Source organism: Micromonospora sp. DT233, assembly GCF_049841815.1.
Classification (GTDB): domain Bacteria; phylum Actinomycetota; class Actinomycetes; order Mycobacteriales; family Micromonosporaceae; genus Micromonospora.
Map to the genome: position 1 here is coordinate 616,895 of NZ_JBNCLB010000001.1, position 56,452 is coordinate 673,346.

49 protein-coding genes, 1 tRNA gene and 2 pseudogenes (2 of these 52 cut by a window edge) are annotated in these 56,452 nt (G+C 73.5%); 22 read left to right on the forward strand and 30 right to left on the reverse strand.

From position 1 onward, the window contains the following. Positions 1 to 825, reverse strand: the 5' portion of a protein-coding gene (locus ACLQ2V_RS02980) for an RNA-guided endonuclease InsQ/TnpB family protein (protein WP_425716752.1). It extends 405 nt beyond the left edge of the window; the window shows 825 of its 1,230 coding nt (coding positions 1-825); the start codon lies at positions 823 to 825; its stop codon lies off the left edge, out of view. 22 nt (positions 826 to 847) lie between these two features. Here ACLQ2V_RS02980 and tnpA point away from each other — a divergent pair, with 22 nt between their 5' ends. Next, positions 848 to 1,264 (forward strand): IS200/IS605 family transposase, encoded by a 417-nt coding sequence (tnpA, locus tag ACLQ2V_RS02985; protein WP_425716753.1) that lies wholly within the window; start codon positions 848 to 850, stop codon positions 1,262 to 1,264. 328 nt (positions 1,265 to 1,592) lie between these two features. Here tnpA and ACLQ2V_RS02990 read toward each other — a convergent pair whose 3' ends face one another. From ACLQ2V_RS02990 to ACLQ2V_RS03005, 4 genes are all read right to left on the reverse strand, one after another. Then, complete coding sequence (locus ACLQ2V_RS02990) at positions 1,593 to 1,811, reverse strand: hypothetical protein (protein ID WP_425716754.1); 219 nt, start codon at positions 1,809 to 1,811, stop codon at positions 1,593 to 1,595. A 65-nt stretch (positions 1,812 to 1,876) separates the two neighbouring features. After that, on the reverse strand, positions 1,877 to 3,460 hold the full coding sequence (locus ACLQ2V_RS02995; RefSeq protein WP_425716755.1) for an RICIN domain-containing protein: 1,584 nt from the start codon (positions 3,458 to 3,460) through the stop codon (positions 1,877 to 1,879). Between the two features lie 367 nt (positions 3,461 to 3,827). Continuing rightward, complete coding sequence (locus tag ACLQ2V_RS03000; protein WP_425716756.1) at positions 3,828 to 4,277, reverse strand: DoxX family protein; 450 nt, start codon at positions 4,275 to 4,277, stop codon at positions 3,828 to 3,830. 299 nt (positions 4,278 to 4,576) lie between these two features. Further along, positions 4,577 to 4,780, reverse strand: a complete 204-nt coding sequence (locus ACLQ2V_RS03005; RefSeq protein ID WP_425716757.1) for a hypothetical protein — start codon at positions 4,778 to 4,780, stop codon at positions 4,577 to 4,579. Between the two features lie 159 nt (positions 4,781 to 4,939). Here ACLQ2V_RS03005 and ACLQ2V_RS03010 point away from each other — a divergent pair. Next, positions 4,940 to 5,287 (forward strand): annotated as a pseudogene (locus ACLQ2V_RS03010) (GNAT family N-acetyltransferase); the annotation flags it as partial. 228 nt (positions 5,288 to 5,515) lie between these two features. Here the strand turns inward: ACLQ2V_RS03010 and ACLQ2V_RS03015 are convergent. Continuing rightward, positions 5,516 to 6,391, reverse strand: a complete 876-nt coding sequence (locus tag ACLQ2V_RS03015; protein WP_425716758.1) for an ABC transporter permease subunit — start codon at positions 6,389 to 6,391, stop codon at positions 5,516 to 5,518. Then, a complete protein-coding gene (locus ACLQ2V_RS03020; RefSeq protein ID WP_425716759.1) occupies positions 6,391 to 9,312 on the reverse strand; it encodes an alpha/beta fold hydrolase in 2,922 nt (973 codons plus the stop codon). The genes ACLQ2V_RS03015 and ACLQ2V_RS03020 overlap by 1 nt, the downstream gene beginning before the upstream one ends. A 371-nt stretch (positions 9,313 to 9,683) precedes the next feature. Between ACLQ2V_RS03020 and ACLQ2V_RS03025 the strand changes: the two genes are divergently transcribed. The 6 genes from ACLQ2V_RS03025 to ACLQ2V_RS03050 are packed head-to-tail and all read left to right on the forward strand — an operon-like array spanning position 9,684 to position 17,980. Then, positions 9,684 to 11,057 (forward strand): hypothetical protein, encoded by a 1,374-nt coding sequence (locus tag ACLQ2V_RS03025; protein ID WP_425716760.1) that lies wholly within the window; start codon positions 9,684 to 9,686, stop codon positions 11,055 to 11,057. Continuing rightward, positions 11,047 to 13,926 (forward strand): sensor histidine kinase, encoded by a 2,880-nt coding sequence (locus ACLQ2V_RS03030; RefSeq protein ID WP_425716761.1) that lies wholly within the window; start codon positions 11,047 to 11,049, stop codon positions 13,924 to 13,926. The genes ACLQ2V_RS03025 and ACLQ2V_RS03030 overlap by 11 nt, the downstream gene beginning before the upstream one ends. Then, positions 13,923 to 14,396: a roadblock/LC7 domain-containing protein gene (locus tag ACLQ2V_RS03035; protein WP_425716762.1), complete on the forward strand. Its 474-nt coding sequence runs from the start codon at positions 13,923 to 13,925 to the stop codon at positions 14,394 to 14,396. Before ACLQ2V_RS03030 ends, ACLQ2V_RS03035 begins: the two co-directional genes overlap by 4 nt. Beyond that, positions 14,393 to 14,878: a DUF742 domain-containing protein gene (locus tag ACLQ2V_RS03040; RefSeq protein ID WP_425716763.1), complete on the forward strand. Its 486-nt coding sequence runs from the start codon at positions 14,393 to 14,395 to the stop codon at positions 14,876 to 14,878. Before ACLQ2V_RS03035 ends, ACLQ2V_RS03040 begins: the two co-directional genes overlap by 4 nt. Further along, on the forward strand, positions 14,856 to 15,638 hold the full coding sequence (locus tag ACLQ2V_RS03045; protein ID WP_425716764.1) for an ATP/GTP-binding protein: 783 nt from the start codon (positions 14,856 to 14,858) through the stop codon (positions 15,636 to 15,638). The genes ACLQ2V_RS03040 and ACLQ2V_RS03045 overlap by 23 nt, the downstream gene beginning before the upstream one ends. A 56-nt stretch (positions 15,639 to 15,694) precedes the next feature. Beyond that, complete coding sequence (locus tag ACLQ2V_RS03050; RefSeq protein WP_425716765.1) at positions 15,695 to 17,980, forward strand: AAA family ATPase; 2,286 nt, start codon at positions 15,695 to 15,697, stop codon at positions 17,978 to 17,980. A gap of 71 nt (positions 17,981 to 18,051) precedes the next feature. Here ACLQ2V_RS03050 and ACLQ2V_RS03055 read toward each other — a convergent pair whose 3' ends face one another. The 5 genes from ACLQ2V_RS03055 to ACLQ2V_RS03075 form a co-directional block, all read right to left on the reverse strand. Further along, positions 18,052 to 18,561 (reverse strand): GNAT family N-acetyltransferase, encoded by a 510-nt coding sequence (locus tag ACLQ2V_RS03055; RefSeq protein ID WP_425716766.1) that lies wholly within the window; start codon positions 18,559 to 18,561, stop codon positions 18,052 to 18,054. 85 nt (positions 18,562 to 18,646) lie between these two features. Next, on the reverse strand, positions 18,647 to 19,249 hold the full coding sequence (locus tag ACLQ2V_RS03060; protein ID WP_425716767.1) for a DUF3263 domain-containing protein: 603 nt from the start codon (positions 19,247 to 19,249) through the stop codon (positions 18,647 to 18,649). A 259-nt stretch (positions 19,250 to 19,508) separates the two neighbouring features. Next, positions 19,509 to 20,528, reverse strand: coding sequence for an ABC transporter permease subunit (locus tag ACLQ2V_RS03065; protein WP_425716768.1), 1,020 nt, complete (start codon positions 20,526 to 20,528; stop codon positions 19,509 to 19,511). Then, positions 20,525 to 21,535, reverse strand: coding sequence for an ATP-binding cassette domain-containing protein (locus ACLQ2V_RS03070; protein ID WP_425716769.1), 1,011 nt, complete (start codon positions 21,533 to 21,535; stop codon positions 20,525 to 20,527). Before ACLQ2V_RS03070 ends, ACLQ2V_RS03065 begins: the two co-directional genes overlap by 4 nt. 122 nt (positions 21,536 to 21,657) lie before the next feature. Continuing rightward, entirely contained in the window at positions 21,658 to 22,443 is a 786-nt protein-coding gene (locus tag ACLQ2V_RS03075) for a DeoR/GlpR family DNA-binding transcription regulator (RefSeq protein ID WP_425716998.1), read from the reverse strand. Between the two features lie 210 nt (positions 22,444 to 22,653). Here ACLQ2V_RS03075 and ACLQ2V_RS03080 point away from each other — a divergent pair, with 210 nt between their 5' ends. The 3 genes from ACLQ2V_RS03080 to nagA all read left to right on the forward strand — a co-directional run bounded on the left by ACLQ2V_RS03080 (position 22,654) and on the right by nagA (position 25,636). Beyond that, positions 22,654 to 23,583: an SIS domain-containing protein gene (locus ACLQ2V_RS03080; RefSeq protein WP_425716770.1), complete on the forward strand. Its 930-nt coding sequence runs from the start codon at positions 22,654 to 22,656 to the stop codon at positions 23,581 to 23,583. Positions 23,584 to 23,654: 71 nt separating this feature from the next. Beyond that, complete coding sequence (locus ACLQ2V_RS03085; protein ID WP_425716999.1) at positions 23,655 to 24,527, forward strand: ROK family protein; 873 nt, start codon at positions 23,655 to 23,657, stop codon at positions 24,525 to 24,527. Then, positions 24,527 to 25,636 carry an N-acetylglucosamine-6-phosphate deacetylase gene (nagA, locus tag ACLQ2V_RS03090; protein ID WP_425716771.1) on the forward strand — a complete coding sequence of 370 codons (1,110 nt, stop codon included), beginning with the start codon at positions 24,527 to 24,529 and terminating at the stop codon, positions 25,634 to 25,636. Before ACLQ2V_RS03085 ends, nagA begins: the two co-directional genes overlap by 1 nt. Positions 25,637 to 25,667: 31 nt before the next feature. Here the strand turns inward: nagA and ACLQ2V_RS03095 are convergent, their stop codons facing one another. Further along, positions 25,668 to 26,891 carry a DUF4032 domain-containing protein gene (locus tag ACLQ2V_RS03095; protein WP_425716772.1) on the reverse strand — a complete coding sequence of 408 codons (1,224 nt, stop codon included), beginning with the start codon at positions 26,889 to 26,891 and terminating at the stop codon, positions 25,668 to 25,670. Positions 26,892 to 26,969: 78 nt separating this feature from the next. On the opposite strand from ACLQ2V_RS03095, the gene ACLQ2V_RS03100 reads away from it, so the two are divergent. Next, positions 26,970 to 27,743 carry a phosphatase PAP2 family protein gene (locus ACLQ2V_RS03100; protein ID WP_425716773.1) on the forward strand — a complete coding sequence of 258 codons (774 nt, stop codon included), beginning with the start codon at positions 26,970 to 26,972 and terminating at the stop codon, positions 27,741 to 27,743. On the opposite strand, the gene ACLQ2V_RS03105 is transcribed toward ACLQ2V_RS03100, so the two are convergent. Then, complete coding sequence (locus tag ACLQ2V_RS03105) at positions 27,740 to 29,506, reverse strand: NAD-binding protein (protein ID WP_425716774.1); 1,767 nt, start codon at positions 29,504 to 29,506, stop codon at positions 27,740 to 27,742. The genes ACLQ2V_RS03100 and ACLQ2V_RS03105 overlap by 4 nt on opposite strands. 86 nt (positions 29,507 to 29,592) lie before the next feature. Here ACLQ2V_RS03105 and ACLQ2V_RS03110 point away from each other — a divergent pair, with 86 nt between their 5' ends. The 3 genes from ACLQ2V_RS03110 (at position 29,593) to ACLQ2V_RS03120 (ending at position 33,243) form a co-directional block, all read left to right on the forward strand. Beyond that, the gene (locus ACLQ2V_RS03110; protein WP_425716775.1) at positions 29,593 to 30,081 is read left to right on the forward strand and encodes an MSMEG_6728 family protein; all 489 of its coding nucleotides are present in this window, start codon (positions 29,593 to 29,595) and stop codon (positions 30,079 to 30,081) included. Positions 30,082 to 30,130: 49 nt separating this feature from the next. Further along, entirely contained in the window at positions 30,131 to 31,663 is a 1,533-nt protein-coding gene (locus ACLQ2V_RS03115) for a hydroxysqualene dehydroxylase (protein ID WP_425716776.1), read from the forward strand. A 245-nt stretch (positions 31,664 to 31,908) separates the two neighbouring features. Continuing rightward, on the forward strand, positions 31,909 to 33,243 hold the full coding sequence (locus tag ACLQ2V_RS03120) for a hypothetical protein (protein ID WP_425716777.1): 1,335 nt from the start codon (positions 31,909 to 31,911) through the stop codon (positions 33,241 to 33,243). Positions 33,244 to 33,501: 258 nt separating this feature from the next. Here ACLQ2V_RS03120 and ACLQ2V_RS03125 read toward each other — a convergent pair whose 3' ends face one another. Continuing rightward, entirely contained in the window at positions 33,502 to 34,272 is a 771-nt protein-coding gene (locus ACLQ2V_RS03125; protein WP_425717000.1) for an enoyl-CoA hydratase/isomerase family protein, read from the reverse strand. A gap of 165 nt (positions 34,273 to 34,437) precedes the next feature. Beyond that, a complete protein-coding gene (locus ACLQ2V_RS03130) occupies positions 34,438 to 36,816 on the reverse strand; it encodes a M4 family metallopeptidase (RefSeq protein ID WP_425716778.1) in 2,379 nt (792 codons plus the stop codon). A gap of 166 nt (positions 36,817 to 36,982) precedes the next feature. Between ACLQ2V_RS03130 and ACLQ2V_RS03135 the strand changes: the two genes are divergently transcribed. Together ACLQ2V_RS03135 and ACLQ2V_RS03140 are read left to right on the forward strand one after the other, a co-directional pair. Continuing rightward, complete coding sequence (locus ACLQ2V_RS03135; RefSeq protein ID WP_425716779.1) at positions 36,983 to 37,540, forward strand: hypothetical protein; 558 nt, start codon at positions 36,983 to 36,985, stop codon at positions 37,538 to 37,540. A gap of 142 nt (positions 37,541 to 37,682) precedes the next feature. Continuing rightward, entirely contained in the window at positions 37,683 to 38,342 is a 660-nt protein-coding gene (locus ACLQ2V_RS03140; RefSeq protein ID WP_425716780.1) for a type 1 glutamine amidotransferase domain-containing protein, read from the forward strand. Positions 38,343 to 38,409: 67 nt separating this feature from the next. On the opposite strand, the gene ACLQ2V_RS03145 is transcribed toward ACLQ2V_RS03140, so the two are convergent. Together ACLQ2V_RS03145 and ACLQ2V_RS03150 are read right to left on the reverse strand one after the other, a co-directional pair. Beyond that, complete coding sequence (locus tag ACLQ2V_RS03145; protein ID WP_425716781.1) at positions 38,410 to 39,033, reverse strand: histidine phosphatase family protein; 624 nt, start codon at positions 39,031 to 39,033, stop codon at positions 38,410 to 38,412. 103 nt (positions 39,034 to 39,136) lie between these two features. Then, positions 39,137 to 39,213 (reverse strand) — tRNA-Thr (locus tag ACLQ2V_RS03150). 378 nt (positions 39,214 to 39,591) lie between these two features. On the opposite strand from ACLQ2V_RS03150, the gene ACLQ2V_RS03155 reads away from it, so the two are divergent. Continuing rightward, positions 39,592 to 40,683 (forward strand): ABC transporter ATP-binding protein, encoded by a 1,092-nt coding sequence (locus ACLQ2V_RS03155; protein ID WP_425716782.1) that lies wholly within the window; start codon positions 39,592 to 39,594, stop codon positions 40,681 to 40,683. 64 nt (positions 40,684 to 40,747) lie between these two features. Here the strand turns inward: ACLQ2V_RS03155 and rlmB are convergent, their stop codons facing one another. Further along, entirely contained in the window at positions 40,748 to 41,896 is a 1,149-nt protein-coding gene (gene rlmB / locus ACLQ2V_RS03160; RefSeq protein ID WP_425716783.1) for a 23S rRNA (guanosine(2251)-2'-O)-methyltransferase RlmB, read from the reverse strand. After that, entirely contained in the window at positions 41,896 to 43,311 is a 1,416-nt protein-coding gene (gene cysS, locus ACLQ2V_RS03165; RefSeq protein WP_425716784.1) for a cysteine--tRNA ligase, read from the reverse strand. Before cysS ends, rlmB begins: the two co-directional genes overlap by 1 nt. Positions 43,312 to 43,375: 64 nt before the next feature. On the opposite strand from cysS, the gene ACLQ2V_RS03170 reads away from it, so the two are divergent. Both ACLQ2V_RS03170 and ACLQ2V_RS03175 read left to right on the forward strand, forming a co-directional pair. Continuing rightward, positions 43,376 to 44,068 carry an IclR family transcriptional regulator gene (locus tag ACLQ2V_RS03170; RefSeq protein WP_425716785.1) on the forward strand — a complete coding sequence of 231 codons (693 nt, stop codon included), beginning with the start codon at positions 43,376 to 43,378 and terminating at the stop codon, positions 44,066 to 44,068. A 330-nt stretch (positions 44,069 to 44,398) separates the two neighbouring features. Next, positions 44,399 to 45,553, forward strand: a complete 1,155-nt coding sequence (locus tag ACLQ2V_RS03175; RefSeq protein WP_425716786.1) for a hypothetical protein — start codon at positions 44,399 to 44,401, stop codon at positions 45,551 to 45,553. A 180-nt stretch (positions 45,554 to 45,733) separates the two neighbouring features. Here ACLQ2V_RS03175 and ACLQ2V_RS03180 read toward each other — a convergent pair whose 3' ends face one another. Continuing rightward, positions 45,734 to 46,447: a TetR/AcrR family transcriptional regulator gene (locus tag ACLQ2V_RS03180; protein ID WP_425716787.1), complete on the reverse strand. Its 714-nt coding sequence runs from the start codon at positions 46,445 to 46,447 to the stop codon at positions 45,734 to 45,736. 15 nt (positions 46,448 to 46,462) lie between these two features. Between ACLQ2V_RS03180 and ACLQ2V_RS03185 the strand changes: the two genes are divergently transcribed. Further along, positions 46,463 to 47,491 (forward strand): NAD(P)H-binding protein, encoded by a 1,029-nt coding sequence (locus tag ACLQ2V_RS03185; protein ID WP_425716788.1) that lies wholly within the window; start codon positions 46,463 to 46,465, stop codon positions 47,489 to 47,491. Here the strand turns inward: ACLQ2V_RS03185 and ACLQ2V_RS03190 are convergent. The 6 genes from ACLQ2V_RS03190 to ACLQ2V_RS03215 all read right to left on the reverse strand — a co-directional run bounded on the left by ACLQ2V_RS03190 (position 47,454) and on the right by ACLQ2V_RS03215 (position 52,461). Beyond that, complete coding sequence (locus ACLQ2V_RS03190; RefSeq protein WP_425716789.1) at positions 47,454 to 49,127, reverse strand: S8 family serine peptidase; 1,674 nt, start codon at positions 49,125 to 49,127, stop codon at positions 47,454 to 47,456. The genes ACLQ2V_RS03185 and ACLQ2V_RS03190 overlap by 38 nt on opposite strands. Positions 49,128 to 49,274: 147 nt before the next feature. Next, the gene (locus ACLQ2V_RS03195; protein ID WP_425716790.1) at positions 49,275 to 49,976 is read right to left on the reverse strand and encodes an HAD family hydrolase; all 702 of its coding nucleotides are present in this window, start codon (positions 49,974 to 49,976) and stop codon (positions 49,275 to 49,277) included. Between the two features lie 47 nt (positions 49,977 to 50,023). Continuing rightward, complete coding sequence (locus ACLQ2V_RS03200) at positions 50,024 to 50,986, reverse strand: EamA family transporter (protein WP_425716791.1); 963 nt, start codon at positions 50,984 to 50,986, stop codon at positions 50,024 to 50,026. 61 nt (positions 50,987 to 51,047) lie between these two features. Further along, on the reverse strand, positions 51,048 to 51,419 hold the full coding sequence (locus ACLQ2V_RS03205; RefSeq protein WP_425716792.1) for a pyridoxamine 5'-phosphate oxidase family protein: 372 nt from the start codon (positions 51,417 to 51,419) through the stop codon (positions 51,048 to 51,050). Between the two features lie 56 nt (positions 51,420 to 51,475). Beyond that, positions 51,476 to 51,658: a DUF397 domain-containing protein gene (locus ACLQ2V_RS03210; RefSeq protein WP_425716793.1), complete on the reverse strand. Its 183-nt coding sequence runs from the start codon at positions 51,656 to 51,658 to the stop codon at positions 51,476 to 51,478. Beyond that, positions 51,649 to 52,461 carry a helix-turn-helix domain-containing protein gene (locus ACLQ2V_RS03215; protein ID WP_425716794.1) on the reverse strand — a complete coding sequence of 271 codons (813 nt, stop codon included), beginning with the start codon at positions 52,459 to 52,461 and terminating at the stop codon, positions 51,649 to 51,651. The genes ACLQ2V_RS03210 and ACLQ2V_RS03215 overlap by 10 nt, the downstream gene beginning before the upstream one ends. 285 nt (positions 52,462 to 52,746) lie before the next feature. On the opposite strand from ACLQ2V_RS03215, the pseudogene ACLQ2V_RS03220 reads away from it, so the two are divergent. Next, positions 52,747 to 53,022, forward strand: a pseudogene (locus tag ACLQ2V_RS03220) (hypothetical protein); the annotation flags it as partial. Here ACLQ2V_RS03220 and ACLQ2V_RS03225 read toward each other — a convergent pair. From ACLQ2V_RS03225 to ACLQ2V_RS03235, 3 genes are all read right to left on the reverse strand, one after another. Continuing rightward, a complete protein-coding gene (locus tag ACLQ2V_RS03225) occupies positions 53,023 to 54,423 on the reverse strand; it encodes a class II fumarate hydratase (RefSeq protein ID WP_425716795.1) in 1,401 nt (466 codons plus the stop codon). Between the two features lie 83 nt (positions 54,424 to 54,506). Continuing rightward, complete coding sequence (locus tag ACLQ2V_RS03230) at positions 54,507 to 56,174, reverse strand: fumarate hydratase (RefSeq protein ID WP_425716796.1); 1,668 nt, start codon at positions 56,172 to 56,174, stop codon at positions 54,507 to 54,509. A 125-nt stretch (positions 56,175 to 56,299) separates the two neighbouring features. After that, a protein-coding gene (locus ACLQ2V_RS03235; RefSeq protein ID WP_425716797.1) for a PQQ-binding-like beta-propeller repeat protein crosses the window boundary here: on the reverse strand, positions 56,300 to 56,452 show its end. The gene runs 1,326 nt beyond the window's last position; 153 of the gene's 1,479 nt are visible here — the last part of the coding sequence; its start codon lies off the right edge, out of view; the stop codon is at positions 56,300 to 56,302.

The following is a 56,452-nucleotide window of genomic DNA, read 5'->3' on the forward strand; positions in this document are numbered from 1 at the left end:
GACGTACACCGCTTGGTTGTCGCGGATGATCGTCGTGGACAGTTTGTGCTGCCAGTCCCGCCGGGTGTCCGCCACCCGCGCATGAGCGCGAGCGACCTTCACCACGGCCTTCTTCCGGTTCCGACTCCCGCGCTGCTTACGCGACAGGTCCTGCTGCAACCGGCGCAGCTTGCGGGCCGCCCGGCGCAGAAACTTCGGGGCGGCCACCTTCGTGCCGTCCGAGCAGACCGCGAAGTGCGTCAGCCCCAGGTCGATGCCCACCTCGGAGTCGACCGGCGGTAAAGGTTTGTCGGTGGTCTGCACGACGAACGAGGCGAAGTACCGGCCCGCCGCATCCCGGATCACCGTCACGCTCGACGGGTCCGAGGGAAGCGCCCTGGACCAGCGCACCCGCACGTCGCCGATCTTCGGCAACCGCAACCGGCCGTTGTCGAGAACCCTGAACCGGGAGTTCTTCGTGAAACGCACCGCCTGCCGGTTGTCCTTGCGAGACCGGAAACGCGGCGGTGCCACCTTCCGTCCCTTGCGCTTGCCGGACAGGGAGTTGAAGAAGTTGCGGTAGGCGGTGCTCAGGTCGGCGAGGGCCTGTTGCAGCACCACCGCCGACACCTCGCCGAGCCACGCCCGTTGCGGGGTCTGCTTGGCCTCGGTGATCAGACGGCGAGACAACTCCCCGTCGGAGATGTACGCCAGCCTCTGCTCGCGGGCTTCCTGCCGAGCGCGCAACCCGTCGTTGAACACCACCCGAGCGCACCCGAATGCCCGGGCCAGCGCTTCACTCTGGCCGGAGTCCGGGTAGAGCCGGTACTGGTACCGGAGCTGCACCCCCACACAATACCATTGGTCTATGGCCGAACTTGAAGGAATCCGCACCGGCAGGCACTGCGTTTTCGCTCTGCACGCTCACTTGGTCTTCGTAACGAAATTTCGACGCCAGGTGTTCGGTGACCGGCACCTCGCCCGGATGGAGGAGATCATGCGGGCGGTGTGCGCCGACTTCGACACCGAGCTGGTCGAGTTCAACGGCGAGAACAACCACGTCCATCTACTCGTCACCTTCCCACCGAAAGTCGCCCCCGCCAAGCTCGTCAACAGCCTCAAAGGCGTCTCCTCACGCCGCCTGCGGCAGGAGTTCCCCGACCTCGCGCGCCACTACTACCGGGCCAACAAACTGTGGTCAGGCTCGTACTTCGCGGGCTCCGTCGGCGGGGAACCGCTAAGCGCCGTGCGTCAGTACATCAAGCAGCAGAACCACCCGACCTAAGGCATGTTTTACCGGTTGGTCGGGGCTGTCTCCAGACTGGGCAGCGCCGCCGGGGGTTGGCCAGAGGTGGCGGCCGTCCCGGACAACGACGGGTTGTCCGACCAGGTCAGAGCGCTCGTCGGACACCGTCCCGGACAGCCCGCGCGGTCCATCGGCACCCGACGCGGCGCAACGCGGCCTTCGCACAGCACGAGCCCGCCGCGCCTCTCGACGCGACGGGCTCGGCAGGGCTGTGTCGGCCGGCGGGCCGGCGGTCATGGTTGTCGCCGAAGTCCCGTGGATCGGCGGGGTACGGGGCGGAACCGCACCCCGCCCCGGCCCGACGACCCTAGGCCCCGGCGCCCGGGTCCTTCCTTCGCTTGGTTCGCAGCGTCAGGGCCGCCCAGACGACCAGGCCGGCGGTCAGGAGTCCCACGACGACGTCCAGGGCACCGTCGAATCCATCCAGGCACCTTCCGAGGAACACCAGCGAGCCTCCAACGACCATCGCCCAGAGTGCCGCCCGTGGGGACCGCTCCACGACCATCACCTCCCTCGTCAGCCGCACCTGGGAGGATCCTTACCCCGACCGGGGCGCGCGGTCACCCCTCCGCTGCCGGCGGGCCGGGGCGCTCAGGTCGTACGCCATTTCTGGTTGTTGCCGCCCTTGCAGTCCCAGATGGCCACCGGGGAGTCGTTGGCGGTGGCGTTGCCGAGGACGTCGAGGCACTTCCCGGCGCCGACCGCGACGATGCTGCCGTCGCTGTCGAACCGCCACCGTTGGTTGGCCTGCCCGTTGCAGTCCCAGACCTCGACGGCCGTGCCGTTGGCGGTGCGGTTGTCGTAGACGTCGAGGCACTTGCCGCCGGCGGTCCGCAGCTCGCCGGCGGCGGTGCGGGTCCACTGCTGGTTGCTGGCGGCGTGGCAGTCCCAGATGACCACCAGCGTGCCGTTGGTCTCGTTGCCGTCCGGCACGTCGAGGCAGCGGTTCGACTCGACGCCGCGCAGCACGCTCGCGCCGCCCCCGGGAGGCCGGGGGCCGCCGCCGGAGACGACGTACATGGCCGCGCCGTGCGACGGCACCGACGCGCTGATCGTCGGCCCGGAGCTGCCGGTGGTGTGCGCCCACAGGTCCCGCACCGAGTAGCTCGACGCACTGCCCAGCCCGAGCGCGGCCGCGCTGGTCGACACGGTGGCCGGGCCGCCACCCCGGTTGAGCAGCACCACCGCGGTCGCGCCGTTGGCCATCGGCTTGGCCCAGACCTCCTGGTCACCGGTGTCACTGATCTTGTTGCCCTGCTGGCCGCCCCAGTCCTGGTTGACCGCGATGACCTCGGTGTTGGTCAGGGTCGACCGGGTCGCCGCGCTCATCGAGCGCAGGTCGTTGCCGGCGATCAGCGGCGCGTTGAGCAGCGCCCAGAGGCTGAAGTGGGCCCGGGACTCGGTGTCGGTCAGCCCGTTGCCGACCTCCAGCATGTCCGGGTCGTTCCAGGCGCCGGGCCGGGCGGACGCGGCCCACCGGGGCTGGGCGTCGAGAATGCCCATCACCGAGCCCCAGTTGCCGGCGATGTCGCCGGTGGTGCGCCAGGAGTTGCCGGTGGCCGGCCCCCACGACCCGACGCCGTCGTTGCCCCAGTTGCAGATCGCGTACAGGATGGGTCGGCCGGTGCGCGCCAGGGCGTCCCGCATGGCGGTGTAGCGCTGCTGACCCGTCCTGCCCTGGGTGTCGCCGCAGTTGTCGTACTTGAGGTAGTCGATGCCCCAGGACGCCCAGAGGTTGGCGTCGCGCTGCTCGTTGTTGAGGCTCGCCGGGTACCCGGCGCAGGTGGTGAGCCCGGCGGAGGAGTAGATGCCGAGCTTCAGACCCTTTCCGTGTACGTAGTCCGCCAGCGACTTGATCCCGTTGGGGAACTTCTGCGGATCGGGGACCAGATCGCCGTTGCCGTTGCGGCTGCGCGTCGACCAGCAGTCGTCGATGTTGACGTACTGGTAGCCGGCGGCGGCCATGCCGCTGGACACCATGATGTCCGCGGTCTGCCGGATCAGGGTGTCGTTGACGTTGCAGCCGAAGCTGTTCCAGTCGTTCCAACCCAGTTGTGGGGTGCGGGCCAACCCATTGTCGAGGGCCGATACCGGCAGTCCGGTGGTCGTGACGACGGTCGCGGTCGTTGCCGCGAGCAGCAGCAGCGCGGCGCCGAGGCGGGCTAGTGTGCGCATCCTACGTTCCTCCGGGGCGCGGTCGGAATTCGTCGGCCGACGGCTCAGGCCGGACGGTCGACCGGGGCCGGATCCGAGTCTTCTCCTCGCATAGTCAGACGTCAATGTCATGGTCGCGCGCGAATTGCCGGGTCGGGTCGACGGCGCACCGCTCACCAACTGTCCGGGACCACGCTCCGCGAGGTCGGCCACGTCGACGTCGGGTGCCAACCGCAGCCGCCGGGGTCGGCGGCGGCAAGCCCCGCGACCCCGCCCAGAGCCGGACTCCCGTCGCGGATGGCCCGATGCCGATCCCCCCGCCGCCGCCGAACGCCGTGGCCGACACCCCGCCGACGAGGACCGACGTCGGGCGCGTCCCCGCCGGTTCTCAAGCCACCCCGGACCGCTCGCCCGCCGTCGCGGTCACGACAACGGGTTCGCGGTCCCGCCGCATCAGGCTGTCCAACGCCCAGGTGCCCGGCCCGAGCGCCGCGACCAGCACGAACGACCAGCAGAACAGCGCCGCCAGCTCGCCGCCGTTACTCAGCGGCAGCAGCCCCTCCGGCTGGTGCACGGCGAAGTACGCGTACGCCATCGAGCCGGAGGCCACCAGCGCCGCCGGACGGGAGAAGAGGCCGGCGAGCACCAGCGCCCCGCAGACGGCCTGGATCAGCGCCGCCCACCAGCCGGGCCACTGACCCAGCGGCACCGCCTCACCGGTGCCCCGCGCGCCGCCGAAGACACCGAACAGCGACGACAGTCCGTGGCACAGGAAGAGCAGGCCGATCACCATGCGGAACAGGGACAGGGCGGGCCCACCTAGTCGGTCGATCTTCACGCGACACCTCCAAGGGCGATGAATGGATACCACCAGACTGCCCACTGGATTCAGCAAAGTCGATTTATTCCCTCTCTGTGGGAACGCTCCCACGCCCCGCTGCCCGCCCCGCGAGCAGCACCTGCGGTCACCGGCTACCCCCACGCCCGCGCCCAGCTTCCGGTGATCAGGACGCCATGGACGTCAAACGGGGGTTGTAGGGTCCATGGCGTCCTGATCACCTTTGATCGGCGCGGCGCTGACGAGCCTCAGCGTCCGCCGGAGGTCGAGCCGCAAGGGTCCTGCCCGGTGCCCATGAACTACCTGCGCCGCTCTTCCGCCCACGGAAACGGCGCGACGAGGAAGAGCACGGGAATGCAGATCGCTCCGATCACCGCCATGACGGCCAGTGCCCCGACCGTGCCGATTCCGGCCGCCCCGGCCGCATAGCCGGCCGCCACGCAGAGAAGCAGGGACAACGGCAGCAGGATCGCGAATGCGCGCGCTGATGGTCGACGCTTCATCCCGAACTCCCCATGAGATCTTCAGTGGCAGCCGACGAGGCAACGAGCGGCCCGCGCCTGCCGTACCCAACCTCGACGGCGTGCAAAAGTGTGGACGGTCTCGGCGGTCGGCGGGATAAGGAGATGCCGGGCCCTCGGCCCCGCTGCCAGGATGCGGGCATGACCACGCTACGCATCGGCCAGGACGACCCCGAACTGGGAAGCCGCCTCTCGGACGAGCTGGACGCCATCAACCACGCCGCCATCGCCTCGGACGACGAGACACCGCTCTCCATCCGGGCCACCGACGAGCAGGGCGCCCTGCTCGGCGGACTCACCGGGTGGACGTGGGGCGGCTGCGGCGGCATCACCTCGCTGTGGCTGGCTGCGGAGCATCGCGGCCGAGGCTTGGGCACTCGCCTGCTCGTCGCCGCCGAGGACGAGATCCGTCGGCGCGGCTGCGACCGGATCGTGGTCGCCACCATGTCCTTCCAGGCACCGGACTTCTACCGCCGACACGGCTACCAGGAGGTCGGCCGCACCCCGGGCATGCCGGACGGCACCGCAAAGCACCACTTCCACAAGCCCCTCCCCGCCCCTCCCCGCCCATCCCCGCCCCTCCCCTCGTCGATCATGGAGTTGTGGCGGGGGACAACGGCCGCAAAGGCCGCTGACCGGGCACCACAGGTCCATGATCGACGCGCCGGGGAGGGGGCGGGCGGGGAGGGGGCGGGGGGGCGGGGGGCGGGGGGGGGGTTAGCTGGTGATGTCCTTGCGGGTGAAGCGCCAGAAGGCCAGGGACCAGAAGAGCGTGGCGTAGGCGATGGCCGAGATGCAGCCGCGTACCACGTCGTCGGTCTGCACGGGTGTCGACAGCAGCCCCAGCCAGGCGTTGGCGTAGTGGGTGGGCAGGAAGGCGCGGATCCCACCCAGCGCGGTGATCTGGTCCAGGATGCTGGAGAGGATCCAGAGCAGCACCGCGCCGCCGACCGCGCCGAGCGCGGCGTCCGTGACCACCGAGAGCAGGAACGCCAGCCCGGCCACGGCCAGCAGGACGACCGCCAGGTAGCCGAGCACGCCCAGCAGCCGCAGCAGGCCCTCCCCCGGGTCGAGCTGGGCCGAGACCTGGCTGCTCAGCGGCTCCCAGCCGTAGCGCAGGGTGCCCGCGAGCAGGGCGGTGCCGGCCAGCAGCAGCAGGGCCAGCGCCGAGTACGCGAGCGCGACCAGCAGCTTCACCGCCAGCAACCGGGCCCGGGGCACCGGAATCGCCAGCAGGTAACGCAGGCTGCCCCAGCTCGCCTCGCTGGCCACCGTGTCGCCGCAGAACAGCGCCACCACCACGACCAGCAGGAATGACGCCGAGACCAGCAGCGAGAAGAGGGTGAAGTTCAGCCCGCCCGAGGTGGCCAGGTCGCCCAGGCTGGAGAACTCGCCCCCGCCGCCCCGGTCGTCGTCGTCGCCCGCGTCGAACTGGAACGCGATCAGGATGATCAGCGGCAGCAGCACCATGAAACCCAGGGCGAGCTGGGTACGCCGCCGCGACGCCTGCCGGCGGAACTCCGCCGCGAACGGCAGGGTGGCCGAGGGGCGGTAGCCCGCCGCCGCGCCCACCGTGGAGGACGACTGCGTCATCACCGGTCCCCGCTTCCCCGAGAGTTCTCGCCGACCAGGGCGAGGAACGCGTCCTCCAGGCGGCGCCGGGGCACCACCCGGTCCACTCCGATCCCGGCCCGGACCAGCTCGGCGACCACCTCGCTGCGGGCGGTGCCGAACGTGTCCACGACCAGGTTGCCGTCGGTGTCCGGCAGCACCGTCACCCCGTCGAGCCGGCCGAGCACGTCGCGCGCCGCCGCCGGGTCGCTGACGTCGAAGAGCACGCTGGGCGACTCGCCGACGATCTCGTCCACCGGGCCGGACGCCACGATCCGCCCCTTGTTGACCACCACCGCGTGGGTGCAGGTCTGCTCCACCTCGGCGAGCAGGTGGCTGGAGACCAGCACCGCCCGGCCGTCGGTGGCGTAGCGCTGGAGCACCCGGCGCATCTCGGCGATCTGCGGCGGGTCCAGCCCGTCGGTCGGCTCGTCGAGCACCAGCAACTCGGGCAGGCCGAGCATGGCCTGGGCGATGGCCAGCCGCTGCCGCATGCCGTGGCTGTACTTGCGGGTCTTGCGGTGCACCGAGTCGCCCAGCCCGGCGGTCTCCAGCGCCTGGTCGAAGTGCGCGTCGGCCCAGGGCCGGCCGGTGGCCCGCCAGTACGCCTTCAGGTTCTCCAACCCCGACAGGTGCGGCAGGAAGCCCGGCCCCTCGACCAGTGACCCGATCCGCGACAGCACCGGTGAGCCGGGCACCAGCCTGCGGCCGAAGACGTAGATCTCCCCGGCGGTGGGCTGGGTCAGCCCCATCAGCACCCGCAGGGTGGTGGTCTTGCCCGCGCCGTTGGGCCCGAGCAGGCCGACGACCTGGCCGGGGTGCACCTCGAAGTCGACGTTCGACACGGCGACGAAGCCGTCGGCGTACTCCTTGCGCAGTTGCCGGACGGCCAGCGGGACGCCCGCGTACTCCGGGTGCACGGAGCTGTCCTGGCGGCGGTGCCGGCGGCGGGCCAGCAGGACGACCACGACGAGCCCGACGACGATCGCGGCCAGCAGCCCGGCCAGCACCCAGCGCCAGACGGTGGCCGTGGTGGGGATCGGCTCGCCGGCCACGGTGGGCAGCAGCACCGGGCCGTCGCCGGGGGCGACGGTGTAGACGGTCGGCTCGACCGGCGTGGTGTACGACTGGTCGGTGCTGGCCACCACGATCCGCAGCCGGTGCCCGGCCTCGACGCGGCGCACGATCGCCGGCAGGGTGACGGTGACCGGCGCGGCGGCCCCGACCTGCGCCGGCAGCCCGGTCAGCCGCACCGGGGCGACCAGCCCGTTCGGCAGGGTCGCCGCGCCGGCGGGGTCGACGTCGTAGAGCTTGACGAAGAGCACCGCCTCCCCGGTGGGCGACGCGGCCTTCAGGGAGAACGTCGGCGACCCGGCGATGTCCACCGCCTCGGCCAGCGGGGCGGACTCGAACCGGGCGTGCTGGCCGGGGATGTCGCCGGCCACCCCGTCGAGCAGCGAGCCGAGCGCGCCCGCGAAGGGCACCGACGACATGGCCGCCGGGTTGCCGTTGGGCGGGTTCGCGACCGGCTGGGCCGGGCCGGCCACCGCGACCTCCCGGCGGGCGTCGCCGGTCAGCCCCGGGTAGTCGGTGGTGCGCAGCCCGGTGGCGACCAGGCCGCGGTCGAGGGCGTCGAAGCCGGCGATCCGGGAGTACGTGAAGTCGTCGCCGGGGGCCGGCCCGTCGCCCGCCACGTAGTGGTCGAGCCACTGCACGGTCAGGAACTTCACCCGGTCGGAGTCGTTGCGCGGCCCGTCGCCGCCGTCGTGGCCGCCGGTGAACCAGGCGACCCGGACGGGGGTGCCGTTCGCGGCGATGCCGCGCGCGTTGGCGTCCGCCTCGGCCAGCGGGAAGAGGCTGTCGGCCTCCCCCTGCACCAGCAGCGTCGGGGCCTTGATCCGGTCGAGCACGGGGGCCGGGCTGGAGCGTCGCAGCAGCTCCACGTCGGCCTGTTGCGCCCGCCCGGTGGTGGCGATGCGCAGGTACGCGGCGCAGACGTCGGCGGCGAATCGACCGCAGGCCGGGTCGACGGCGGCCCCGGCGGGGGCCCGCCCCGGCCCGGTGCCCGGTCCCGCGCCCGGCGCCGGGCTGGCCGGCCCGGCGGACGCGGGCCCGCCCTGCCGCTGGCCTTCCTGCCCCTCCTGCTGCTGCGGCTGGCCCTCCTGCTGCTGCTCGCCGGCCGAGTTTCCGGTCACGCCGGCCGGGCCCGCTCCGGCGGCACCGCCGCCGCCGAAGAAGATCCCCGCCCAGCCCTTCTTGAACACCCCGGAGGTGGGGGCCTTCCCGGTGCTCTCCGGCAGGAAGGCGCGGGACAGGTCGTTCCAGGTGATCATGGGGACGATCGCGTCGACCCGCCGGTCCTGGGCGGCCAGCAGCAGGGCCAGGCCGCCGCCGTACGAGCCGCCGACCACGCCGACGCGGGGGTCACCGGGGGCGTCGAGGCGCACCTGCGGCCGGGCGGCCAGCCAGTCGAGCAGCCGCTCGGCGTCGCGCACCTCGTGGTCGGGGCTGTCCAGGTGGATCTGCCCGCCGCTGCGGCCGAAGCCCCGGGCGGTCCAGGCGAGCACCGCGTAGCCCTGGCCGGCCAGCTCCTCGGCGTCGGCGCGGACCGTCTCCTTGGTGCCGCCGAAGCCGTGCGCCAGCAGCACGGCCGGCACCTTCCGCCCGGCGGAGGCGTCCTTCGGCAGGTAGAAGGTGGTGTCCAGGGCCACCGGCTCGTCCCCGGTCGGGCCGGAGCGGACGGTGACCAGCGCGGACTCGGTGCGGAAGCCATCCGGGCCGGACCGGGTCGCCCACACCACGGCGGCGGCCACCAGCACGGCCGCCACCGCCCCGGCGACGATCCGGCGGCGGGGGGTGGCCAGGGCCCGTCGGACCGGCGCGGCCGACAACGGCGATCTCATGCGGCAACGGTACGGGGAGCTTCCTGTGTGTTCACTGAGATCCGCCGTACGGCCGTCCGATCAGCCCGTTCGGCGACCCGACCGGGCCCGACCGCGCAGGGTACGGCGCGTGCCAGTGAGATGAATTCTGATCACGTGAATTCCGATGTTCGACCGAAATCCTTACGGATCCACCCATGTCAGTCGCTCGATGGGCACGGAGAGTGCTGACCCCGGAGACCAACGGTGACCACGGTCGAAGTGCCGCAAATCTGACCGGCCAGTCCCTGCGCTGGTCAGCCCCGGTCGATTAGTTTCCGGTCCGGTGAGCGGGACTGCGACGGCGACCCCCGACACCCCACCGTCCCCCGCCGTCGCCGGAGGAGACACCCATGACCGTTCCCGCGGAACGGGTCCGTCGACGGCCCGGCCTCACGGGTCGTGTGCTGCCGCTGCTGCTCGTCGTGGCGCTGCTCGCGCCGGTGGCGTTCCTCTTCGCCCAGCAGCGCCGGCTCACCGACGACCACCACGGGCTGGCGGTCCGCGAACGGCTGGGCGTGGAGTACCTTCGCGCCCTCGGCCCGGTCACCCTGGCCCTGGTCGACGCCCAGTCCGCCGCCGTGGCCGGCCGCCCCGGGTCCCCCGACGCCCTGAACCGCGCCGTCGAGGACGCCGCCTCGGTGGACACCCGCCTCGGCGAGCAACTGCGCGCCCACGACCGGTGGACCGGGCTGCGGGCCAAGCTGGAGGCGCTCAACGACCAGAACCTCACCGAGCCGACGGCGGCCTTCGCCGCGTACGGCGAGGTCACCGACCTGCTGCTGGCCCTGCACCGCAAGGTCCGGGAGGGCTCCGGGCTGATCCGGGACCCGCAGGCGGACTCGTTCTACCTCCAGGACGCGATCAGCGAGGAACTGCCCGAGTCGCTGGTGGCGACCGCCCGCCTCGCCGACCTGTCCACCATCGCCGCCCGCAGCTCGGCCGCCGAGCGGATCAACATGATGGCCGACCTGGGTGCCCTCTGGGCGGGCGCCACCATTCCCGCCAACGACCTGATCGTCAACCTGCGCGCGGCCGTGGACAGCACGGAGAGCACCCGACTCGGCGCGAACGTGCTCACCCCGCTGGACACGTACCAGCGCGTCATCGAGCGGCTCGACGTGCTCGGCACCCCGACCGAGGCGTCCGACCTGGGTGAGCAGGATCTGGCGAAACGGAACCTCAACGCGCTCGTCGCGGTCCGGGCCGACGCGCAGACCACCGCCCGGCAGCTCCAGCCGGTCATCCTCGACGAGCTGGACGCGCTGCTGCGCGAACGGATCGACCGGCTCGACCGGCAGCGATGGCTGGCCGTGGCCGCCGTCGGGGCGGCCCTCCTGCTGGCCGTCGTGATCGGGGCGGTGCTGCTCGCCCCGTACCTGCGGACTCGGCGGCAGGCCGGCGCGGGTGCGAACGGCGCGGACGCGGGCGGCATGGGCGCTAACGGCGCGGGTGCGGGCCTGTCGCCGGGCGGTCCCGATCGGGAGCCCGCCGATCCGCGCGGGCTCGCGTCCCTCGGTTCCCTCGGCGGGCCCGCCCCGGCCGAGCCCCGCACGCGGCGACCGGCCGGCCAGCGGCGCGCCACCGTCGACGTCGGCGCGGGCAGCGGTTCCGGCGCCTCCCGCTCCCCGAGCAGCGGCTTCGGCGGCTTCGGGCCCGACGACGGTGGCTCCGGCAGCAGCGGCTCCGGCGCCGACCAACGGCGGGGGCGCTTCGATGCTCGGTAGCCTCCGCATCCGGGGCAAGCTCGCCCTGCTGGTGATGATCCCGCTGCTCAGCATGGTCGGGCTCGCCGTGCCGGCGGTGCTCGACCGGGTCGCCACCGCCCAGCGGGCCGCCGACACCGCCGAGGCCGTCCGGGTCGCCAGCCGGGTCGGCAGCCTGATCCAGGACCTCCAGCAGGAGCGCATGCTCTCGATCGGGCTGCTGCTCGGCCGGGTCGCCCGCACCGAGCTGATCCAGAAGTCCGCCACCGTGGACGACCGCGTCACCGACCTCCGCGTCGAGCTGGGCGACCAGCTTCCCGACCGGGTCGCCACCGCCCTGGACGGCGTACGCCGGCTGGCCGACCTGCGTACCGGCGTGCTGGCCGGCCGCGCCGCCCCGGATCAGGTCATGGCGGCCTTCGCCCCGATCACCACGGCGCTGATCGCGGCGCTGCGGCTGCCCTGGCTGGTCGACACCACCACCACCATCGGCCAGCAGGTGCTGGCCCTGGACGGGCTGCTCCGCGCCGACGAGGCGATCGCCCGCTGCGCCACGTTGATCGTCCTGGTGCGGGAGCGGGGCGACCCGCTCTCCTCCGCCAGCTACATGGCCTGCATAGCCACCCTGCACGCGGAGAACGCCCGGTTCCGTAGCCTGATCAACCCGGAGCAGCTGCGGGTGGTCCAGCTCGACGACGCGGCGGTGGTCGCCCGGACCAACCCCACGTTCCTCGACGCCAGCGCGCGGGACCCCGCCGCCGCCATCGCCGCGGTCCCGCCGGCCGTGCTCTTCCCGTCGGCCCGCTCGATGATCACCCTCGGCCAGTTCGTCGAGAAGAAGATCATCGCCGACGTCATCGCGCAGGTGCGCGCCGAGCAGCGCCGGGCGTTGGTGGCTTCCTGGTTGGTCGGCGCGGCGGCAGCCGCCATCCTGCTGGTCGTGCTGCTGCTCAGCGTCGCGGTGGCCCGTCGGGTGGCGCACCCGCTGACCCGGCTCACCCGCTCCGCCGACCGGGTCGCCCGGGCCGCCGAGGCCGAACTGGTCCGGGTCGCCGACGACGACGAGGGCGGCACCGTCCCACCGATCCGCCTCGACCCCGTCGACGTGCAGGGCCACGACGAGATCGGCGAACTGGCCCGCGCGTTCGAGCGGGTGCAGGCCACCGCCGCCGGGCTGGTGGAACGGCAGATCGCCGCGCAGCGCAACGTGGCCCAGATGTTCGGCCACGTCGGGCGGCGCACGCAGAACCTCGTCGGCCGGCAGATCGCGCTCATCGACCGGCTGGAGCAGCAGGAGACCGACCCGGTACGGCTGGAGCACCTCTACCGCCTCGACCACGTCTCCAGCCGGCTGCGCCGCAACGCCGGCAGCCTGGTGGTGCTCTCCGGCTCGACCGGCGCCGACGGGCACGTCGCCCCGGTGCCGCTGGCCGACGCGGTCCGCCTGGCCCTCGGTGAGATCGAGGACTTCACCCGGGTCGACGTGCAGGTCCCGCCCGGGGTGTCGGCGGCACCGGCCATCGTCGGCGACCTGGTGCTGGCCCTGGCGGAGCTGATGGAGAACGCCACCGTCTTCTCCCCGCCGCACACCCGGGTGACGGTGACCGCCGCGCCGACCGAGGGCGGCATCCGACTGGCGGTCGTGGACCGGGGCATCGGGATGCCGGCGGAGCGGCTGGCCGGGGAGAACGCCCGGCTCACCCGCCGGGAACGGCTCGACCTGGCCCCGAGCGAGGTGCTCGGCCTCTTCGTGGTGGGCCGGTTGGCCCGCCGGCACGGCTGGACGGTGGACCTCGTTGCCACCCCGGGCGGCGGCGGCGTCACCGCCCGCCTGGAGATCCCGTCGGCGCTGCTGATCATGCCGCCGGCCGACCGGGCCGGTGCCACGGTGGCGCGGGCGACCGTGCCGACCCGGGACCGCCGGGCCGTCCTCACCCGCCCCGATCGGGCGCTGACCGCCGGCGCCGCGTCGCCCCACCCGCCGAGCGGCCCCGAACCGCACGACCCGGCGGGGGCCGGGTTCGACCGCGAGGTGCTCACCCGGGCGACCAGGTCGATGGCGGCCGGCGAGTCCTGGAACGCCTTCGGGGCCAGCGCACCCGCCGACGCGGGCCGTCCCCCCGCGACCACCGCCCTACCGGGCACCGTTCCGACCACCGGAACACCGGGTGCCGCGACACCGGGTGCCGCATCGACCGCCGCGTTGCCGGCCGCAGCCGCACCGACCGCTGGCTCGCCGCCGGCCCTGGTCGCCCCGCCGACCGCCGGCGTCGCGCCGGTCGCGCCCGACGCCGCCGCTCCCCCGGCGGACCTCGGCGCGTACCGGCCACCCCGTGACGCCGCGCCGGTCGGCGGGGCCGGCGGGCCGCACCCCCCGTCGTCGCTGCCCACCCGGACCAGGGGGGCCTTCTTCCCCGGCCGCAACGGTGACCGGGCCACCCCGCCGGTCCGGGCGACGCCCTGGGCGGGCATGGCGGGGCCCTCGGCCGACCTTTCGGCACCACCCGCCGGGCCGGGCGGATCGGTGGCCGGGGCGTTGCGAGGGGGATCCGGCATCCGGCAGCGGGTCGCCGGGGCGAGCCTGTCCCGCACCGTGCCGGCCGTCGGGCCGGTGGACGCCTCCACCGCCGACCCGCTCGCCGCCCGCGCGCTGGTCGAGCAGTTCGAAGCCGGGGTACGCCGGGCCGAGCGGCAACCGCCGGAGCAGACCGGGCTCAGCCGACGGGTTCCCGGCGCCAGCCTGACCGTCCCACCGCCCCGGCCCCGGCCACCCGTGCACCCCGGCGATCCGGCCGCGGTGCGGGACCTGCTCAACGAGTTCGAGGCGGGCGTCGCCCGTGCTCTGCGTGAAGTCTGTCCGGACCGCTACGAAGAGGAAACCCCACGGTGACCAGCCCATTCCTGCACGACAACGTCGAGCATCAGAACCACCCCGACAGCGGCGACCTCAGCCCCGAGGCGAGGACCTTCAACTGGTTGCTGGACTCGTTCACCTCCAGCACCGCCGGGGTGATGGAGGCGATCGCGGTCTCCTCCGACGGGCTGCTGATGGCCATGTCGGCGATCAAGGACCGGTCGAACGCCGAACGCCTGGCCGCCGTGGTCTCCGGCATGACGAGCCTCGCCGGAGGCGCGGCGAGCTGGTACGCCCTCGGCGGGCTGAACCGGGTGATCGTCGACATGACCGACGGGTACCTGCTGATCAGTGCGATCAGTGCCGGTTCCGTGCTCGGCGTGGTCGCCGACCGGTCGGCGAACCTCGGCACCGTGGCGTACGAGATGACCCTCTTCGCCGGCCGGGCCGGCGGCGCCCTCACCCCGCGACTGATCGTCGAGCTGAAGAACGCCGTTCAGCAGTGAACCCGGACGTCGCCGGTGCCGGGCCGGAGCCGGATCCCGTGGTCCGGGTCCGGCCCTACCTGCGGGCGTCGGCCGCCCGACGCGACTACGAGGCACCGGGCGACGACCCCGGTCAACCGGGCGGCTCCGAGTCGGCACCCGGGCCGCGCCCGTTCGTGCTGACCGCCGGCCGGGTGGCCGGGGTGGACCCGGCGATCGGGCTGGAGACCCAGGTGACCGCCCGGCCCGAGGCCGAAGGGTGGAACACCGGGGCCGCGTCCCCGCTCACCCCGGAACTTCAAATGATCATCGCGGTCTGCGGTGAGCCGATCTCGGTCGCCGAGATCTCGGCCCGGACCCGGATGCACTTCGGCGTCACCCGGGTCCTGGTCGGCGACCTGCGGGCCGCCGGCCACCTCGACGTGCACGTCGGTACGCCCTCCGACGCCCTCGACCCCCACATCATCCTGCGAGTGATTGATGGACTTCGTGCGATCTCCTGAATGGCCGGCCGCCCCGCTCGACGCGGTCGCCGCCAACAGCGCCGCCACCCGCTACGGCGTCGCGGCGGGCATCCCACCCATGTCCGGGCCCGTCCCCCCGATCCTGCCCGGTCTCGCCGGGCCTGCGGCACCGCAGTCGCCGTACCGCGTGCCGGCCGGGCCGCAGCAGGCCGCGCCGGCCACCGGTGCCGGCCGGGCCGCGCCGCCGATCCCGGTCAAGATCCTCATTGCCGGCGGCTTCGGCGTCGGCAAGACGACCACCGTCGCGGCGATCTCCGAGATCGTCCCCCTCACCACCGAGGCGGAGATGACCAGCGCCGGAATCGGTGTCGACGATCCCGGCGGGCGGTCGGGCAAGACCACCACGACGGTGGCGATGGACTTCGGCTGCGTGACCATCGACCAGAGCCTGAAGCTCTACCTCTTCGGCACCCCCGGGCAGGCCCGCTTCGGCTTCATGTGGGACGACCTGGCCCTGGGCGCGCTCGGCGCACTGGTCGTGGTGGACAGCGACCGGCTCGACGACTGCTACCCGGCGATCGACTTCTTCGAGCAGGCCGGGCTGCCGTTCGTCGTCGGGGTGAACGCCTTCGACGGCCGGCTGGCCCTGGAACTCGCCTCGATCCGGTGGGCCCTGGCCATCGGCGACCAGGTGCCCCTGATCCAGTTCGACGCCCGGGAACGCCTCTCGGTGCGCGACGCCCTGCTGCTCGTCCTGGACCGGGCGCTGGACCGGGCCACCCGTCAGCGGCGGGACTGAACCGCCCCGGCCGCGATCCGGGGCCTTCGACTTCCGGCGGCGGCTACCCTCGGGCGATGGCCGTACCCGACCTGAGTCTCACCGCCCGCCTGAGACCGGCCGCGCTGGACGCCCGGCGCGGCGTCGTCCGGCTGCACCCCGAGGTGATGACCGCCCTGGCGCTGCGGCCCGGCGCCCCGGTCCGGCTCCAGGGCCGGCGGGTGACCGCCGGCATCGTCGCCCCGGCCGGGCCGGGCGCGAGCACCGCCCTGCTCTACGCCGACGACCTGCTGCTGGGCAATCTGGGCATCCGCGACGGCGGGCAGGTCACGGTGAGTCCCGCGCCGGTGGTCGCCGCCCGCCGGGTGACCCTGGCCGGGCCGGTGCAGGTGCTGGCCGCGGTCTCCCCCGAGATGCTCCGGCTCGCCCTGCTCGGCAAGGTGGTCACCGCCGGCGACGACGTCTCGCTGCTGCCCCAGGACGTGCTGCCGGACGCCTCCGTACGCACCCTCGTCGAGGCCGCCCGGCACAGCCTGTCGACCAGCGTCGGGTACGCCTGGACCAGCACCCTGCTCACCGTGACCGCCGCCGAGCCGGGCATCGGGGCGCTGGTCACCATGGACACCGAGGTCGCCTGGGAACACGGCCGGAGCACCCGCACCGGCGTGCCCCGCACCGACGGCGACGTGCGGCACCCCCCGGCCCACCCGACGTACGTGCCGGACGGCGCGGTGGCCGACCCACGGGGCGACGCCGACGCGCCCGACCGGGCCGGCGACAGCCTCGGGGCGCAGGACGCGCCCGAGGTGGACGAGCTGCCCGGCCTGCGGGCCCAGGCCGAGGAGCTGACCGAGTTGCTCGACCTCGGCTTCCACCACCGGGAGGTGCTGGGCCGGCTGGGCACCGCCGTGTCGCTCGGGGTGCTGATCGCCGGGCCTGCCGGGTCGGGCAAGTCCGCGCTGGTCCGGGCGGTCACCGCCCGGGTGGGGGCGACCGTCCGGCCGGTCTGGGCGCCCGAGCTGGCCGCGCTCACCAACGACGCGGCGGCCCGGCGGCTGCGCGCCACCGCCGAAGAGGTACGCGCGAACGCCCCGGCCGTGCTGCTGGTCACCGACGTCGAGGCACTCGCCCCGGCCGAGCACCCCGGACCGCTGGCCACCGTCTTCCGGCAACTGCTCGCCGAGACCCTGCGGGCCGGGGCGGCGGTGGTCTGCACGACCAGCCGCCCCGAGGCGGTCGATCCCGCGCTGCGCGCCCCCGACCTGCTCTCCCTGCGGATCACGGTGCCCCTGCCCGACCAGGTGCTGCGCCGGGAGCAGCTCACCGTGCTGACCCGGCAGGTGCCGCTGGCCGCCGACGTCCGGCTCGACGAGGTCGCCGGGCGTACCCCCGGGTTCGTCGCCGCCGACCTGGCCGCGCTGGTCCGCGAGGCCGGGGTGCGGGCGGCGCTGCGGCAGAAGTCGGCCGAGACGCCGACGGTGGCCATGGCCGACTTCACCGCCGCCCTGGAGGTGGCCCGGCCGACCACGATGGCCGGGTCGACCCTGGAGCTGGCCGACGTGACCCTCGACGACGTCGGGGACATGGTCGAGGTGAAGGAGACGCTGACCGAGTCGGTGCTCTGGCCGCTGACCTACCCCGACACCTTCGCCCGGCTCGGGGTCCAGCCGCCGCGCGGGGTGCTGCTCTACGGGCCGCCCGGCTGCGGCAAGACGTACCTGGTCACCGCGCTGGCCGGTTCGGGGCGGGCGAACGTGCTCTCGGTCAAGGGCGCGGAGCTGCTGTCGAAGTGGGTCGGGGAGAGCGAGCGGGCGGTGCGGGAGCTGTTCCGGCGGGCCCGGGAGGCCGCCCCCACGCTGGTCTTCCTCGACGAGGTGGACGCGCTCGCCCCGACCCGTGGCCAGGCCAGCGACGGCGGCACCACCGACCGGGTGGTCGCCGCGCTGCTCACCGAGCTGGACGGGGTGGAGTCGCTGCGCAACGTCGTGGTGGTCGGCGCGACCAACCGCCCCGACCTGGTCGACCCGGCCCTGCTGCGGCCGGGCCGGCTGGAACGGCTGGTGTACGTGCCCCCGCCCGACGGCGCGGCCCGCGCGGAGATCCTGCGGGCCGCCGCCCGGAACGTCCCGCTGGCCGAGGACGTCGACCTGGGCGACCTCGCCGACGGGCTCGACGGCTTCTCGGCGGCGGACTGCGCGGCGCTGGTGCGGGAGTCGGCGCTCGCCGCGATGCGGGAGTCGCTGAGCGCGGCGACGGTCACCGCCGGCCACGTCGAGGCCGCCCGCCGACGCGTCCGCCCGTCGCTTGACCCCGACCAGGTCGCCTGGCTGGCCGCGTACGCCCACTCCCGCGCCACCCGCTAGCGGCGCTTCGGTAGATCTTGGCGGATTCCGGCCCCCGGAGGGGCCGTCCGCTTCGAAGATCCAAGATCCGGTCAGTGGGGCGGTGGGGTGGCGTCGAGGGAGATCTCCGCGTGCACCGCGTCGTCCTTTTCGGTCAGGACCGCGCCGCACCTGCGCAGCACCGAGACCGCGCCCGCATTGTCCCGGCTGGTCTGCGCCACCACCGTACGCATCCCGGCCGCAGCCGCGAGGTTGAGCAGTTCCCGCAGGGCGGCTACGCCCACGCCCTGCCCCCGGGCGGAGCGGCCGAGCCAGAAGCCGGTCTCGACGGTGCCGGGTGGCGGGCAGCGGGTCATCCGGATCATGCCCAGCACCTCGCCGCCCACCAGGACGGCGTACATCCTGGTGCGGGCGGGACCGTCCAGGCCGGCGAAGCCCGTCCGGTAGTAGTCGCGGAACGCCTCCCGGCGGGCGTGCGACCAGCCGGCGGGCGCGTCGACCGGGGGCATCACGTCGTCCGGCTCGGCCTCCGCGACCGCCACCGAGAGCAGCGACTCCAGGTTCTCCTCGTCCACCGGCTCCAACCGGACCGCACCTGCCACGTGCCGCAGTCTGCCGGGCCGGGCCCGCCCGAGTCCACCCTTCCGCCCGGTCGGGTCACCGTCGTCGACTTCCGCCCCGGCCGGGTCACCGGCGTCGGTTGCGGGTCCGCGAGGAACGTAGCCGGCGGAGGCGGCCCACCAGCAGCGGCTCGGCGGCCAGCGCGGCCGGATTGTCCAACAAGCCGTTGAGGAGTTGGTAGTAGCGGGTCGCGGAGAGGCCGAAGGCGTCCCGGATCGCCTGTTCCTTCGCGCCGGCGTGTCGCCACCACTGCTGCTCGAACGCGAGGATGCGCAGCTCCCGCTCGGTCAGGCCGGCCGGGGCGGCGCCGACCACCGGTGCCGCCGCTGGTTCGCCCGCCGAGTCCTGGGAGTCCTCGGAGTCCTGCCCGGCGGGGGCTGCGGGCTCCTGCCCGGCGGGGGCGGCGGGAGCCCGGGCTCCGGTGCCCACCGGACCAGCCTGGGCCGGAATGTCCCGGGCCGGGATGCCCGTGGCCGACGACTCCGGCGCGACGCGGGGCGGGGGGACGGTGACGCCGTCGCCCTCCCTGCCGGCCTCGCTCCGCCGGGCGGCGGGACGCGACGGCTCGGCCCGATCAGCGGTGGCCGGGGAGGCGGTGGCCGGGGAGGCGGTGGCCGGGGAGGCGGTGGCCGGGGAGGCGGTGGCCGGGGAGGCGTCGGCAGGCGGCATGGCGCTCCTCAGGCGGCGGGCGACGGGCCGGGCAGCGGCGTGCCGGCCGGGATCCCCCAGCCTAACCAGGGCAGACGCGGGTCGCATCGGACGTGCGGGCTGATCGACTCCCGACGCGAGGAAGCACGACAGATCGACTCCGTGTGCGGTATGTCGCGGCCTGACAAGGACCGTAGGCCGCGACATACCGCACAAGAAGTCGATCACGCCCAGCCTCGCGGGACCAGGCCAGCCTCGTGGGACCAGGCCAGCCTCACGGTCAGGCGATGTCGCGGCGACGCATGTTGATCAGTGCCGCGCCGAGGATGACCACCAGGCCGACGCCGAGCAGGATCGACGAGTGCTGCCAGGTCAGTTCGAGGGTGTCCGGCTTGCACTCGCCGTAGTAGTTGGCGTTGCAGGAATCGTAGTTCTCCAGGATCACCTTCTTCTGCAGCCAGGCCATCGCGTACGTCGGCAGCAGCCATGCCTCGATGAACTTGGCCCCGGCCATCCCCATCAGGACGCCGACGCCGAACTGACCGACCGCGACGACCCCGATCGCCCCGCCGAGGGCCATCGCGGTGTGCCGGCCGAGCGAGGCGATCGCGAAGCCGAGGGTGGCGGCGACCACGATCAGCAGCAGCCCACGCAGCCCGGTCAGCCCGAACGACTGCCACACGCCGGCGGTCATCTTCGCGGTGCTGCCGCGCATCGTGCCGACGATCCAGAACCCGACGGTCCAGAGCGCGGCGGTGACCACGGTCAGCCCGACCGCCCCGGTCAGCAGCGCCGCCAGCTTGGTCAGCAGCACGGTGAGCCGCTTGGGGCGCCAGAGCAGCAGGTTCATCATCCCGCCGGTGCTCCACTCGGCCCCGACGAAGGAGGCGCCGACCACGAACCCGATCATCGCGAGGATCCCGGTGAAGGGGATGATGGTCTCCTCGAAGCGGTCGCGGAAGTCGAACGTCGACGGCAGGTACCACTTCGCCTCGATGCTCTCCCGATCCGGCGGCTGGATCATCGCGCAGTCCTCGGGGTACCGGCCCTGCGGCGCGTTCTGGCCGGAGGTCTTGGCCTGCGTGCAGGCCGCCCGCTCCTCCTCGGCCCAGCGCGCCTGCTCCTGGTACTGCTGCTCGGCCTTGCGCTCGGCTCTGGCCCGCTGCTCGGGGCCGATCTTTTCGTTGGTGACGAAGATCCCAGCGAGGACCGCGGCGAGCACCAGCAGCCCGAGCAGCGTCGCCCAGCGGGTGAAGCGCCGCTTGCCCAGCCGGCGTAGTTCAGTGCGATAGAGGCTCATGCGCCCCAACCTCCTCCGGCGACGCCGGGCTGGCTCGCGCCGCCGACCTTCGTGGACTGGTCGACCTGGCGGTTCTGCCCGGGCACGGGCGCGGTGGCGGTCAGTTCCAGGAAGACGCTCTCCAGGTCGACCGTGACCGGGGCCAGCTCGCTGACGTACAGGCCGTGTTCGGCGAGCAGTCGACTCACCGTGGCCGGCTTCTCGACCCCGGTGAGCATCAGGTGGTCTGGCTGGGCGGTCACCGCCACGCCCGCCCGGGTCAGCGTCTCGGCCGCGCGGGGCAGGTCGGTGACCGCCTCCAGGCGGACCCGCATCCCGCCGCCGGAGTGCTGGGCGAGCACCTCGTCGACCGGGCCGAAGGCGACCCGGCGGCCGAGCGAGATGATGGTGACCGAGTCGCAGATGAGCTGGATCTCGCCGAGGATGTGGCTGGAGAGCAGCACGGTCATCCCGGAGGCGGCCAGGTCGCGGGTCAGGGTGCGCATCTCCCGGATGCCGCCGGGGTCGAGGCCGTTGGCCGGCTCGTCCAGGATCAGCAGCTTCGGCTCCTTCAGCAGGGCCGAGGCGACCGCGAGCCGCTGCTTCATGCCGAGCGAGTACGTCTTGACCCGCTCGCCGGCGCGGTCGCGCAGGCCGACCAGCTCCAGCACCTCGTCGACGCGGGTCTGGGGCACGTCGCCGGCCCCGGCCAGCAGCGACAGGGTGTCGCGGGCGGTGAAGTTCGGGAAGAACTGCGGGCTCTCCACGATCGCGCCGACCTGGGCGGCCACGACGGGCAGCGCCTCGGGCACCTCCTGGCCGAGAATCGCCATCCGGCCGCCGTTGGGCCGGATGAGGCCGAGCAGGGTACGCAGGGTGGTGGTCTTGCCCGACCCGTTGGGGCCGAGGAAGCCGTGCACCTGACCCTGCTCGACGCTCATGTCGAAGCCGTCCAGGGCGTGCCGCTCGCCCCGACGTCGACTCTTGTACGTCTTACGTAGACCTTCTATTTCCAGGACAGCCGACAAGCTGCGCCTCCCCCGATGAAGTAGGTGACGACGCACACCATACCGGGTATACACAGGAGAACAATACTCGGTATGCACCTCGGCGTGTCACGCAGAGTGAGGGCCCCGCGAGGCGGGAGCCGTCAGGCGCAGATGACGTGCACTCCGGCGGCGCGGAACGCCTCGACCACCTCGGGGGCCGCCCCGGAGTCGGTCACCAGGGTCTCCACCCGCTCCACGGGGCAGATCCGGGCGAACGCGTGACCGCCCAGCTTGGACGAGTCGGCGATGATCACCACCCGCTTCGCCCGAGCCACCATCAGGTTGTTCATCGCCGCCTCGCCCTCGTGGTGGGCGGCGGCACCGAGCTGCGGGTCGATCGCGTCCACCCCGAGCAGGGCCACGTCCAGGGTGACCTCGCGCAGCAGCGCCCCGCCCAGCGGACCGACCAGCTCGAACGACTTCGGTCGCACCACCCCGCCGGCCACCACCACCTTCATCCGGGAGCGCACCAGCAGCTCGTTGGCGATGTTCAGGGCGTTGGTGACCACGGTGAGCTGAGCGCCCTCGGCGTTGGTGTTCAGGTCCGGCCGGACGGCCAGCGCACGGGCCACCTCCGTGCTCGTGGTGCCGCCGTTGAGGCCGACCACGGTGCCCGGGGCGACCAGCGCGGCGGCGGCCGCCCCGATCCGCTGCTTCTCGGCCGAGTGCTTGGCGGTCTTGTAGCGCAGCGGCAGGTCGTACGAGACGCCGTTGGCCACCGCCCCGCCCCGGGTCCTGGTGATCATCTGCTGCTGGGCGAGCTGGTCGAAGTCGCGCCGGATGGTGGCCTGGGAGACGTCGAGCCGCCCGGCCGCCTCCTCGACGCTGACCCGGCCGTTGTCAGTGAGCATCTCCAGCAGCGCGTTCCATCGGGCGTACCGGTCCACTGCGGGGTCCTCCACTGACTTGTGCACGTTCGGTGATTGATTGCGTGCACAGTAGTGCGCGAAACTGGGCGGGCGCAAAGCTTCGTCCTGCGCGCCCGCTGCGCAACCCGAAGAGGCGGTTGCCAGAACCGAGGCCTTTCGCACAGAATGACGCGCGAAAGACGGCCGAATCGCGCCGTATTGCGCACGTTCTCCCGGTGAGGAGTTCCGATGGCGTTCGTCCACGACGAGATCGCGAGTCAGCCCGACTGCTGGCGGCAGGCGGCGCTGCTGGCCCCCACGGTCGCCGAGCACCTGCCGCGCCCCGGCCAGCGGGTCGCCGTCGTCGGCTGCGGCACGTCGTGGTTCATGGCGATGGCGTACGCCGGGCTGCGCGAGGCCGCCGGCCACGGCGAGACCGATGCCTTCCAGGCGTCCGAGTTCCCGGTCGGCCGCCGCTACGACCGGCTGGTCGCCATCACCCGCTCCGGCACCACCACCGAGGTGCTGGACCTGCTGGCCGCGCTGCGCGGGCAGGTCCCCACCACGGTCGTCGTCGGCGACCCGGCCTCCCCCGCCGTCGCACTCGCCTCCGCCGCCGTGACCATGCCCTTCGCCGACGAACGCTCCGTGGTGCAGACCCGGTTCGCCACCACCGCGTTGGCCCTGCTCCGCGCCCACCTCGGCGACAACCTCGGCGAGCTCGCCGCCGACGCCGAGGTGGCCGCCCGGGCCCCGCTGCCGATCGACCCGGCGGGAATCGAACAGGTCACCTTCCTCGGCCGGGGCTGGACCGTCGGGCTGGCCCAGGAGGCCGCCCTGAAGTGCCGCGAGGCCGCCGGCTTCTGGGCGGAGGCGTACCCGGCCATGGACTACCGCCACGGCCCGATCGCCATTGCCGCCCCCCGCCGGCTGGTCTGGGCGTTCGGCGAGATCCCCGAGGGGCTGGCCGAGGCCGTCGCCGCCACCGGGGCGCGGCTGGTGCACAGCCGCACCCACGGCTGCCACACCGTGCTCACGAGCTGGGCCGCCGGGCGTACCCCGGTCGATCCGATGGCCGACCTGATCCTCGCCCAACGCTTCGCCGTGGACCTGGCCACCAGCCGCGGCCTCGACCCGGACGCGCCCCGGCACCTCAGCCGCTCCGTGGTGCTCGCGTGAGCCCAGCGCCCCGAGGTGCCCGGACGGGCCCGGCCGACGTCGTCGTCGCGCTGGACGTCGGCGGCACCGGGATGAAGTGCGCCCTGGTCCGCCCGGACGGCAGCGTGGTGCACGCCGAGCGGCACCGCACCGACGCGGGCCGTGGCCCGGACGCGGTGGTCGGGACCGTCCTGGACGTCGCCGAGGGGCTGGCCGCGAAGGCCCGCGCCGACGGCCTCGCCCCGGTGGCCGTCGGCATCGCCGTGCCCGGCGTCGTCGACTCCGCCGCCGGGGTGGCGCTCTGGTCGGCCAACGTCGGCTTCCGGGACGTACCGCTGCGGGACCTGGCGGTGGCGCGGCTCGGGCTGCCCACGGCGCTCGGCCACGACGTGCGCGCCGGCGGCCTGGCCGAGGCCCGGCTCGGCGCGGGCCGGGGCACCGCGCACGTGCTCTTCGTCGCCATCGGCACCGGCATCGCCGCCGCGCACATGGTCGACGGGTCGGCCACCGCCGGCGCGCACGGCGCCGCCGGGGAGATCGGCCACATCCTGGTACGCCCCGGCGGCCCGCGCTGCGGCTGCGGACGCCCCGGCTGCCTGGAGGCGGTGGCCTCGGCCTCGGCGATCGCCCGCCGGTACGCGGAGCTGACCGGCACCCCCGCCAGCGCCGCGCAGGTGGTCGAGCGGGCGGTCGCCGGCGAGCCGGAGGCCGCCCAGGTCTGGCGGGAGGCCGTCGAGGCGTTGGCCGACGGGCTGGCCACCGGCCAGGCGCTCTTCGACGTGCAGACGATCGTCGTCGGCGGCGGCCTGGCCCAGGCCGGCGCGCACCTGCTGGACCCGCTGCGCGCGGCGCTGCACGAGCGGATGACCTTCCACCGGGAGCCGCGGGTCGTCGCGGCGGCCCTCGGCGACGAGGCCGGCTGCCTCGGCGCCGCCCTGCTCGCCCTCGACAATCTGGAGAAATGATGGCTCTTCGGGTAAACGGCAAGGTGGTGACCCCCACCGGCGTGGTCCGGCAGGGCTGCGTGGAGATCGACGACGACCGGATCACCGCCGTCGCCGAGTACCCGACGGCGCGCGACGGCCACTGGATCGTGCCGGGCTTCGTGGACATGCACACCCACGGTGGGGGCGGGCACACCTTCACCACCGGCGACGTCGACTCCGCCCGCGCGGCGGCGGCGTTCCACCTGGGGCACGGCAGTACCACGCTGCTGGCCAGCCTGGTCAGCTCGCCCTTCGAGCTGATGCGCGACGCCACCGCCGCGTTCCGGCCACTGGTCGAGGAAGGCGTGCTGGCGGGCGTCCACTTCGAGGGGCCGTACCTCTCCTCGGCCCGCTGCGGCGCGCAGAACCCCGAGTTCCTCCGCGACCCCTCCACCGACGAGCTGGCCGCGCTCATCGAGCTGGGCGGGGGCGTGGTGCGGATGGTCACCCTGGCCCCGGAGCGCGACGGCGCGCTGGAGGCGATCAAGCTGCTCACCGCCCACCGGGTCGTCGCCGCGATCGGGCACACCGACGCGACGTACGACCAGACCCGCGCCGCGGTGGCGGCCGGCGCGAGCGTCGGCACCCACCTGTTCAACGGGATGCGCCCGGTGCACCACCGCGAGCCGGGCCCGGTCGTCGCGCTGCTGGCCGCCCCGAACGTGGTCTGCGAACTGGTCGCCGACGGGGTACACCTGCACGACGGGATGCTCACCTTCGCCACCTCGACCGCCGGGCCCGAACGCACCGCCCTGATCACCGATGCGATGGCCGCCGCCGGCATGCCCGACGGCGGGTACGAGTTGGGCGGCCAGGCCGTCACCGTCGCCGCCGGGGTGGCCCGGCTGGCCGCAGGCGGCGCGATCGCCGGCAGCACCCTCACCATGGACGTCGCCCTGCGCAACGCCGTGCACGCCGGCATCCCGATGACCGACGCCTGCCGGATGGTGGCCACCACGCCGGCCCGCGCCATCGGCCTCGGCGACCGGGTCGGCGCGCTCCAGGTGGGGCTCCGCGCCGACCTGGTCGTCCTCGACGACGACCTGAACCTGGTCCGGGTGATGCGCGGCGGCTCCTGGGTGGAGTGACCCGCCTCGGTCGGCGCCCGACCGGGGGGCGTCAGCCGAGGTCGTCGACCTCGACGCCGAGCACGGCCTGTTCGTCCGGGCGGTGCACCAGCACGTCGGCGAGGAACGACTGCACCGCCGGGCCCATGCCGACGTCCCGGCGGGCCCGCTCGGAGAGCAGCCACTTGTGCTCGATGATCTGCGTGAAGAGTTCCTGCGGCTCCAGTTTGCGACGCAGGTGCGCCGGCACCGCCCGGACCACCGGCTCGAAGACCTCGGTCAGCCAGCGGTGGGCGGCCTGCTGCTCGTCGGTCAGGTCGCTCTCCGCCCGGTACGCGTCCAGGTCGTTGAGGAGCTTCCGGGCCTGGTTCTCCTCGGCGTCGAGGCCGGTCAGCCGGATCAGCCGGCGGTGGTGGTGGCCGGCGTCGACCACCTTCGGCCGGACCAGGTACCGCCCGTCGTCGATCGTGGACATGGCCACCTCGGCCACGTCGAAGCCCAACTCGTTGAGGCGGCGGATGCGGCCCTCGACGTCGTGGCGGGCCTCCCGCTCGACCTGCTGCTCGTAGGTGATCTCGTGCCAGAGCCGTTCGTAGCGCTGGACGACCTCCTCGCACACCACCTCGGGGTCGATCGAGTCGTGCAGCAGTCCGGCGGCCTGGAGGTCGAGCGCCTCGCCGAAGATGTTGACCCGGGCGATCTCCAGGTCCTCGCCGCGCTGGCCATTGGAGAGCGAGTTGTGCAGCGCCCCGGTCTCCGCGTCCACCAGGTAGGCGGCGAACGCCCCGGCGTCCCGGCGGAACAGGGTGTTCGACAGCGAGCAGTCGCCCCAGAAGAAGCCGGTCAGGTGCATCCGGACGATCAGGGCGGCCAGCGCGTCGAGCAGCCGGCCCATCGTCTCCGGGCGCAGGGTGCGGGAGAAGAGCGCCCGGTACGGCAGGGAGAACTGCAGGTGCCGGGTGATCAGCACCGACTCCAGCGGCTCCCCGTCGCCGCTCTGCCGGTCGGCGACGATGGCCACCGCCTCCACCGAGGGGAAGTCGATCCGCTCCAGCGCCCGGAGCAGGTCGTACTCCCGCTCGGCGATCCGCTCGCGGGTCTCCTTGAAGGCATAGACGTGCCCGCCGAGCCGGACGAACCGGACGATGTGCCGGGAGATGCCCTGCGGCAGCGCCACCAGGTGTTCGGCAGGCCACTGCTCCAGCGGGGTCGACCATGGAAGGTCGAGCAGCGCCGGGTCCACGAGGGCAGAGGTGATCCGCACGCCGACCAGCATGACGGCTCACCCGGCCGAAAGCTTCCCTTCGTGGTTCGCCCCACAACCCGAACTTTGCCCGCCCGGTAGCGTGGTCGCGTGCGGCAGACCCAGACGGTACGGCGGAAAGCGCAGCTCAGGGCGGTACGACCGGCCGGCTGGTGGTGCGACGCGCTGCTGCTCGCCGCCCTGATCGGCCTGACGGCCGCGCTCGCCGCCGACCGGCTCTTCGGCCTCGACCGGGCGGTGGCCGACTGGGCGCAGGCGCACCGGCCGACGGCGGCGCACTGGGTGGCGGTGGTCCTCAACTACCTGGGCCAGGGCACCCCGTTGACCCTGATCGCGCTGGGCATGGGGGTGCTGTTGGCCGTCCGGGTGCGCTCGGTGCGCCCGGTGCTGCCGCCGGCGCTGGCCTTCGTGTTCACCTATCTCACCATCGGCCCGCTGAAGGTCTGGACCGCCCGGCCCGCGCCGAGCGCCGCCGTCAAGGAGCCGTTCCTGCCCGCCGAGGCCACCCTGCCCCTGTTCCAGGACGACCTGCCGCTGCGCTTCGCCCAGTCGTACCCGTCGGGGCACGTCGCCAACACGATCATCTGGTACGGGGTCATCGCGCTGCTGCTGCCACCGCTGCTGGCGACCTTCCGTCGGGCCGTGCCGCCCGCACTGGTCACCGTGGTCCGCCTGGTCCCGCCCATCGTGGTGTTCAGCACCACCACGTACCTGGGCTGGCACTGGCTCACCGACTCGGTCGCCGGGCTGCTGCTCGGGCTGCTCCTGGACCGGCTGCTGCACCGGGTGCCGTGGGACGACGTGCCGCTGCCGCGCCGGCTGGCCGGCTGGGACCGGCCCGCGCTCTTCGCCTCCCGGCCCTAGGGACCGGCGGGCGCGTCGGGGGACGGGTCGGGCGGGGTGGTCTCCCGGAGCAGGGCGGTCAGCCCGGCCCGGCGGGCCATCACGGTCAGCCGGTCGCCGGCGGTGATCACCAGGCGGGGGTCGGCGGACCAGTCGGCCTTCTGGCCGGGGCGGGTGTGCGCCAGCAGGCGTACCTCGCCGGGGTGGGCCACGGCGGCCAGCGGGCGGCCGTCCAGCGCCGAGCCGGCCGCCACCGGGACCTCGGTGACCAGCAGCGCGTGCCGGCCCACCGGGATGGTGGCGATCACCGCGCGGTCCAGCAGGGCGGCGGCGAAGGAGGGCGCGGCGAGGTACGACACGCTGCGCGAGATGCCGATGCCGAACGCCTTCTGGATGCGTTCGGCGAAGTCGCCGTCGAAGAGCCGCAGCACCACCCGCAGCTCCGGGGCGAGGCCACGGGCGTTCAGCGCGGCCCGCAGGTTGACGCCGTCGTCGGTGGAGGCCACGACGAGGGCCTGGCAGGTCTCGACCGAGGCGGAGCGCAGCGTCTCCTCCAGGGCCGCGTCGCCGACCACCACGGGCACCCCGAGCCGGTGGGCCAGCGACGCGCCCCGCGCGTCGGGGGTCTTGTCGATGGCCACCACCTCGACGCCGAAGTCGTGCAGCTGGGCCATCACCCGGGTGCCGATGTTGCCCAGCCCGACGACCACGACGTGCCCCGACCGGTGGGGCTGGATCCGGCCGGCGTGCAGGGCCAGCCGGGCGTTGACCACCCCGTCAACCACCACGGCGGTGATCAGCGGCAGCAGCGCCAGCCCGGCCAGGTTGAGCACCACCTGCATGACCTGCGCGGCGACGGGCTTGTTGACGTCCGGGTCCTCGCCGGTGAGCGTGGTGACCAGGGTGAGGTAGAGCGCGTCACCCCAGTTGACGTCGGCCGCGCGGGCGTTGAGCCAGCCGAGCGCCGCGATGACCGCGAGCAGCACCAGCACCGCGACACCGATCTTGCGGGTGGCGAAGCTGCGCACCGCCCGCAGCAGCACCGCCAGCGGCCGGCGGCGGCGTCGGGCGCGGACCAGGCGACGGGCGGCCAGCTCGGTGCCGGGCGGCTGCCCGGTCGCCTCGGCGAGCACCACGTCGGCGGTCGCCTCGTCGGTGGGCAGGACCCGGTGGCGGTTCGGATCGCGGGTGTCGGCCACCCCGCAGAGCACGCTCTCCGGGCGTACGTCGGCGCGGCGGGCCACGTAGAGGGTGCGCCCGCCGTGCCGGAAGTGGGTCGGGGCGACCTCGCCGAGCGCGGCGGCCACGAACGCCGGGGCCGCCATCGAGGCGTCGGAGAGCACCGCCGAGTCGGGGAAGAGCTGCCGCACCCCGTTGGCGAGGCTGGTGTTGAACATCCGCACCACCAGTCGCAGCCGGGGCTCGACCTCGCGGGCGCAGAGCGCGGCGTGCATGTTCCCCACGTCGTCCTGGTGCAGCAGGGCCAGCCCGTCCGCGCCCGCCAGGCCGGCCCGGCGGAACGTCTCCTCGTCGAGGCGGTCGGCGCGGACCACCTGGATGCCGCCGACGTCCCGGCCGTCGGGGCCGTCGGAGCGGCGGCGCTCGGGCACCACCAGGGTGATCCGGATCCGGCCGGAGTCCACCTCGGTGGCCAGCAACGCCCGCACCACCCAGTACGCCAGCGGGTCGGACCCGCAGACGACGTAGTGCGGGCCGGCCTCCCCGTTCATCCGCAGCCGCCACCCGGCCGCGCGGCGGGCGCGCTCACGCAGGGGGTCGGCCATGCGTCGCATCGTAGTCAGCGGTCGAAAGGCCCCGCAGCCCCGTGATCATGAGGGCATGTCGCGTCCCGGGGCGGGTAGAGCGGGGCATGCAGACGTTCCTGCCGTACCCGGACTTCCTGGCCACCGCCCGGGTGCTGGACGTCAAGCGGCTCGGCAAGCAGCGGGTGGAGGTCATCCAGGTGCTGCGGGGCCTGACCCGGCCGGGGTACGGCTGGCGCAACCACCCGGCGGTCAAGATGTGGGCCGGGTACGAGGAGGCGCTGGTCCGCTACGGCCTCGACGTCTGCGCGGTGTGGTGCGAGCCGGGCCGGGCGGACACCTGCGCGGCGACGCTGCTCACCGACCTCGCCGCCGCCTGCGGCGTCACCGTGGTACGGACCCAGGCGGAGCTGGCCACCGCCGGCGAGCTGCCGCCCTGGCTGGGCCGCGACGACCTGCACCGCAGCCACCGCGCCTCGCTGAGACGCAAGGCCCCGGAGCACTACCGCCCGCTCTTCGCCGACGACGACCTCGACCCGGATTTGGAGTACGTCTGGCCGCCCTCCGACCGGGCCCGCCGAGTCCTCCCGCCCTGAGCAGCGCGCCCGCTGCGCCACTCCCGCCACCTCGGGCAGACTGGTCCGCATGGCGCTGTCACGGGTTCTGGGCCGGTTCGTCGGCGTACGCGAGCATCTGCTGGAGCCCGGCGGCGGTGGCGCCCCCCGGGTGCCGCGCCCGACGGAGGCGGTGGTGGTCGGCGGCGGGATCGCCGGCATGTCGGCGGCGGTGGTCCTCGCCGAGCGCGGGGTCCGGGTGACGGTGCTGGAGGCCGCGCCCACCCTCGGCGGCCGGTTGGGCGCGTGGCCGGAGGCGCTGGCCGACGGCGTCCAGGTCAACGAGCACGGCTTCCACGCGTTCTTCCGGCAGTACTACAACTGGCGCTCGATCCTGCGCCGCATCGATCCGAAGCTGGGCTTCCTCAAGCCCGTCCCGGGTTACCCGGTGCTCAGCGAGCGGTGGCCCACCGAGGAGTTCGGCAGGCTGCCGCCGGCCGCGCCGGTGAACCTGCTGGCCCTGCTGCTGCGCAGCCCGAGCCTGCGCCTGACCGACCTGCGCGGGATGGACCGCGACGCCGCGCTGCCGTTGCTCACCTACCACCCGGAGCGCACGTACGCCGAGTTCGACCAGGTCACCGCCGACGATCTGCTCACCTCGCTGCGGCTGCCGGACCGGGCCCGCGCGATGCTCTTCGAGGTCTTCTCGCACTCGTTCTTCAACCACGAGGCGGAGATGTCGGCGGCGGAGATGATCGCCCAGTTCCACTTCTACCTGCTCGGCAACCCGGAGGGGCTGGCCTTCGACTGCCCGGACGAGGACTACGCCACGGCGATCTGGGCCCCGCTGGCCCGGCACCTGGAGCGGCACGGCGGGCGGGTGCTCACCGGGGCCGCCGCCACCCGGCTGGACCGGGGCCCGGACGGGTGGCGGGTGGGCGCCGCCGACGGCACCGCACACTCGGCGGAGCACGTGGTGCTCGCGGTGGACCCGCCGGCGCTGGCCGCCCTCGTCGCGGCCTCACCGGTGCTGGCCGGGGCCGCCCCGGAGCTGGTGGCGGCCATGCCGACGTTCGGCACCCCCGGCCCGCCGTACGCGGTGGCTCGATACTGGTGCGACGGCGACGTCGACCCGGGCCGGGCGGTCTTCAACGGCGTGTCCCGGCAGCCCACGCTGGACTCGGTGACGCTCTACCACCGGCTGGAGAACGAGTCGCGCCGGTGGGCGCGGCGCACCGGCGGATCGGTGCTGGAGCTGCACGCGTACGCCTGCGACGAGGGCGTGCCGGCCGAGGAGCTGGCCGAGCGGATGCGCGCCGAGCTGGTGACGCTCTGGCCGGAGGCGGCCCGGCTGCGGGTGCGCGAAGTGCGCGCCCGGGTCGAGGCGCGCGCCCCCGCGTTCGCCCCGGGCAGCCACGCCGGCCGCCCGGGGGTACGCACCGACGCCGCCGGGCTCTACCTGGCCGGCGACGGCATCCGGACCGACTTCCCGAGTGCGTTGATGGAACGCTCGGCGGCGACCGGCATCATCGCGGCGAACCACATCCTGCGCGCCAGCGGCGGCGCAACCGAGCCCCTCCGCTCGATCCGCCCCCACGGCCTGCTGGCCCCCCGCCGCCGCTGACCCCGCCCCCACCCTCCCGGGGCACCCCTCCCGGGCTGCCCTCCCCGGGGCCGAGATCCGCGCATCTTCCCCGAAGATGCTGCCTCGATCGGTGTTTCACCCAGCATCTTCCCCGAAGATGCGCGGATCTTGCCGGGTGCGGAGGGGCACGGGGAGCGGCAAATGGTCACAAAACGGTTAAGGTTGTTCTACGCTCGATTGACGCCCACGACGCCGGCGACCGCCGGCACGGGAGGTCAGACGGGGTGTCGACAGCGCACCGGCGGGGGCCGGTCGACCGACCACCGGCCGACGACGCGCTCGACGGCCGGGACACCGGCATTGTCGGCGGGCGGGACACCGGTGGCGGTGGCCTCGGCGGGCGGCGCGACGACGGCGACGGTGGCGGGCTCGGCGGGCGGGACGAGGGCGGTTACGGGCTGGTCCGCGACGTGCGGGCCCGCGTAGTGACGGCGCTGCGGCTCGGCTGGTGGTTGGCCGACGCGTACCACCACGCGCGGACGGCCGACCTGCCGACCGACGCGCCGCGCCCCGAACGACCGCCGGCCAAGCTGACCAACTTCACCGAGATGTCCGCCTCGGGGCGGCTGCGCATGTACCTCGACGGGATCGACGTGGCGCTGACCCAGCTCGCCGAGCCCGGTCACGGCGCCGGGAGCGCGCCGGCACCGCCGGGCCGGGTCGCGCCGGACACCGCCGCCGCCCGCGCGGCGCTGCCGGCCGGGGCGGTCCCCCTGCTGCTCGCCCTGGACGACCTGAACATGGACGTGCTGCGCTGGACGATGGCGACCGATCACCGGGTCGGGATGGCCTACCGGCTCGGCCGCTCTTTGGCCGACACGGTCCGGCACGGCGATGCCGGGCAGGTGCCGTGGCGCTTCGCCGGCCGGCAGTTGGAGATCGGTCGTTGGCTCACCGAGCTGTCCGGCGTCCTGCCGCCGTACTCGGCTGCGGTGGTCCGTCGGTCGTTGCGGGCCTGGACCGAGGCGGTCACCCGGGCCGGGGTGGGCGACCCGGACGAGGCCGGCCTCACCGAGTTGGCCCGTGAGCTGCGCAACCAGGGCGATGTGTGGCGCGGCGTACTGACCGGTGGCCTGCACCCGAGGGACCTGCTCGACGAGGAGGACTACGCCGTGGTGGCCCGGAACGTGATCATCCGGGACCGCAGGCTGGTCGTCCAGGCCGCGCGGGGCGTCTTCTGGCCGGTGCTGGCCCCGCTGCTGGTGGTGCTCCTCGCGGTGGTCGGGGTGAGCGCCGCTGCGGCGGCCGGCTCCCCCACCGTCCGCGCGGCCGTCGCCCTGGTGGGCCTGGGTGCCGGGCTGACCGCGATCTGGCGGTCGGTCTCCGGGCCGGCCCTGACGGTTGCCGGGGAGGTGAACCGGCCGCTGCTGGAGGGCGAGTTGATCGTACGGATGGCCGAGCGGGTGGACCGCCCGCTGGCCGATGCCCGCGCCGCCGCCCGCGCCCGCCGACAGCGCCATGCCGGTCCGTCGAGCCCGACCAGCCCGACGAGTCCTACGCGTCCGACGCGTCCGACGACGAATCGAAATGCGTTGCCGTCCTCGTCGCCCCCGCCCTAAGGTGATCACGCCATTCCGGGATGGCGCGTCCACGGGGCGACGACGGACCGGCCGGCGGGTACGGGGGGCCGCGTCAGGGGCACGCCCGGGCGCGGCACCCGCCGGCCCCACCGCGCTGCCGCGCCTCCGACCGGGATCGGCAGGGCCCTCACCGGATGGGCGGGGCCCTCACCGGATGGGCAGGGCCCTCACCGGGTGGGCGGGGCCCTCACCGGATCGCGGAGTCCCGGGCGGGACTCACCGGGAGACCGACGGCCCTCACCGGGTGGGCGGGGTCCAGTCGAATCGGGGCGGGCGGCGCTCGTTGGCCGCCGCGACTCCCTCGCGGGCCTCGCCGCTCTCCCGGACCTGCCCGTGCCACCAGGCGATCCGATCCGCGTCGGCCCGCTCGTCGACGATCTCCTTCGCGGCGGCGACCGTGAGCCGGGAGCGCTCGGCGATCGTGGCGGTGACCGCCCCGACCCGGGCGGCGAGGTCGTCGGGCGGCAACACCTCGTCGACCAGGCCGATCCGCAGGGCCCGCCCGGCGTCGATCAACTCGGCGGTGAAGAGCAGGTGCTTCGCGGCGGACGGCCCGACCAGCCGGGCCAGCCGGCGGGTGGTGGGGGCCGGGTAGACCAGGCCCAGGCGGGCCGGCGGCACCCCGAACCGGGCATCGGCGGCGGCGAGGCGCAGGTCGCAGGCGACCGCGAGCTGGCAACCGCCCCCGACGCAGGCACCGGAGATCGCGGCGACGGTGGGTCGGCCGAAGGCGGCGAGCCGTTCCTCGGCCGCCACCGCGATGCTGGCGTCCCCGGCCTCCAGCAGCTCGTCGAGGTCGCCCAGGTCCGCCCCGGCGCAGAAGGTGCCGGCGGCACCGGTGAGCACCAGCGCCCGGACCCGGGGGTCCGCCTCCAGTCGGTCCAGCAGCAGCGGCAACTGCCGCCACATCGCGGGGGTCAGCGCGTTGCGCCGGGCCGGGTTGGAGATCACGACCGTGGCCACCGGGCCGGTCACCTCGACGGTCAGCTCCGCGTCGGACACCGCCACCACCTCGCTCGCCTCGCCGGCCCGGTCGGCCGCCGCCGACCGAGGCCCGCCCGGCCGGTGCCCCGATGGAGGGCGCGGCGCGGTCGGTACGGCGACGATAACGCCCGCGGGCCCGACGACCACCCGCGAGGGGTGGCCGCCGGGCCCGGCGACGGTACGACTACGTCAGGAGACGTTGAGCGCGGTGTCGTCGACCACGAAGGAGGTCTTCAGCGAGAAGTCCTCCGTGCCGGTGAACTTCAGGGTGACGGTCTGCCCCTTGTACGAGGCCAGCGAGAACGACTTCTGGCTGTACCCGGTGGCCTTGTTCAGGTTCGAGTAGGTGGCCAGGGTCGCCAGCACCGTCCCGGACGAGTTGAGCACCTGCACCGAGAGCTTGTCGTACTGGGTGCTGGTGGTCGTCTCGGCCGTGTCGATGTGCAGCCAGAAACTGAAGTTGTACGTGGTGCAGCTCGCCGGCAGGGTCACCGACTGGGAGAGCGTCTCGGTGTTGGTGCTGCCGACGCCGTTCAGCCAGGCGCTGTAGGTGCCGGTGCGGGCGGGCTGGGTGGTGCCGTGCTGGCCGATGACGCCGGAGCTGGCCGTCCACACCGTGTTGCCGGACTCGAAGCCGGAGTTACCGAGCTTCTGGCCTGCGCCGGTGCAGCCGCCGGTGCCGTTGACGGTCAGCGTGTAGGTCGCCGTCTTGGTCCCGCCGGTGCCGGTGCCGGTGATCGTGACGGTGTAGGTGCCCGACGCGGCGGCGGTCGTGGTGGCGATGGTGAGGGTCGATGAGGCGCCCGAGGTCACCGAGGCCGGGCTGAACGACGCGGTCGCGCCGCTCGGCAGGCCGGACGCGGAGAACGTCACGGTCTGCGCGGTGCCACTGGTGGTGGCGGTGGAAACGGTGGTGGTGGCGGAGCCGCCGGCGGTCACCGAGCCGGAGGTCGGCGAGAGCGCGACGGAGAAGTCGTTGCCGGTCGACGAGCAGGGCGCGTCGCTGCCGGCCACGTTCACCGAGGTCCAGGACGCCTGGACGGCCTTGTACTCGGTGGAGCAGTTGCCGTACAGGTCGGTGGCCGCCTTGAGGCTGTAGGCGCGGGCGGTGTTCGCCGGGGTCGTGGTGTTGACGTACGACGTGTTGGAGGTGAAGTAGGTGTCCAGGGCCCGGAACCAGATCTTCTCGGCCTTGGCCCGGCCGATGCCGGTCACCGCGGGGGCGGAGCCGCACGGCGTCGAGGTGCCGTACGCGGTGGCGCCGGTGCCCTCGGCGAGGTTGAAGAAGAAGTGGTTGCCCACGCCGGAGGAGTAGTGCACGTCCTTGTTCTTCGTGCTGGTCGACCAGCAGGAGTCGGACGAGCCGTCCAGCGACGGGTTGTACATGTAGCGCAGCGGCGTGTTGTTGCCGTTGATGTTGATCTTCTCGCCGACCTGGTAGTCACCCGGGTCGCTGGGCGCGTTGGCGTAGAACTCCACCATGTTGCCGAAGATGTCGCTGGTGGACTCGTTCAGGCCGCCGGACTCGCCGGAGTAGGTCAGGTCGGCGGTGGCCTCGGTGACGCCGTGGCTCATCTCGTGGCCGGCCACGTCGAGGGAGACCAGCGGGCGGGAGTTGCTCGAGCCGTCGCCGTAGGTCATCTGCGCGCCGTCCCAGAACGCGTTGATGTAGTTGTTGCCGTAGTGCACCCGGCTCGGCACGCCGTTGCCGTTGCCGAAGATGCCGTTGCGGCCGTGCACGTTCTTGAAGTAGTCGAACGTCTTGGCGGCACCGAAGTGGGCGTCGACGGCGGCGGACTGGCGGTTGGAGTTCGCGCCGGTGCCCCACGCGTTGTCGGCGTCGGTGAAGGTGGTGCAGGTCGACGTGCCGTTGTTCATGTCGCAGGTGCGGCCGTTGCCGCGCACCGGGTCGATCATGTTGTACGTCGAGCCGGACTGCGTGGTGTCGATGCTGACCGCGCCGGTGTAGATGCCGGTGCCGGTGCCCGCGACCGAGTGGATCTCGTCGTACGAGCCGATCACCTTGCCGGTGACGGCGTCGGTGATGACGTGCAGCTTGGAGGGGGTCTGCTTGTCGGCCTTCCAGCCGGAGGCGACCGTCTCCCAGGCCAGCCGGCCCTTGCCGGAGGTGGCGTCGACGAAGAGCTCCGGTGCGCCCACGGCGGTGAGGGAGCCGGAGAACTCCTTGGCCGCGGCTTCCTTGGCGCTGGCCGCGGTGACCTTCGCGCTGGTTCCGAGGGTCAGCGGGGCCGCGAGGCCCACCGACGCCCCGGCGTACTCGCCGTTCGCCTTGGCGTGGATGACGAAGTCACCGCCGTAGACGCGCAGGCCGTGGTACGTCCGGTTGTAGCGGGTGTGCGACGCGCCGTCGGCGTCCACCTTCGTCCGGACCGCCTGGTACGTCTCGGCGTCGGAACCCTGGACGGTGCCGGGGTTGCTGCGCAGGACGGAGTCGGCGCGGTCGGGAGCGGGGGCGGTGGGGGCTGCTGCTTGCGCCGTGGTGGCGACGCAGGTGAGCAGGCCGCCGGTCAGCAGCGCTGCGCTGGCAGCGGCGAGGGATTTCTTCACGTGCCCTCCTGGCGAGAATGTGTGACGAGGATAGTCACGCATGTAGATATAGTGATCGTTCAACGAAAGGGGAAGGGACCAGCCCCTTCCAGACCCGAACACTGACCGAAAGGTTGATCAGGCCAAGGTGACGGAACCGGGCGGAGTCCGGACACGTCCGACGAACATGAGTCGGACTCCCCTGCGCGCCGCCCTGACCCTCACCCTGCTGGCGCTGGCGAGCGGCTGCGCCGCCGAGGGCCCCGCCACGCCCACGCCGTCGCCGACCATCCCCGGCCCGTCGTCCACCGCCGCCGCCACGGCGTCGGCCGGGCCGACCACCGCTGCGGGGACGACCGCCGCCACCCCCGCTGCCACCGACCCGACGGAGGCGTCCCCCGACGCCCTGGTGGTGCTGCGCCGCTCGGGCGGATTCGCCGGGCGCGACGACACGGTCACCGTCATCCCGGACGGCCGGTGGACGGCGGTCGACCGGGCCGGCACCCGACGCACCGGCCAGCTCGACGCGACGGCACTGGACCGGCTGCGACGACTCGCCGCCGATCCCGGCCTCACCGCGAAGCGCGCCGACGACGCCGACGGCCGCTGCTCCGACGCGTTCGCGTACCGGCTGACCGTCGGCGGCGCCACGGTCGACTGGACCGAGTGCCCGCCGCAGGGCGCGCCGTCGCCGGCCGCCGCCGAGCTGGCCGCGCTCGTGGTCGACGCCGCCGTGCGGCCCTGAGCGCGGCTGCCAGACGTGGGGCGGAGCGGATCGAGGCGCGGCGGGCGGCCCGCCCGGCGAGGCCCGCCAACCCGGTAATCCCATTCCGGGTGTGTCCTTCGCCTATTGGCCCCTTCCCGGCCCCGGCGGCAGCATGGAACGCATGACACGTGCCCTCATCGCCCTGACCAGTCACCGCCAGCTCGGCGACACCGGCCGCGAGACCGGCTACTACGTCGGCGAGGCCGCCGAGCCGTGGGAGGAGTTCCGCGCCGCCGGCTGGGAGGTCGACCTCGTCTCGGTGGCCGGCGGCGAGCCGCCCGTCGACGGCCGCGACGAGAACGACAAGACCCAGAACGACTTCCTCGCCACCGCCGGCGTCGAGCACACCGCGCGGGCCGCCGACGTCGACCCGGCCGGCTACGACGTGATCGTCTTCGCGGGCGGCCACGGCACGATGTGGGACTTCCCGGGCAACCCCGACCTGGCCCGGATCGCCGTCTCGATCCACGAGCGCGGCGGCGTGGTCGCCGCCGTCTGCCACGGCCCCGCCGCCCTGGTCGACCTCAAGCTCCCCGACGGGCGGAACCTGATCGCCGGCCGGCGGGTGGCCGGCTTCACCAACACCGAGGAGGCGGCGGTCGGCCTGACCGAGCACGTCCCCTTCCTGCTCGCCGACCGGCTCACCGAGGCCGGCGCCACCCACGTCACCGCGCCGGACTTCACCGAGCACGTCGTCGTCGACGGCAACCTCGTCACCGGTCAGAACCCGCAGTCCGCCCGCGCCCTCGCCAAGGCGGTCGTGCGCCTGTCGTCCCACTGAACGGTCGTGCGGCCGTCGTCCGGCTGACCGGGGGCGCGGCTGCTGTCGCGCTGACCGGCGGCGCAGCTCACCAGCGGTAGTCCGGGGGCAGCCCGGTGCCGCGCAGCTCCGCCGGCAGGTGCGCCACGTCGTTGACGGCGACCAGGACCGGCGGGCCGGCGGAGCTGTAGCGGATCACCGTGAGCCCCGCGTTGTGGTGGTTGAGCCCCAGCCAGCGCGCGGGCGGGGCGTCCAGCGCGTGCCGGACCAGCCAGCCGATCAGGAACGTGTGCGTGACCACCAGCACCCGGTCGTCGCCCTCGGCCGGGGCGGCGGCGAAGCGGGCGACGGCCGCCGCCGTCAGTCGCGGCCCGTCGACCCGCTCGGCCGGCGAGAACCCGGCCAGCATCCTGGCGTACGCCGCAGGCAGGCCGGCCGGGTCGGTGTCGTGCGGCAGGTGGTCGCCGGCCAGCTCGGTGGCGTACACCGGGACCGTGGGCAGTGACCGGGTGACCAGCGCGGCCGTCTCGGCGGCCCGGGGCAGCGGCCCGTGGTGGACGGCGGCGAACGGCACCCCGGCCAGCCGCTCGCCGAGCAGCGCCGCCTGTCGGCGCCCCCGGGCGGAGAGGCCGACCTCCGGCGGGTCGTCCAGCGCGTCGGGCGGCAGGTCCTGCTCGCCGTGCCGGGCCAGGAAGAGCAGGCGGCTCGCCATCGTCACCTCGCGCGGGGTCGGAAGGCACGATGCTAACCAGCCCGCGCCACCCGCGACCGTGGACAGGTCACCGGGTCGCGCCGGAACCGCCTTGTGGAAACAGTGGAGCCCCCGGCCGGGATCGAACCGGCGACATCTCGCTTACAAGGCGAGTGCTCTGGCCAGCTGAGCTACAGGGGCGCATCGTGCGTGGCCAGCATAAGCGACGGACCTCGGGACTTGTCCCTCGGCAGGCCCTCCGAGCACGGAAAACGCCAATTTGCCGACCCCGGCGGCGGCCGCTCGCCGGCCGCTGAGCGCTACCGCGCGGAGATTGATGCCCGGCTGTGCCCGACTGCCCGGTATGCCCATGCCGTCCGACCCGTCCCAGCTTCTTTCGTCTTGGCGCGCGTCTTGGCACGCGAGGAAAACCCGTTTACGGTGCAGTGACACGGATGACGCCTCCGGCGGCCAACGCTGCCTGCGGTGTCGTCCGATGGCCGGCGTCACACCGACGCCGGTCGCTCCTTCACTCGGATCGTCCGGCACGTTCCTGCCGGTGAAAGGAAGCGCTCCACCATGGCTACGGTCACCTACGCGAAGGCGTCCCGCATCTACGCGGGCACCGAGCGGCCCGCAGTGAACCAGCTCGACCTGGAGATCGGCGACGGGGAGTTCCTCGTCCTGGTCGGCCCGTCCGGCTGCGGCAAGTCCACCAGCCTGCGCATGCTCGCCGGGCTGGAGGACGTCGACGACGGCGCGATCTACATCGACGACCGGGACGTCACCCACCTGCCCCCGAAGGCCCGCGACATCGCGATGGTCTTCCAGAACTACGCCCTCTACCCGCACATGTCGGTGTACGAGAACATGGCGTTCGCGCTGAAGCTGCGCAAGACCCCCAAGTCCGAGATCGACCGGCGGGTCAAGGAGGCGGCCGGGCTGCTCCAGCTGGAGGAGTTCCTCAACCGCAAGCCGAAGGCCCTCTCCGGCGGTCAGCGCCAGCGGGTCGCGATGGGCCGGGCGATCGTCCGCGAGCCCCAGGTCTTCCTCATGGACGAGCCGCTGTCGAACCTCGACGCCAAGCTGCGCGTGCAGACCCGTACCCAGATCGCGTCGCTGCAGGCCAACCTCGGCATCACCACGGTCTACGTCACCCACGACCAGGTCGAGGCCATGACCATGGGTCACCGGGTGGCGGTCATGCTCGACGGCGTGCTCCAGCAGGTGGACACCCCCCGGGCGCTCTACGACACCCCGGCCAACGTCTTCGTCGCCGGCTTCATGGGCTCCCCGGCCATGAACATCAAGACCGTCCAGCTCACCGAGCAGGGCGCCGCGTTCGCCGAGCTGAACATCCCGCTGACCCGCGAGCAGATCGAGGCGGCCCGCGCCGAGGGCGGCGACGGCAAGGTCACCGTGGGCTTCCGCCCGGAGGACTGCGACATGGTGAGCCCGAGCGAGGGCGGCATGCCGGTCGTGGTCGAGCTGGTCGAGGACCTCGGCTCGGACGCGAACGTCTACGGCCACGCCGCGCTCGAGGGCCAGAACGAGCGCTTCGTGGTCCGCACCGACCGGCGCACCATGCCGAACATGGGTGACACCGTGTTCGTCAAGCCGCGCGCCGACCGTACCCACGTCTTCAACGCCACCAGCGGCAAGCGGATCTGACGTACGACAAGAAGGGGTGCCCACCGCGCGCGGTGGGCACCCCTTCGTCGTCTCTGTCTCCGCCTCAGCCCTCGACGGCCCGGCGGCGGGACACCTCGGCGAGGGCCACCGCGGCGGCGACGCTGGCGTTGAGCGACTCCACCTCGGAGACCATCGGGATGTTGACGGTCAGGTCGCAGGTCTCGCCGACCAGCCGGGACAGCCCGCGCCCCTCGGAGCCGACCACCACGACCAGCGGGCCGACGGCCGCCTCCAGGTCGTACAGGTCGGTTTCGCCGTCGGCGTCCAGACCGACGACCATGAAGCCGGCGTCCTTGCAGGCCTTCAGCGACCGGGTCAGGTTGGTGACCTGGGCGACGGGCACCCGCGCGGCCGCGCCGGCGCTGGTCCGCCAGGCGGTCGCGGTGATCCCGGCCGCCCGCCGCTCCGGTACGAAGACACCCTGCGCGCCGAACGCGGCGGCGGAGCGGATCACCGCGCCGAGGTTGCGCGGGTCCGTGACGCCGTCCAGCGCGACCAGCAGCGGGGCGGCCTGCTCCAGCGACGCGGCGATCAGGTCGTCGAACGACTCGTACGCGAACGGGGGCACCTGGAGGCCGACGCCCTGGTGCAGCACCCCGCCGGTCATCCGGTCCAGCTCGTTGCGGCTGATCTCCAGGATGGCGATGCCCCGGTCGGCGGCGGTGCGGGTGATCTCGTTGATCCGGTCGTCGGCGTCGATGCCCTGGGCGAGGTAGAGCGCGGTCGCCGGCACTCCGGTGCGCAGCGACTCCAGCACCGGGTTACGCCCGACCAGCAGCTCGGGGCTGTCCTTCGACGGGTTGGACTTGCGCCCCGGCGCGACCCGGGGACCGGTGCGCCCGGCCGGGCCGCCCCGACCGCCACCGCTGCCCCGGCCGCCGGGGGCGGCGCCCCGGCCGCCCGGCACGCCCCGGCCGCCACCCTTGCCCCAGGTGGTGTCCTTGCTGCCCGGCTTGCCGATCTTGGGGGCGCGCCCCTCCTCGGTCGCCGCCCGGCGCTCCTTGTCCTGCTTCCAGGCGGTGCGCTGGGGCAGCTTCTCGGTGCCCGAGTACGCCTTGTGCCAGGGGCGCTCGTCGGCGGGCAGGGTCTTGCCCCGGCCCGCGAGGGAGTCCTTGTTCTTGCCTCCGGTGCCCTTCGGGGCGCCCGCCTTCGGCGTCAGTCGCCGGCCACGGCGCTGCGAGTTGCCGGCCATCAGTCCTGCTCTCCAATAGTCCAACGGGGTCCCTGCGGGGTGTCCTCGACCGTCACACCAGCCTGGTTGAGCTGGTCGCGGACGGCGTCCGCCGCCGCCCAGTCCTTGCGGGACCGGGCCTGCGCGCGCTGCTCCAGGGCCAGCGCGATCAGCGTGTCCACCACGTCGCGCAGGTCGTCCACGCGCCCGCCGCCGGTCCACGCCTCGTCGAGGGGGTCGAGCCCGAGGATATCCAGCATCGCCCGCGCGGAGCCGAGCGCCGTGCGGACGGTCACATCGTCGCCGGTGGTCAGGGCGCTGTTGCCGGCCCTGATCGTCTCCTGGAGCACCGCGAGGGCGGCCGAGGTGTTCAGGTCGTCGTCCATGGCGGCGACGAAGGCACCCGGCAGCTCCCCGAGCTCACCCGGGCCCACCCGCTCGGCGGCCCGCTGGACGAACCCCTCGATCCGCCGGAAGCCGGTCGCCCACTCGCGCAGCGAGTCCTCGGTGTAGTCGAGCAGCGACCGGTAGTGCGCCGCCGCGTAGTAGTAGCGAAGCTCGATCGGGCGCACCCCGAGCGACGCGACGTACGCCAGGCCGAGGGCGTTCCCGGCCGACTTGCCCATCTTCGCGCCGCCGATGCCGAGCAGGCCGTGGTGCACCCAGTAGCGGGCGAACGGCAGGCCGGCGGCCTGCGACTGGGCGACCTCGTTCTCGTGGTGCGGAAAGATCAGGTCGAGCCCGCCGCCGTGGATGTCGAACTCGGCGCCCAGGTAGCGCCAGCACATCGCCGAGCACTCGATGTGCCAGCCGGGCCGCCCCCGCCCCCACGGCGAGGGCCAGTACGCGTCCGCCGGCTCGTCGGGCTTGACGCCCTTCCAGAGGGCGAAGTCGCGCGGGTCGCGCTTGCCCCGCTCCGGGGCGTCGTCGGCGGCCTGCATCGCGTCGGGCGACTGGCCCGAGAGCGCCCCGTACGCCGGCCAGGAGGCCACGTCGAAGTAGACGTCGCCGGAGCCGTCGCCGGACGGGTAGGCGTGCCCGGCGTCGATCAGCTTCGCGATCAGCTCGTGCATCTCCGGGACGTGCCCGGTGGCCCTCGGCTCGTACGTCGGCGGCAGCACGTTGAGCGCCTGGTAGGCGTCGGCCAGCGCCCGCTCGTTGGCGTACGCGATGGACCAGAACGGCCGGCCCTGCTCGACGGCCTTGACCAGGATCTTGTCGTCGATGTCGGTGAGGTTGCGGATGAACCGGACCTCGAACCCCTTGGCCAGCAGCCAGCGGCGCAGCACGTCGTAGTTGACACCTGATCGAAGATGGCCGATGTGTGGAGGCCCCTGGAGGGTGAGGCCACACAGGTAGACCCCCACCTTGCCGGCTTCCCGCGGGACGAAGTCCCGCACCGATCGGGTGGCGGTGTCATACAGCCGTAGCGTCACCTCACAAGGGTAGCCGTCCACGCGTCCCCGGGCCGCCCGGTGCCGGGGTCGTACGCTGCCCCTCGTGGATGAGGCGGCGCAGCGGCAGGACGGCACGACGGAGCACGCCGGCGGCGGGGCGCGCGGGGGTGAGACGGCCCAGACCCTGGACCGCGGGCTACGGCTGCTGCACCTCGTCGCCGACGCCCCGATGGGGCTGACCGTCACCGAGGCGGCGAACCGGCTGGGCATCGGCCGCGCGGCCGTCTACCGACTGGTCGGGGCGCTGAGCGGGCACGGCATGGTACGACGCGACGGCGACGGCCGGCTCCGCCTCGGCGTGGGGGTGCTGCACCTGGCCCGGCGGGCCCAACCGCTGCTCGCGGAGGGGGCCCTGCCCGCCCTGCGCCGACTCGCCGAACAGGCCGGCGCGACGGCTCACCTCACCGTGGTGGAGGGCGGCGAGGGCGTCGCCCTCGTGGTGGTGGAGCCGAGCTGGACGTCGTTCCACGTCGCCTACCGGACCGGGACCCGGCACCCCCTGGACCGGGGGGCCGCCGGCCGAGCCATCCTCGCCGGCCGCACGGGCGCCGCCGGCCCGGTGGGCACCAGCGGCGAGCTGCAACCCGGCGCGTACGGGGTGGCCGCGCCGGTGCTCGGCGTGCCGGGCCTGGAGGCGAGCGTCGGGGTGGTGGCACTGGCCCCGCTGGACCCGAAAGCGGCGGGCGAGCAGGTGCTGGCGGCGGCCACCGCCGTCGCGACGGCCCTCTCCTCCTGAGCCATCCCACTCGCGCTCCGCGTCGAGCGGCTCATGATCGACTTCATGTGCGGCACATTGGGGCTTCCCGCGCCCGTCAGGCCACCACTTACCGCACATTGCGACCGCCCTCCCCCTGACTGGTCGCCCTGCCCGGCCGGTCGCCCCGCCCGACCACCGCACGCCAAGCGACACGCATCCCGCCCGAGGTGCTAGGCGGCAGGCGAGTTGATCAGCCAATACCACAGCGGGAAGCCTCGGAGCGGTTTATCCACAGGCGACCGAGCGGGCCGGCCGCGCGGTTGTCCACAGGGGTGTCGAAGGCGCTCCGGTACCCGCCAGCCTGGGCACATGCCTCGACGTCCCGAACGCCCCTCCGCCCTCGCCTGGCAGGTCTTCCGTGCCTCCGACGCAATCCGGTCGGGCCTGATCACCAGGCACCGGCTACGCAGTTCGGCCTGGGTCAACCTGCGCCGCGACATCTACGCCGACTCGCGCCTCGAGCTGGATCACGTGCTCGCCTGTCGAGCGGCCTCCCTGCAACTGCCTCCCGGCGCGCTGATCGCCGGCCCCTCGGCGGCGCTGCTGCACGGGATCGAGCACGCCGCCGAGTTCTCCGACGAGGTGCACGTGGCCAGCCCGCGCGCGGCCGGGCTGCGCAGCCAACAAGGGCTCCGCGCGCACCTGACCGACCTGCTCCCCGCCCAGCCGCCCGCCCTCACCCCACCGCGACCCACCGCCCAGTCGCCTGCCCTCACCCCACCGCGACCCACCGGCCCGCCGCGCTCCACCGTCCCGGCCCCCATCGGCCCGGCAACCTCATCGCCGGGCGGGACGGCCGGCCCGGGAATCGCGCAGAGGTCAGGTGGCCTCGCCCTCACCGAGCTCGCACCGGTTTCGACGGCGGTTCCGACAACGGCCCCGGTCCCAGACCCCATCGCGGTCACCGCCCCCATCGCGGTGGCGGTGCCGGCGTGGGCGCTGCCGCGTACCGACCCCACGACGGCGGCCTGGGAGACGGCCGCCTGGCTGGAGACCTGCCGCGCCGTCGGGATCGTCGACAGTCTGCTCCGCGAGAAGCTGACCAGCCGGGACGCCTTGGCCGCGATCGCCGCCAGCCATGCGGAGCGGCCGGGCGGGCGGCGGGCGCGGTGGGTATTCGACCTGGCCGACCCCGGCGCGCAGTCACCGCCGGAGTCCGAGTTGCGGGTTCGGCTGGTCCTCGCCGGGCTCCCCCGCCCGGTCGCCCAGCACCCGGTGCGGCTGGCGTCGGGGCTCGTCCTGCACCCCGATCTGGCCTGGCCCGAGTTCCGCGTCGCAATCGAGTACGACGGCCGCTGGCACGCCGACGACGAGCAACTGCACCGGGACCGACAACGGCTCAACCAGCTCGTCGGTGCGGGATGGCTCGTGCTGCACGTGACCAGCCGTCGCCTCCGGCACGACTTCCCCTCGCTGGTGCGGGAGGTCCAGGCCGCCCTGGCCCGCCGAGGCTGGCGCCGGTGACCACCGCGGGGGTGACCGGCGTGGACCACGGCGTCCGTGACCGGCGTGGACCACGGCGTCCGTGACCGGCGTGGACCACGGCGTCCGTGACCGGCGTGGACCACGGCGAGCGAGGGCGGCAGCCACGCGGGCGACGGCGGGGCGATCGTGCCGGCGCGAGAATTCGGGGCCCCCACTCCGCTAAGGGCCGTCCATCCCGTGGCGCAGTTGAATGAACGCCCGGTCCGCGTCGGCGACCGCCTCCGGTTGCACAGCGCGGGCGGTTCTCCCGTCGGCGATCTTCTGCCAGTTGGTCCGGGCCAGCACGCGGTGAACCGCGATCACCTGGGCGGCTTGCAGTCGGGCCTCGATATCCGGGCCGAGGACGGCGGCCAGGGCCTCCTCGTCGTCGAGCGTGTACCGCGTGAGCCGCGCCGCCAGGCTGGGGGTGGTGAACACCAGCCGGTGGAACGCCACCACCTCGGGGTGATCGTTGAGGCCGGTGACCGGCTCGAAGCGATCGAGACCGGCTCGGAAGTGTCGGTGCAGCGCTGTCAGCGGCCCGATGCCGGTCCGGCGGTCGCGTACGACGCGTGCGGCCTCACCGTTGTGGTCCGCGAAGCGGTGCAGGACCAGGTCTTCCTTGGTCGCGAAGTAGCGGAACAGGGTCGGTTTCGACACCTCCGCCGTCGCGGCGACGTCGGAGACCGACACCTGGTCGAACCCGCGCGCCAGGAAGAGCGAGATGGCCGCGTCGGCGATCGCGTCCCGCGTCCGCACCTTCTTGCGGGCCCGCAGCCCGACCGGTTCGATCACTCCCCCACGGTAACATTCGTTACCGAGTTGCTTTTTTGACTCGGTAACGATTTCATGGAAGCCATGGAACTCACGGGTGCCCTCCCCCTGTCCGGCCACGTTGGCAGGGACGCGATGACGTCGGCAGGAAGGTCTCCGGTGCTCGTCACCGGCGCGACCGGCCGGATCGGGGAGGCCGTGGTCGGCCTGCTGACCGACGCGGGCGTGCCGGTCCGTGCCCTCGTACGCCGCCCCGGGTCGGCGGCGGGGCTGCCCGCCGGCGTCGAGATCGTCACCGGCGATCTGACCGTGCCCGAATCGCTCGACGCCGCGCTGCGTGCCGTCGACACGGTCTTCCTGGTCTGGACCGCCCCGCCGCGGACCGCGGCCGCCGTCGTCGATCGGCTGGCCACCCACGCGCAGCGGGTCGTCTACCTCTCCGCACCACACCGGACCCCGCACCCGTTCTTCCGGCAACCGAACCCGATGGCGGCGCTGCATGCCGAGATCGAGCGGCTCATCGCGGCCACCGGGCTGGACTCGACCATCGTCCGGCCGGGGATGTTCGCGTCGAACGCCCTGCTCTGGTGGGCCGCCGCGATCCGTGCCGACGGCGTGATCCGGTGGCCGTACGGCGCGGCCGAGACGGCCCCGGTCGACGATCGGGACGTGGCCCAGGTCATCGCGCGGATCCTCGGCGAGGACGGGCATGCCGGGGGCGACTACGTCCTGACCGGCCCCGAGTCGCTCAGTCAGGCCGAACAGGTGGACATCATCGGCGACGCCCTGGGCCGCCCGATCACGTTCGAGGAACTGTCACCCGACGACTTCCGGCACCAGGCCCCGGCAGCTACGCGCCCGGTGGTGGACATGCTCCTGGCCGCGTGGAACGCCACCTTGGGCCACCCGGCACACGTCACCTCCACGGTCTCCGACGTCCTCGGAACACCACCGCGAACGTTCCGTCAGTGGGCCACCGACCACGCCGCCGCGTTCACCGAGATCCCCACCCAGCGCCTTGACCAGCCCGGGTGCGCAGTGCCGCCCCACCGCCGGCCGTCCCCGCCAGCAGTCGCGGGGCCCGGGCGACCGTGGTCGCCCGAGCCCCGCCCGGTGCTGCCGGTGGTCACATTCGGGTGGTCACCGCGGCGTACGCGTCGATGATCCCGTAGCCGTAGAAGCCGTTGAACGTCGAGTCGCCCGCGCAGTACGCGTTGAACTCGGCGCTGCGACCCTCGTTGGTGTAGGTCTGCAGGCGCGGCTCCGGGCAGGCGTGCTCCGCGGCGGTCCGGTAGAGCTGCCGCTCCACCTTCGCCGGGGCCATGCCCAGGCCGCCACGGGTCACCTTGCCGTACTTGCTGACGATCAGCGCGGCGACGCCGCTGACGTGCGGCGACGCCATCGAGGTGCCCTGGAGATAGGTGTAGTAGCCGCAGTCGCCGTTGGCCTTGCACTGCTTGAACACCGTCTCCTCGAAGCCGGCGACGATGTTGCCGTTCTCGTCGACCGACCCCTCCTCCTGGAGCACGTGCTTCGGGTAGCTGGAGAGGATCATGTTCGAGTCGAGAAGGTAGGTGTCGGTGCCGAACCCGTCACGGAACCAGCCGCCCGGCGCGGCGACCGAGATCTGCTCGGTGCCGTAGTTCGAGTAGTCGGCCTTCTTGCCCGACGGGCCGACCGAGGACACGCCGATCACGTGCGGGCCCTCCACGGGCAGGTCCCAGCAGCTCGCGTTGTCGATCGGCCTCGGGTACGGGTCGCTGCCGTAGTCGGGGCTGGAGATGTCCGTACGCGGGGCCGCCAGGTCCTCGTGGTTGTTGCCGAGCGAGCCGACCAGGGTGACGCCCTTGCGGTGGGCGAACTCGAGCGCCCGCTTCATGGCCGCGATGGTCGCCCGCTGCTCGGCCTGCGCCTGCGGCGAGTCGGCCGGGTTGGCCGTGCAGTTGTAGAGCCACGGGTCGACGTAGAAGGACATGTTCACCACGTCCAGGCCGACCCGGCCCGCGTGCACCAGACCGTTGACGACCGGGTCGAGGAAGAAGTAGCCGGAGTCCTGGCCGGCCTTCAGCTCGACCAGGGTGACGTTCGGGGCGACGCCGGAGAGGCCGAAGCCGTTTGCGGCCGCGCCGATGGTGCCGGCGACGTGCGTGCCGTGGCCGCCGTCGTCGGTGCCGACCGGGTCGAGGCAGCCGGCGACCTCGCACTCGCCGTCGACCTCGGGGATGTCCCGGGCGAAGTTGCGCGACAACGACCAGCTGAAGTTCGGCGCGAGGTCGGGGTTGCTGGCGTCGAGGCCGGTGTCCAGGACCCCGACGGTGACCCGGCGGTCCCCCGGCTCCACCTTGCGGGCCCGGTCGGCCCGGATCATGTCCAGACCCCACAGCTTGTCGTCCAGCGGGTCCATCTTCTTGCCCCGCCGGGCCTGCGCACCCTTGGCCTTCGCCTTGGCCTGCGCGAGGAGGTGTTCCTGCTCGACCCGGTCGAGCTTCGGCTTGCTGCCGATCGCCTTCTTCGCGGCCGCGCCGAGCAGGGCCGCGCTCGCGGTCGCCCGGCTGGCGAAGTCGGCCCGCGCGCTGGTGACCTGGAACAGGCCGACCTCGTCGGTACGGGACAACACGGTTCCGCCGGCGGCGGTGATGGCGGCGATCGCCGCGTCGGCGGAGACCCCCGACTCCGCGACGACGGTGAATTCCCGGTTCTCGGCGGTCGGCTCGGCGTTCGCCGGCCCCATGACCCCGGTGACCGTAAGTGCCAGTGCCGCTGCGCTCGCGACGGCACCGGCGGTGAAGCGCTTGCTCACCACATCGGATCCTCTCGTTGAGGGACGTGGCAGCCATCCCATATCAACCAGCCGCGATCCGCCAGACGGGCGTCCGTATTACACGGCAAGAAGGCATTCGTCGTCTCGCTGTCACCAATACCGACATCGGCCGACCTTGCTGCGGCGCTACGCGTCGCTCAGCTCGCGGCCGGCGGCGAGCCGGTCGACCACGGTCGGCAGCTCGGCCAGGGTGGACACCTCGGCGTCGGCCGACATCTCCGGCGGGCGGGGCAGGCCCCGCCGATTGAGCCAGACCGCCCGCAGCCCCGCCTGCCGGGGCGCCACCACGTCGATGTCCGGCTGGTCGCCGACGTACACGATCTGCTCCGGGGGCACCCCCGCCGTCGCGGCGACGGCGGCGTAGAACCGGGGGTCGGGCTTCTTCGGCAGGCCGTCCTCGTGGGCGTACAGCTCGAAGGTGAACTCGCCGGCCAGGCCGCAGCGCTCGGCGCGGCTGTTGCCGTTGGTGGCGTAGCCCAGCGCGTACCGGCGGCGCAGGGCGGCCAGCGCGGGCAGCGCGTCGGGGAAGGGCCGGGTCAGCGCGAAGCGCCGGGCGAAGAAGAGCCTCGCGACGTCGTCCAGGTGCGCGTCGAGGCCCGCGCGGCTCAGCGACCGGGCCAGCGCGGCCCGCCGGATCTCCATGACCGGTGCGGCGCGCATCGCGCCGAAGACCGCCGCCCAGTCGGACTCCAGCTCCGCGAGCGACACCTCGGCCGCCGCCGGGCTCAGCCGCCGCATCTCATCGAGTACGACCACCAGGCCGCCGGTGACCGCCGGGCGCAGATCGAGCAGGGTCTCGTCGGCGTCGAACACGACGTGGGTCAGCATGACGCCAAGGCTGCCACCGAACGACGCGCCCGTGGGGGCGGCCAGCGTCAGCCGCCAGGGGTGAGGGCGGGCACGGCCGGATGGTCGGCGTCGCGGGCCTCGCGCAGCTCGTCGATGCGGACCAGGGCGACCCCGGCGACGATCAGGCCACCGCCCAGCAGCTGCACGACGGCGGGCAGCTCGCCCAGCACCAGCCAGGCGATGAGGACCGCGAACATCACCTCGGTCAGCCCGACGAACGACGACAGCCGGGCACCGAGGATCCGGGTCCCGGCGATCCCGGCCAGGTACGCGACCACGGCGGCGACCAGCGACAGGCCGGCGATGGGCACCAGCCAACTGGTGCGCTGCCCGGCGAAGGTCACCTCGCCGAAGACGGCCCGCAGCGGCAGGACCCCGACCAGGCCCAGCAGGAGCAGCACGGACGCGCCGACGGCCATGCCGGCGCTGGCCATCGCCACCGACGGCAGGCCGTCGTCGACCCGGCCCGCGATCACGAAGTACCCGGCCAGCCCCACCGCCGCGCCCAGGCCCCAGAGCACGCCCACCGGGTCCAGCCGACCCGCGCCGGTCAGGTCGAGGACGGCGACGAGGCCGGCCAGCGCGACCACCGCCCCGGCCACGGTCAGCCGGCGGGGACGGTGGCCGTGGACCAGCCACATCCAGCCGACCACGAGGATGACGCCCAGGTATTCCAGCAGCAGCGCCACACCGACCGGCAGGTAGCGGACGGCGTTGAAGAAGCACGCCTGGGCGAGGGCGACGCCGAGCAGCCCGAAGACGCCGACCGGGGCGAGGTTGCGCCGCAGCACGCCCCACCGGCCGCGCAGGGCCAGCGCCGCCGGCACCGCGAGCACGACGGCGGCGATGCCGACCCGGGTGATCACCGCGGCCTCCGCGGACCAGCCGGCGTCGATCAGCGACCGGGCGAAGGTCCCCGAGGTGGCGAAGGTGACGGCCGACAGCAGCGCCAGGCCGAGGCCGGTGCTGGTCGCTGGTCGTGAAGGCATCGACTCTCCTGACACGTAGTGCTGCGGGGTCACCCACCGGCGGACGCCATCGGCGCGCGGGTCAGGGTGCCGTGCCCGCCATCAGCCAACGGGAAACGGTGACGCGGAGCAGGACGTTCTCCCCGGCGGGGCCGGCCGGGGTGGTGATGTCCCAGTCGTACTCGCGGCGGAATCCGTCCACCACCGACGCCGGGAAGGGCGGACGCACCACGCTGGCCGTGCCCTCCGCGACGACCGGGGACACGCCGTCCGGCAGCGCCAGCGACACCCGGGGATCGGCGAGCAGGTTGCGGACCTTGCGGTTCCGCTCCTGGGTGCAGATCCACCAACCGTCGTCGCGGTACAGGAACCAGACCGGCGTGAGGTGCGGCGACCCGTCCGGCCGCAGGGTGCAGAGCCAGACGATCCGCTCCCGGTCGAGCCTCTCCAACACCTCCGACCCGGGCTTCTTGGGGCCGCGCGCCTCAGGCCCGTGCGCTGCCGGCCCGGTCAACGGGGCAGGGCCGCGACGAAGGCCCGCCAGGAGGCCGGGTCGACGGCCAGCACCGGGCCCGTGGCGTCCTTGCTGTCCCGCACCCCGACCACCCCGGGAAGATTCGCCGCCACCTCCACGCACTGGTCGTTCGATCCGCTGCGACTGCTCTTGCGCCACCGGGCACCGTTCAGTTCCATGACTCCGCCACTTCCCTCAATCGATCGATCGACTCCTGTGGAGGCAACGCCGCGCCGAGGGTAGCTTCCCAGGTCCGTAGGAGGCGACGAAGATTCTCTGGCTGATCCAGCTCCTGGCCGCCGATCTGGCCGCCGAGAAAGGCCAGGTCGACGCCGTCGCGCAGCGTCGCCAGGATGAAGGGGCCGTTGAGGCCGGGGTATTCCTCGGCCGTGCCCGGAACCACGTGCAGCCGGACGCCGGGATGCTCCGTGGCCAACCTCGCGAGGTGCGACACCTGGTCAGACATGGTCTTGCGACTGCCCACGCGGCGGCGAAGCACCGCCTCGTCGACCACCGCCACCACGCGGACCGGGCGATCCCCGTAGAGAACCCCCTGGCTCTCCATTCGATCGTTCAGCCGTCGTTCCACCTCGTCGGCGTCGAGCAGGTCGTCCGCCTCGAAGACGGCGCGGGCGTACGGCTCGGTCTGGAAGAGGCCCGGCACGTGCAGCGGGTCGAACCAGCGCAGCGCGCGGGCCTGCTCCAGGATCGCCCGCCAGCCGCGCAGCCAGACCTGGGCCTTGTCGAGGCTGACCAGCTCGGTGAGCATGCGGCCGAAGAGGCCACCGGTCTCCAGCGCCCGGTCGACCAGCTCCAGGTATTTCGCCGCGGGCGGCTGCTGGCCCAGCTCGACCGCGCTCACCAGCGACGGCGAGTAGTTGACCGCCTTGGCCAACTCCTCCTGGCTCCAGCCCCGACGCATCCGCGCCCGGCGCAGCTCGGCGACCAGGAAGGCCGCCGCCGTCATCTGCCCACCCGTCATCTACAACCGCCTTCCACCGCGACGCTGATCCACTCCGGTGCCCCGCCACCTGCGCGGATGCCCGGAACAGACCGGCTCCCGCAAAGCCCGGAGACACTTCCGAACGTAGCGGTGTCATCACCACACTGTGAAGTGCGCGCGGCGAAATGGGCCTACCCCCCTTGGCCCGGTCGTGCGCGGGGGCCGTCCCGCTCCCCCGGCCGGGCGGCCCCCACCACGCCGCGATGCGCAGGCACGCCGGACGCGATGACGTAAACGACTCAGCTCCAAAGGAGGCCCGATCCCATGCCCCGCTCCGTACGCGATCAGCAGGCCGCAGCCCCGACGGGCCCGCCGCACGCGGCGCTGCGGCCGCTCTGGCTGTGCCGGGCCTGCGCCGCGCCGTGGCCGTGCGCCACGGCGCGGCTCACCCTCCGCCAGGAGTACGCGGGTGACCCGGTCGGCCTGCTCGTCCACCTCTGCGGCGTGCTGTACGAGGCGACCGCCGACCTGCACCGGATCCACCCGCACGGCGGGCCCGACCCCCGCGCCCTGTTCGACCGCTTCCTGGGCTGGGCCCCGTCAGGGGTGGGTCATCCGGAGCAGGTCGAGGGCCTCGTCCAGCTGCTCGGCGGTGAGCTTGCCGCTCGCCACGTGGCCCCGGGCGATCACCACGTCCCGGATCGCCGTCTCCTTGCTCAGCGCCTCCTTGGCGATCGAGGCGGCCTCGTCGTACCCGAGGTAGCGGTTGAGGGGGGTGACGATCGAGGGTGAGCCCTCCGCGTACGCCAGGCAGACGCCCGCGTTCGCGGCCAGGCCGGCCACGCAGCGGTCGGCCAGCAGGCGGCTCGACGCGGCCAGCAGCCGGATCGATTCCAGCAGGTTGCGGGCCATCACCGGGAGCATGACGTTCAGCTCGAAGTCGCCCTGCGAGCCGGCGAAGGCCACCGCCGCGTCGTTGCCGATCACCTGGGCACAGACCTGCCGCATCGCCTCGGCGACCACCGGGTTCACCTTCCCCGGCATGATCGAGGAGCCGGGCTGAAGATCAGGGATGCGCAGCTCGCGCAGGCCGGCGCGGGGGCCGGAGCCCATCCACCGGATGTCGTTGGCGATCTTGTAGAGGCTCACCGCGATGGTGCGGAGCTGCCCGGACGTCTCCACCAGCGCGTCCCGCGCGCCCTGCGCCTCGAAGTGGTTGCGCGCCTCGCTCAACGGCAGGCCGGTGGCGTCGCGCAGCCGGGCGATCACCGCCGCGGCGAAGCCCAGCGGGGTGTTGATCCCCGTGCCGACGGCGGTGCCGCCGAGCGGCAGCTCGGCCAGCCGGGGCAGCGCCCCCTCCAGCCGTTCGACGCCGTAGCGGACCTGGGCGGCGTACCCGCCGAACTCCTGCCCCAGGGTGACCGGCGTGGCGTCCATCAGGTGCGTGCGGCCGGCCTTGACCACGGTCTCGAACTCGGCCGACTTGGCCTCCAACGCCTGCGCCAGGTGGGTCAGCGCCGGCAGCAGGTCCCCCACGACGGCCTGGGTGGCGGCCAGGTGGATCGAGGACGGGAAGACGTCGTTGCTGGACTGGGAGGCGTTCACATCGTCGTTCGGGTGCACGTCCCGGCCCAGCTCCCGGCCGGCCAGGGTGGCGATGACCTCGTTGGTGTTCATGTTCGACGAGGTGCCCGAGCCGGTCTGGAAGACGTCGATCGGGAACTGGTCGTCGTACCCGCCGTCGGCCACGTGCGCGGCGGCGGCGGCGATCGCGGCGGCCACGTCCGCGTCGATCACGCCCAGCTCGCCGTTGACCTCGGCCGCCGCGCCCTTGATCTGGGCCAGCGCCCTGATCTGGGCCGGCTCGATGCCCCGGCCGGAGATCGGGAAGTTCTGCACCGCGCGCTGGGTCTGCGCCCGCCACAGCGCCTCGGCGGGCACCTCCACCTCGCCCATCGAGTCACGTTCGATGCGGTAGCCCGCTGCCTCTGGAGTCGTCACGCGTTCCATCCTGCCGCGCGCGCCGCCGATCCGCAGATGATCGGAAGGAGGCCGGCGAGCAGAAGGGAGCCTGCCCCGGGGTGTCAGCGGCGGCCTACCGTTAGGACCGGCTTGGTTACCTCGGCGAAGAAGTCGTTGCCCTTGTCGTCGACGACGATGAAGGCCGGGAAGTCCTCCACCTCGATCTTCCAGACCGCCTCCATGCCCAGCTCCGCGTATTCCAGCACCTCGACGTGCTTGATGCAGTCCTGCGCCAGCCGGGCGGCCGGGCCGCCGATCGAGCCGAGGTAGAAGCCGCCGTGCTGGGCGCAGGAGCGGGTCACCTGGGCGGAGCGGTTGCCCTTGGCCAGCATCACCTGGGAGCCGCCGGCCGCCTGGAACTTCTCCACGTACGCGTCCATCCGGCCGGCGGTGGTCGGGCCGAACGAGCCGGAGGCGTACCCCTCGGGGGTCTTGGCCGGGCCGGCGTAGTAGACGGCGTGGTCGCGCAGGTACTGCGGCATCGGCTCGCCCGCGTCGAGCCGCTCGGCGATCTTCGCGTGGGCGATGTCCCGGGCCACGACCAGCGGGCCGGTCAGCGACAGCCGGGTCTTCACCGGGTACTTCGACAGCTCGGCGCGGATCTCGGCCATCGGCCGGTTGAGGTCGACCCGGACCACCTCGGCGGCGTCCAGCGTCTCGTCGGTGACGTCGGGCAGGAAGCGCGCCGGGTCGGTTTCGAGCCGCTCCAGCCACACGCCCGACGGGGTGATCTTGGCGACCGCCTGCCGGTCCGCGGAGCAGGAGACGGCGATGGCCACCGGGCAGGACGCGCCGTGCCGGGGCAGCCGGACCACCCGCACGTCGTGGCAGAAGTACCGGCCGCCGAACTGCGCGCCGATGCCGAAGTTGCGGGTCAGCTCCAGCACCTCGGCCTCCAGCTCCAGGTCCCGGAAGCCGTGCGCGCTCATCGAGCCGGCGGTGGGCAGCGTGTCCAGGTACTTCGCGGAGGCGTACTTCGCGGTCTTCAGGGCGTACTCGGCGCTGGTGCCGCCGATGACGACGGCCAGGTGGTACGGCGGGCAGGCCGAGGTGCCGATCAGCCGCAGCTTCTCCTCCAGGAACTGCATCATCCGCGTCGGGTTCAGCAGCGCCTTGGTCTCCTGGTAGAGGTAGGACTTGTTGGCCGAGCCGCCGCCCTTGGCCATGAAGAGGAACTTGTAGGCGTCGGGGTGGCCGTCCGGGTCCTCGGCGTAGAGGTCCACCTGCGCCGGCAGGTTGCTGCCGGTGTTGCGCTCGTCCCACATGGTCAGCGGGGCGAGCTGCGAGTAGCGCAGGTTCAGCTTCGTGTACGCCTGGTAGACGCCCCGGGAGATCGCCTCGGCGTCGCCGCCGTCGGTCAGCACGTGCCGCCCGCGCTTGCCCATCACGATCGCGGTGCCGGTGTCCTGGCACATCGGCAGCACCCCGCCGGCGGCGATGTTCGCGTTGCGCAGCAGGTCGAGCGCGACGAAGCGGTCGTTCGGGGAGGCCGCCGGGTCGTCGATGATCGACCGGAGCTGGGCCAGGTGCGCGGGGCGCAGGTAGTGGGCGATGTCGTGCATCGCCTCGGCGGTCAGCGCGGTCAGCGCGGCCGGCTCCACGGTGAGGAACCGACGCCCGCCGGGACCGTGGACGACGTCGACGCCCTCGTCGGTGACCAGGCGGTATTCGGTCTGGTCGGGCCCGGTCGGCAGCAAGGGGGCGTAGGAGAACGCGGCGGCACTGCTCATGAGGCGAAAGCCTAGGGCAGACCGGCCGACCAGTGGCACCCGCCGGGGTCCTCCTGGGACCCCGCTCTCACCCGCCCCCGCCCCGACCCGCCGCGTCCCCCCCAGGCCCCGGCGCGGGGGCGCGCTCAGCCGTCCTTGGGGTCGGGCTCGGGGCAGAGCTCCCGCTTCGGCCCGCAACTGCCCTCATCGCCGGGCGAGTCGCCGGGGCCGTCGCCGGGCACCTCGCCGGGGGCGCCGGGGCCGGGGGCGGGGTCGTCGCGGCCGTCGCCGTTCGGCGG

Coding starts and splice junctions, on each gene's coding strand:
- tnpA (WP_425716753.1), top strand. CDS start 848: ATGGCCGAACTTGAAGGAATCCGCACCGGCAGGCACTGCGTTTTCGCT.
- ACLQ2V_RS02995 (WP_425716755.1), bottom strand. CDS start 3,460: ATGCGCACACTAGCCCGCCTCGGCGCCGCGCTGCTGCTGCTCGCGGCA.
- ACLQ2V_RS03005 (WP_425716757.1), bottom strand. CDS start 4,780: ATGAAGCGTCGACCATCAGCGCGCGCATTCGCGATCCTGCTGCCGTTG.
- ACLQ2V_RS03015 (WP_425716758.1), bottom strand. CDS start 6,391: ATGACGCAGTCGTCCTCCACGGTGGGCGCGGCGGCGGGCTACCGCCCC.
- ACLQ2V_RS03020 (WP_425716759.1), bottom strand. CDS start 9,312: ATGAGATCGCCGTTGTCGGCCGCGCCGGTCCGACGGGCCCTGGCCACC.
- ACLQ2V_RS03025 (WP_425716760.1), top strand. CDS start 9,684: ATGACCGTTCCCGCGGAACGGGTCCGTCGACGGCCCGGCCTCACGGGT.
- ACLQ2V_RS03030 (WP_425716761.1), top strand. CDS start 11,047: ATGCTCGGTAGCCTCCGCATCCGGGGCAAGCTCGCCCTGCTGGTGATG.
- ACLQ2V_RS03045 (WP_425716764.1), top strand. CDS start 14,856: ATGGACTTCGTGCGATCTCCTGAATGGCCGGCCGCCCCGCTCGACGCG.
- ACLQ2V_RS03050 (WP_425716765.1), top strand. CDS start 15,695: ATGGCCGTACCCGACCTGAGTCTCACCGCCCGCCTGAGACCGGCCGCG.
- ACLQ2V_RS03060 (WP_425716767.1), bottom strand. CDS start 19,249: ATGCCGCCTGCCGACGCCTCCCCGGCCACCGCCTCCCCGGCCACCGCC.
- ACLQ2V_RS03065 (WP_425716768.1), bottom strand. CDS start 20,528: ATGAGCCTCTATCGCACTGAACTACGCCGGCTGGGCAAGCGGCGCTTC.
- ACLQ2V_RS03080 (WP_425716770.1), top strand. CDS start 22,654: ATGGCGTTCGTCCACGACGAGATCGCGAGTCAGCCCGACTGCTGGCGG.
- ACLQ2V_RS03085 (WP_425716999.1), top strand. CDS start 23,655: ATGAAGTGCGCCCTGGTCCGCCCGGACGGCAGCGTGGTGCACGCCGAG.
- nagA (WP_425716771.1), top strand. CDS start 24,527: ATGGCTCTTCGGGTAAACGGCAAGGTGGTGACCCCCACCGGCGTGGTC.
- ACLQ2V_RS03095 (WP_425716772.1), bottom strand. CDS start 26,891: ATGCTGGTCGGCGTGCGGATCACCTCTGCCCTCGTGGACCCGGCGCTG.
- ACLQ2V_RS03105 (WP_425716774.1), bottom strand. CDS start 29,506: ATGGCCGACCCCCTGCGTGAGCGCGCCCGCCGCGCGGCCGGGTGGCGG.
- ACLQ2V_RS03110 (WP_425716775.1), top strand. CDS start 29,593: ATGCAGACGTTCCTGCCGTACCCGGACTTCCTGGCCACCGCCCGGGTG.
- ACLQ2V_RS03115 (WP_425716776.1), top strand. CDS start 30,131: ATGGCGCTGTCACGGGTTCTGGGCCGGTTCGTCGGCGTACGCGAGCAT.
- ACLQ2V_RS03135 (WP_425716779.1), top strand. CDS start 36,983: ATGAGTCGGACTCCCCTGCGCGCCGCCCTGACCCTCACCCTGCTGGCG.
- ACLQ2V_RS03140 (WP_425716780.1), top strand. CDS start 37,683: ATGACACGTGCCCTCATCGCCCTGACCAGTCACCGCCAGCTCGGCGAC.
- ACLQ2V_RS03145 (WP_425716781.1), bottom strand. CDS start 39,033: ATGGCGAGCCGCCTGCTCTTCCTGGCCCGGCACGGCGAGCAGGACCTG.
- ACLQ2V_RS03155 (WP_425716782.1), top strand. CDS start 39,592: ATGGCTACGGTCACCTACGCGAAGGCGTCCCGCATCTACGCGGGCACC.
- rlmB (WP_425716783.1), bottom strand. CDS start 41,896: ATGGCCGGCAACTCGCAGCGCCGTGGCCGGCGACTGACGCCGAAGGCG.
- ACLQ2V_RS03175 (WP_425716786.1), top strand. CDS start 44,399: ATGCCTCGACGTCCCGAACGCCCCTCCGCCCTCGCCTGGCAGGTCTTC.
- ACLQ2V_RS03185 (WP_425716788.1), top strand. CDS start 46,463: ATGACGTCGGCAGGAAGGTCTCCGGTGCTCGTCACCGGCGCGACCGGC.
- ACLQ2V_RS03195 (WP_425716790.1), bottom strand. CDS start 49,976: ATGCTGACCCACGTCGTGTTCGACGCCGACGAGACCCTGCTCGATCTG.
- ACLQ2V_RS03200 (WP_425716791.1), bottom strand. CDS start 50,986: ATGCCTTCACGACCAGCGACCAGCACCGGCCTCGGCCTGGCGCTGCTG.
- ACLQ2V_RS03210 (WP_425716793.1), bottom strand. CDS start 51,658: ATGGAACTGAACGGTGCCCGGTGGCGCAAGAGCAGTCGCAGCGGATCG.
- ACLQ2V_RS03215 (WP_425716794.1), bottom strand. CDS start 52,461: ATGACGGGTGGGCAGATGACGGCGGCGGCCTTCCTGGTCGCCGAGCTG.
- ACLQ2V_RS03230 (WP_425716796.1), bottom strand. CDS start 56,174: ATGAGCAGTGCCGCCGCGTTCTCCTACGCCCCCTTGCTGCCGACCGGG.